At 71.4% G+C, this 55,313-nt stretch carries 56 protein-coding genes and 1 tRNA gene (2 of these 57 cut by a window edge); 33 read left to right on the plus strand and 24 right to left on the minus strand.

Features of this window, described 5'->3' with window-relative positions:
• Both ACZ56V_RS05605 and ACZ56V_RS05610 read right to left on the minus strand, forming a co-directional pair.
• A protein-coding gene (locus ACZ56V_RS05605; RefSeq protein WP_398914131.1) for an HAD-IA family hydrolase crosses the window boundary here: on the minus strand, nt 1-6 show its start. 657 nt of this gene lie to the left of the window's left edge; 6 of the gene's 663 nt are visible here — the first part of the coding sequence; it begins with the start codon at nt 4-6; the stop codon falls past the left edge of the window.
• 158 nt (nt 7-164) lie between these two features.
• Nucleotides 165-746, minus strand: a complete 582-nt coding sequence (locus ACZ56V_RS05610) for a TMEM165/GDT1 family protein (RefSeq protein WP_398914133.1) — start codon at nt 744-746, stop codon at nt 165-167.
• Nucleotides 747-1,200: 454 nt separating this feature from the next.
• Between ACZ56V_RS05610 and ACZ56V_RS05615 the strand changes: the two genes are divergently transcribed.
• The 4 genes from ACZ56V_RS05615 (at nt 1,201) to ACZ56V_RS05630 (ending at nt 5,250) form a co-directional block, all read left to right on the plus strand.
• A complete protein-coding gene (locus tag ACZ56V_RS05615; RefSeq protein ID WP_398914135.1) occupies nt 1,201-1,845 on the plus strand; it encodes an HNH endonuclease family protein in 645 nt (214 codons plus the stop codon).
• Nucleotides 1,846-1,935: 90 nt separating this feature from the next.
• On the plus strand, nt 1,936-3,597 hold the full coding sequence (locus tag ACZ56V_RS05620) for an alkaline phosphatase D family protein (RefSeq protein WP_468939571.1): 1,662 nt from the start codon (nt 1,936-1,938) through the stop codon (nt 3,595-3,597).
• A 291-nt stretch (nt 3,598-3,888) separates the two neighbouring features.
• Nucleotides 3,889-4,350, plus strand: coding sequence for a DoxX family protein (locus ACZ56V_RS05625; RefSeq protein ID WP_356368624.1), 462 nt, complete (start codon nt 3,889-3,891; stop codon nt 4,348-4,350).
• Nucleotides 4,351-4,575: 225 nt separating this feature from the next.
• Nucleotides 4,576-5,250 (plus strand): DedA family protein, encoded by a 675-nt coding sequence (locus ACZ56V_RS05630; protein ID WP_198601298.1) that lies wholly within the window; start codon nt 4,576-4,578, stop codon nt 5,248-5,250.
• A gap of 134 nt (nt 5,251-5,384) precedes the next feature.
• Here ACZ56V_RS05630 and ACZ56V_RS05635 read toward each other — a convergent pair whose 3' ends face one another.
• Nucleotides 5,385-5,618, minus strand: coding sequence for a DUF2277 domain-containing protein (locus ACZ56V_RS05635; RefSeq protein WP_356368619.1), 234 nt, complete (start codon nt 5,616-5,618; stop codon nt 5,385-5,387).
• A gap of 302 nt (nt 5,619-5,920) precedes the next feature.
• Here ACZ56V_RS05635 and ACZ56V_RS05640 point away from each other — a divergent pair, with 302 nt between their 5' ends.
• Complete coding sequence (locus ACZ56V_RS05640) at nt 5,921-6,277, plus strand: hypothetical protein (protein ID WP_467377817.1); 357 nt, start codon at nt 5,921-5,923, stop codon at nt 6,275-6,277.
• A 149-nt stretch (nt 6,278-6,426) separates the two neighbouring features.
• Here ACZ56V_RS05640 and ACZ56V_RS05645 read toward each other — a convergent pair.
• Nucleotides 6,427-6,501, minus strand: a tRNA-Val gene (locus ACZ56V_RS05645).
• A gap of 216 nt (nt 6,502-6,717) precedes the next feature.
• Between ACZ56V_RS05645 and ACZ56V_RS05650 the strand changes: the two genes are divergently transcribed.
• The 4 genes from ACZ56V_RS05650 (at nt 6,718) to ACZ56V_RS05665 (ending at nt 10,281) form a co-directional block, all read left to right on the plus strand.
• Nucleotides 6,718-7,488: a DUF4097 family beta strand repeat-containing protein gene (locus tag ACZ56V_RS05650; protein WP_468939577.1), complete on the plus strand. Its 771-nt coding sequence runs from the start codon at nt 6,718-6,720 to the stop codon at nt 7,486-7,488.
• Between the two features lie 71 nt (nt 7,489-7,559).
• Nucleotides 7,560-8,963: a coiled-coil domain-containing protein gene (locus ACZ56V_RS05655; protein ID WP_468939580.1), complete on the plus strand. Its 1,404-nt coding sequence runs from the start codon at nt 7,560-7,562 to the stop codon at nt 8,961-8,963.
• 94 nt (nt 8,964-9,057) lie between these two features.
• Nucleotides 9,058-9,273 carry an FmdB family zinc ribbon protein gene (locus ACZ56V_RS05660; RefSeq protein WP_076974146.1) on the plus strand — a complete coding sequence of 72 codons (216 nt, stop codon included), beginning with the start codon at nt 9,058-9,060 and terminating at the stop codon, nt 9,271-9,273.
• A gap of 177 nt (nt 9,274-9,450) precedes the next feature.
• Nucleotides 9,451-10,281: a DedA family protein gene (locus tag ACZ56V_RS05665; protein ID WP_398914146.1), complete on the plus strand. Its 831-nt coding sequence runs from the start codon at nt 9,451-9,453 to the stop codon at nt 10,279-10,281.
• Here the strand turns inward: ACZ56V_RS05665 and ACZ56V_RS05670 are convergent.
• The 3 genes from ACZ56V_RS05670 to ACZ56V_RS05680 all read right to left on the minus strand — a co-directional run bounded on the left by ACZ56V_RS05670 (nt 10,199) and on the right by ACZ56V_RS05680 (nt 14,752).
• Nucleotides 10,199-11,011, minus strand: a complete 813-nt coding sequence (locus tag ACZ56V_RS05670; RefSeq protein ID WP_398914148.1) for an HAD family hydrolase — start codon at nt 11,009-11,011, stop codon at nt 10,199-10,201. The genes ACZ56V_RS05665 and ACZ56V_RS05670 overlap by 83 nt on opposite strands.
• A complete protein-coding gene (locus ACZ56V_RS05675; RefSeq protein ID WP_468939584.1) occupies nt 11,011-13,506 on the minus strand; it encodes a phosphoribosyltransferase in 2,496 nt (831 codons plus the stop codon). Before ACZ56V_RS05675 ends, ACZ56V_RS05670 begins: the two co-directional genes overlap by 1 nt.
• A gap of 79 nt (nt 13,507-13,585) precedes the next feature.
• Nucleotides 13,586-14,752, minus strand: coding sequence for an HpcH/HpaI aldolase/citrate lyase family protein (locus tag ACZ56V_RS05680; protein WP_468939587.1), 1,167 nt, complete (start codon nt 14,750-14,752; stop codon nt 13,586-13,588).
• A gap of 207 nt (nt 14,753-14,959) precedes the next feature.
• On the opposite strand from ACZ56V_RS05680, the gene ACZ56V_RS05685 reads away from it, so the two are divergent.
• Nucleotides 14,960-15,931: a TerD family protein gene (locus ACZ56V_RS05685; RefSeq protein WP_467377826.1), complete on the plus strand. Its 972-nt coding sequence runs from the start codon at nt 14,960-14,962 to the stop codon at nt 15,929-15,931.
• A 54-nt stretch (nt 15,932-15,985) separates the two neighbouring features.
• Here ACZ56V_RS05685 and ACZ56V_RS05690 read toward each other — a convergent pair whose 3' ends face one another.
• The 6 genes from ACZ56V_RS05690 to ACZ56V_RS05715 all read right to left on the minus strand — a co-directional run bounded on the left by ACZ56V_RS05690 (nt 15,986) and on the right by ACZ56V_RS05715 (nt 20,491).
• On the minus strand, nt 15,986-16,723 hold the full coding sequence (locus tag ACZ56V_RS05690) for a Tellurium resistance (RefSeq protein ID WP_398914156.1): 738 nt from the start codon (nt 16,721-16,723) through the stop codon (nt 15,986-15,988).
• 150 nt (nt 16,724-16,873) lie between these two features.
• Entirely contained in the window at nt 16,874-18,016 is a 1,143-nt protein-coding gene (locus ACZ56V_RS05695; protein ID WP_356368592.1) for a DUF475 domain-containing protein, read from the minus strand.
• Between the two features lie 49 nt (nt 18,017-18,065).
• Nucleotides 18,066-18,641, minus strand: coding sequence for a TerD family protein (locus ACZ56V_RS05700; protein WP_003976437.1), 576 nt, complete (start codon nt 18,639-18,641; stop codon nt 18,066-18,068).
• Nucleotides 18,642-18,735: 94 nt separating this feature from the next.
• Nucleotides 18,736-19,311 carry a calcium homeostasis/redox stress adaptation protein gene (locus ACZ56V_RS05705; RefSeq protein ID WP_003976436.1) on the minus strand — a complete coding sequence of 192 codons (576 nt, stop codon included), beginning with the start codon at nt 19,309-19,311 and terminating at the stop codon, nt 18,736-18,738.
• 141 nt (nt 19,312-19,452) lie between these two features.
• Nucleotides 19,453-19,911 carry a peroxiredoxin gene (locus tag ACZ56V_RS05710; RefSeq protein ID WP_398914158.1) on the minus strand — a complete coding sequence of 153 codons (459 nt, stop codon included), beginning with the start codon at nt 19,909-19,911 and terminating at the stop codon, nt 19,453-19,455.
• Between the two features lie 142 nt (nt 19,912-20,053).
• On the minus strand, nt 20,054-20,491 hold the full coding sequence (locus tag ACZ56V_RS05715; protein WP_007449195.1) for a DUF3052 domain-containing protein: 438 nt from the start codon (nt 20,489-20,491) through the stop codon (nt 20,054-20,056).
• 422 nt (nt 20,492-20,913) lie between these two features.
• Between ACZ56V_RS05715 and aceE the strand changes: the two genes are divergently transcribed.
• On the plus strand, nt 20,914-23,670 hold the full coding sequence (aceE, locus tag ACZ56V_RS05720) for a pyruvate dehydrogenase (acetyl-transferring), homodimeric type (protein WP_356368584.1): 2,757 nt from the start codon (nt 20,914-20,916) through the stop codon (nt 23,668-23,670).
• A gap of 115 nt (nt 23,671-23,785) precedes the next feature.
• On the opposite strand, the gene ACZ56V_RS05725 is transcribed toward aceE, so the two are convergent.
• Both ACZ56V_RS05725 and ACZ56V_RS05730 read right to left on the minus strand, forming a co-directional pair.
• On the minus strand, nt 23,786-24,094 hold the full coding sequence (locus ACZ56V_RS05725) for a small hydrophobic protein (RefSeq protein WP_468940435.1): 309 nt from the start codon (nt 24,092-24,094) through the stop codon (nt 23,786-23,788).
• Between the two features lie 273 nt (nt 24,095-24,367).
• Nucleotides 24,368-25,978, minus strand: a complete 1,611-nt coding sequence (locus ACZ56V_RS05730; protein WP_398914161.1) for an MFS transporter — start codon at nt 25,976-25,978, stop codon at nt 24,368-24,370.
• A 120-nt stretch (nt 25,979-26,098) separates the two neighbouring features.
• Here ACZ56V_RS05730 and ACZ56V_RS05735 point away from each other — a divergent pair, with 120 nt between their 5' ends.
• From ACZ56V_RS05735 to ACZ56V_RS05745, 3 genes are all read left to right on the plus strand, one after another.
• Complete coding sequence (locus ACZ56V_RS05735) at nt 26,099-26,779, plus strand: TetR family transcriptional regulator (RefSeq protein WP_468940438.1); 681 nt, start codon at nt 26,099-26,101, stop codon at nt 26,777-26,779.
• 54 nt (nt 26,780-26,833) lie between these two features.
• Complete coding sequence (locus tag ACZ56V_RS05740) at nt 26,834-28,054, plus strand: alpha/beta hydrolase family protein (protein ID WP_398914164.1); 1,221 nt, start codon at nt 26,834-26,836, stop codon at nt 28,052-28,054.
• A gap of 66 nt (nt 28,055-28,120) precedes the next feature.
• Nucleotides 28,121-28,996, plus strand: coding sequence for a DUF4429 domain-containing protein (locus tag ACZ56V_RS05745; protein WP_356368572.1), 876 nt, complete (start codon nt 28,121-28,123; stop codon nt 28,994-28,996).
• Nucleotides 28,997-29,101: 105 nt separating this feature from the next.
• On the opposite strand, the gene ACZ56V_RS05750 is transcribed toward ACZ56V_RS05745, so the two are convergent.
• Together ACZ56V_RS05750 and ACZ56V_RS05755 are read right to left on the minus strand one after the other, a co-directional pair.
• Complete coding sequence (locus tag ACZ56V_RS05750) at nt 29,102-30,118, minus strand: aldo/keto reductase (protein ID WP_468939596.1); 1,017 nt, start codon at nt 30,116-30,118, stop codon at nt 29,102-29,104.
• Nucleotides 30,115-30,612, minus strand: coding sequence for a MerR family transcriptional regulator (locus tag ACZ56V_RS05755; RefSeq protein ID WP_198601300.1), 498 nt, complete (start codon nt 30,610-30,612; stop codon nt 30,115-30,117). The genes ACZ56V_RS05750 and ACZ56V_RS05755 overlap by 4 nt, the downstream gene beginning before the upstream one ends.
• 96 nt (nt 30,613-30,708) lie before the next feature.
• Between ACZ56V_RS05755 and ACZ56V_RS05760 the strand changes: the two genes are divergently transcribed.
• Nucleotides 30,709-31,179: a GNAT family N-acetyltransferase gene (locus ACZ56V_RS05760; RefSeq protein WP_356368565.1), complete on the plus strand. Its 471-nt coding sequence runs from the start codon at nt 30,709-30,711 to the stop codon at nt 31,177-31,179.
• 19 nt (nt 31,180-31,198) lie between these two features.
• Entirely contained in the window at nt 31,199-32,026 is an 828-nt protein-coding gene (locus tag ACZ56V_RS05765) for a serine hydrolase domain-containing protein (protein ID WP_398914169.1), read from the plus strand.
• Here ACZ56V_RS05765 and ACZ56V_RS05770 read toward each other — a convergent pair.
• The gene (locus ACZ56V_RS05770; RefSeq protein ID WP_104630985.1) at nt 32,023-32,673 is read right to left on the minus strand and encodes a pirin family protein; all 651 of its coding nucleotides are present in this window, start codon (nt 32,671-32,673) and stop codon (nt 32,023-32,025) included. The two genes, ACZ56V_RS05765 and ACZ56V_RS05770, sit on opposite strands and share 4 nt — an antisense overlap.
• Before the next feature lie 62 nt (nt 32,674-32,735).
• On the opposite strand from ACZ56V_RS05770, the gene fasR reads away from it, so the two are divergent.
• The 5 genes from fasR to ACZ56V_RS05795 all read left to right on the plus strand — a co-directional run bounded on the left by fasR (nt 32,736) and on the right by ACZ56V_RS05795 (nt 37,753).
• Nucleotides 32,736-33,941, plus strand: a complete 1,206-nt coding sequence (fasR, locus tag ACZ56V_RS05775; protein WP_356368559.1) for a fatty acid biosynthesis transcriptional regulator FasR — start codon at nt 32,736-32,738, stop codon at nt 33,939-33,941.
• Between the two features lie 89 nt (nt 33,942-34,030).
• Nucleotides 34,031-34,957 carry an ACP S-malonyltransferase gene (locus tag ACZ56V_RS05780; protein WP_398914171.1) on the plus strand — a complete coding sequence of 309 codons (927 nt, stop codon included), beginning with the start codon at nt 34,031-34,033 and terminating at the stop codon, nt 34,955-34,957.
• 16 nt (nt 34,958-34,973) lie between these two features.
• Nucleotides 34,974-36,005, plus strand: coding sequence for a ketoacyl-ACP synthase III (locus ACZ56V_RS05785; protein ID WP_356368553.1), 1,032 nt, complete (start codon nt 34,974-34,976; stop codon nt 36,003-36,005).
• Between the two features lie 103 nt (nt 36,006-36,108).
• Entirely contained in the window at nt 36,109-36,357 is a 249-nt protein-coding gene (locus ACZ56V_RS05790; RefSeq protein ID WP_052842858.1) for an acyl carrier protein, read from the plus strand.
• 109 nt (nt 36,358-36,466) lie between these two features.
• Nucleotides 36,467-37,753: a beta-ketoacyl-[acyl-carrier-protein] synthase family protein gene (locus ACZ56V_RS05795; protein ID WP_467377839.1), complete on the plus strand. Its 1,287-nt coding sequence runs from the start codon at nt 36,467-36,469 to the stop codon at nt 37,751-37,753.
• Between the two features lie 76 nt (nt 37,754-37,829).
• On the opposite strand, the gene ACZ56V_RS05800 is transcribed toward ACZ56V_RS05795, so the two are convergent.
• Entirely contained in the window at nt 37,830-38,324 is a 495-nt protein-coding gene (locus ACZ56V_RS05800) for a DUF3145 domain-containing protein (RefSeq protein WP_104630990.1), read from the minus strand.
• Nucleotides 38,325-38,581: 257 nt separating this feature from the next.
• On the opposite strand from ACZ56V_RS05800, the gene ACZ56V_RS05805 reads away from it, so the two are divergent.
• From ACZ56V_RS05805 to ACZ56V_RS05815, 3 genes are all read left to right on the plus strand, one after another.
• Entirely contained in the window at nt 38,582-39,493 is a 912-nt protein-coding gene (locus ACZ56V_RS05805) for an SGNH/GDSL hydrolase family protein (protein WP_468939603.1), read from the plus strand.
• 38 nt (nt 39,494-39,531) lie between these two features.
• Complete coding sequence (locus tag ACZ56V_RS05810; protein ID WP_468939606.1) at nt 39,532-40,506, plus strand: aldose epimerase family protein; 975 nt, start codon at nt 39,532-39,534, stop codon at nt 40,504-40,506.
• A gap of 268 nt (nt 40,507-40,774) precedes the next feature.
• Complete coding sequence (locus ACZ56V_RS05815) at nt 40,775-42,061, plus strand: pyroglutamyl-peptidase I (protein ID WP_468939609.1); 1,287 nt, start codon at nt 40,775-40,777, stop codon at nt 42,059-42,061.
• On the opposite strand, the gene ACZ56V_RS05820 is transcribed toward ACZ56V_RS05815, so the two are convergent.
• The 3 genes from ACZ56V_RS05820 to ACZ56V_RS05830 form a co-directional block, all read right to left on the minus strand.
• Complete coding sequence (locus ACZ56V_RS05820) at nt 42,033-42,857, minus strand: EI24 domain-containing protein (RefSeq protein ID WP_467377848.1); 825 nt, start codon at nt 42,855-42,857, stop codon at nt 42,033-42,035. The two genes, ACZ56V_RS05815 and ACZ56V_RS05820, sit on opposite strands and share 29 nt — an antisense overlap.
• An 82-nt stretch (nt 42,858-42,939) precedes the next feature.
• A complete protein-coding gene (locus tag ACZ56V_RS05825) occupies nt 42,940-43,359 on the minus strand; it encodes an organic hydroperoxide resistance protein (RefSeq protein WP_398914184.1) in 420 nt (139 codons plus the stop codon).
• 117 nt (nt 43,360-43,476) lie between these two features.
• Nucleotides 43,477-44,499, minus strand: coding sequence for an NADP-dependent oxidoreductase (locus tag ACZ56V_RS05830; RefSeq protein ID WP_398914186.1), 1,023 nt, complete (start codon nt 44,497-44,499; stop codon nt 43,477-43,479).
• A gap of 115 nt (nt 44,500-44,614) precedes the next feature.
• Here ACZ56V_RS05830 and ACZ56V_RS05835 point away from each other — a divergent pair, with 115 nt between their 5' ends.
• Complete coding sequence (locus ACZ56V_RS05835; protein WP_467377853.1) at nt 44,615-45,070, plus strand: MarR family winged helix-turn-helix transcriptional regulator; 456 nt, start codon at nt 44,615-44,617, stop codon at nt 45,068-45,070.
• Between the two features lie 12 nt (nt 45,071-45,082).
• Complete coding sequence (locus ACZ56V_RS05840; protein ID WP_468939616.1) at nt 45,083-45,361, plus strand: hypothetical protein; 279 nt, start codon at nt 45,083-45,085, stop codon at nt 45,359-45,361.
• 96 nt (nt 45,362-45,457) lie between these two features.
• Here ACZ56V_RS05840 and ACZ56V_RS05845 read toward each other — a convergent pair whose 3' ends face one another.
• Nucleotides 45,458-46,081, minus strand: a complete 624-nt coding sequence (locus tag ACZ56V_RS05845; protein WP_467377855.1) for a TetR/AcrR family transcriptional regulator — start codon at nt 46,079-46,081, stop codon at nt 45,458-45,460.
• 218 nt (nt 46,082-46,299) lie between these two features.
• Between ACZ56V_RS05845 and ACZ56V_RS05850 the strand changes: the two genes are divergently transcribed.
• Nucleotides 46,300-47,301: an NAD(P)/FAD-dependent oxidoreductase gene (locus ACZ56V_RS05850; protein WP_468940442.1), complete on the plus strand. Its 1,002-nt coding sequence runs from the start codon at nt 46,300-46,302 to the stop codon at nt 47,299-47,301.
• A 110-nt stretch (nt 47,302-47,411) separates the two neighbouring features.
• On the plus strand, nt 47,412-49,043 hold the full coding sequence (locus tag ACZ56V_RS05855; protein WP_467377859.1) for an MFS transporter: 1,632 nt from the start codon (nt 47,412-47,414) through the stop codon (nt 49,041-49,043).
• Nucleotides 49,044-49,150: 107 nt separating this feature from the next.
• On the opposite strand, the gene ACZ56V_RS05860 is transcribed toward ACZ56V_RS05855, so the two are convergent.
• Nucleotides 49,151-49,867, minus strand: a complete 717-nt coding sequence (locus ACZ56V_RS05860) for an SCO2400 family protein (RefSeq protein WP_468939620.1) — start codon at nt 49,865-49,867, stop codon at nt 49,151-49,153.
• 214 nt (nt 49,868-50,081) lie between these two features.
• Between ACZ56V_RS05860 and ACZ56V_RS05865 the strand changes: the two genes are divergently transcribed.
• The 5 genes from ACZ56V_RS05865 to mmsA form a co-directional block, all read left to right on the plus strand.
• Nucleotides 50,082-51,248, plus strand: a complete 1,167-nt coding sequence (locus tag ACZ56V_RS05865) for a mandelate racemase/muconate lactonizing enzyme family protein (RefSeq protein ID WP_356368522.1) — start codon at nt 50,082-50,084, stop codon at nt 51,246-51,248.
• Nucleotides 51,245-52,261: a zinc-dependent alcohol dehydrogenase gene (locus ACZ56V_RS05870; RefSeq protein ID WP_468939624.1), complete on the plus strand. Its 1,017-nt coding sequence runs from the start codon at nt 51,245-51,247 to the stop codon at nt 52,259-52,261. The genes ACZ56V_RS05865 and ACZ56V_RS05870 overlap by 4 nt, the downstream gene beginning before the upstream one ends.
• Nucleotides 52,262-52,390: 129 nt before the next feature.
• Nucleotides 52,391-53,362 (plus strand): hypothetical protein, encoded by a 972-nt coding sequence (locus ACZ56V_RS05875; protein WP_398914194.1) that lies wholly within the window; start codon nt 52,391-52,393, stop codon nt 53,360-53,362.
• A gap of 95 nt (nt 53,363-53,457) precedes the next feature.
• A complete protein-coding gene (chvE, locus tag ACZ56V_RS05880; protein ID WP_356368513.1) occupies nt 53,458-54,567 on the plus strand; it encodes a multiple monosaccharide ABC transporter substrate-binding protein in 1,110 nt (369 codons plus the stop codon).
• A gap of 32 nt (nt 54,568-54,599) precedes the next feature.
• A protein-coding gene (gene mmsA, locus ACZ56V_RS05885; RefSeq protein ID WP_104631006.1) for a multiple monosaccharide ABC transporter ATP-binding protein crosses the window boundary here: on the plus strand, nt 54,600-55,313 show its 5' end (the start). 855 nt of this gene lie beyond the right edge of the window; 714 of the gene's 1,569 nt are visible here — the first part of the coding sequence; it begins with the start codon at nt 54,600-54,602; the stop codon falls past the right edge of the window.

A 55,313-nucleotide genomic window follows, 5' to 3' on the forward strand; every position in this document is an offset into this window, starting at 1 on the left:
CGTCATTGGCAGACTCCAAGGCGCGGGGAGGGAACAAGGCGGCCCCGCCCGCCGGTCAGGGAGAGCGGGCGGGAGCCACTTTGTTCATCCACGGTACAAAACAGACCGGGGTTCGCGCCACCGGCGCCCGCCGACCGGAAGCGCCGAAACCCGGCGCCCGCCGCTCAGCCGGCGATCGCCTCCCACAGGCTCCACACGCCGAGACCCAGCATGAGCACCGCCGCGATCTTCGTGATCAGCCCCAGCGGCACCCGCTTCATCAGGGCCTTTCCACCGACGATGCCGAGCCCGGCCACCGCCCACAGCGCGAGCACCGCGCCGAGGCCGACGGAGAGCGGGTCGTCGTAGCGGGCCGCGAGGTTGGCCGTCATGATCTGCGTCAGGTCACCGAACTCGGCGACCAGGATGAGCATGAATCCCGCCCCGGCGACCTTCCAGAAGGACTGGTCCCGCGGCTTGCGGACCTCCTCGTCCTCGTCGTCCTTCTTCATCAGCAGCACGGCGGCGCCGCCCAGGAACAGCACCCCGGTCACCGCGTGCACGATCTGCTGGGGCAGCAGGGTCAGCACGCTGCCGGCCGCGACCGCGAGCACCACGTGCAGCAGGAAGGCGGCGGCCACGCCCGCGAAGACGTACGAGGCGCGGTAGCGGGTGCCGAGGACGAGGCCGGCGAGCGCGGTCTTGTCGGGCAGTTCGGCGAGGAAGACGACACCGAAGACGAGCGCCGTCACGGTCAGGCTGATCAAGATTCCTCAATCGGTCGGGGCCACCCCACCGAGAGTGCTGATTGCGCGGACCTCACGATCCCCGCGACACGCGACACCTCGGCACGGCAGCACACGGATCCACCCCTGCCGTACGGCACGGGCGTGCACTGCTGGCCGAAGGTCTCGCTGGCCGGCCCCGCGCACGAGGCCTGCCTCCGGGCGCCGGCTCAGACGAGCTGAGCAGTATGTCGACGGTCCGGCGAAGAGCTACTCCCCTTCTGCGCCGTCCATAGTACGCGAACCCCCGGGCGGCGCCGAGGGCCGAAGGTCCCGCCGCCGCTCCGCCCGACTCGTGTCACGAGTCTCGCCGCACTTCTAGACGTGCCATGCACACGTCACTAACTTCTAACCGTCCGCACACCCGTACGCCATGCGGCGTCGCGAGCATTCCCCTGCCCGCGCCCCAACACCCCCACACCCAAAGGGAGTTCGCATGCCGAAGTTCTACGCGCGTCGACGGCTCGGTTTCCTCGCCGCGTTCACCGGACTCATAGCCTCCGCCGGGCTCCTCAACGGCCCGGCCGCCTCCGCCGCCCTCCCCACCCCGGTCAGCGCGGCCACCGCCCGCACCTACCTCGCCTCCCTCACGGTGGCCACCGAGGACCGCACCGGCTACGACCGCGACCTCTTCCCGCACTGGATCACGCAGTCGGGCACCTGCAACACCCGCGAGACGGTCCTCAAGCGCGACGGCACGAACGTCGTCACCGACTCCGCCTGCGCCGCCACCAGCGGCAGTTGGTACTCCCCCTACGACGGCGCCACCTGGTCCGCCTCCGCCGACGTCGACATCGACCACCTGGTGCCGCTCGCCGAGGCGTGGGACTCCGGTGCCGACTCCTGGACCACCTCGCGGCGGCAGTCCTTCGCCAACGACCTGACCCGGCCCCAGCTCCTCGCCGTCACCGACAACGTCAACCAGGCCAAGGGCGACCAGGACCCGGCCACCTGGATGCCCTCGCGCAGCGCCTACCGCTGCACGTACGTGCGCGCCTGGGTGCAGGTGAAGTACTACTACGACCTCTCGGTCGACTCGGCGGAGAAGTCCGCCCTGCAGGGCTATCTCGCGAACTGCTGACGCCCCCCGCCCGCCGTCCGTTCGGCGCGGGCCCTCCCCACCGGCCTTTGTCGCCCCGTACCGTACGGGGCGACAAAGGAGAGGATCATCATGGCGGAACTGCGCCTGGGGCCACTGCTGAGGTACACCGACGGTTCCCGCGCGACCGTCTGGGTCGAGACGGACGGCCCCTGCACGGCCGAGGTGCGCTGCGCCGACGGCGCCCGCGGCACGGCCCCCAGCTTCCGGATCGCGGACCACCACTACGCCCTGGTGCCGGTCGGCGGCCTGACCCCCGGTACGGCGACGGAGTACGAGGTGTTCCTCGACGGCACGCCCGTGTGGCCGCTGCCGGACTCCCGCTTCCCGCCCTCGGTGATCGCCACACCCACGGACGAGGACGGCCTGCGCGTCGCCTTCGGCTCCTGCCGCTGGGCGGCGCCACCGGCCGGCGGCAAGGACCCGGTGGGCCCGGACGCTCTGGACACCCTCTCCGCCCGCGTCGCGGCCGACCCCGGGGGCGCCCGCCCCGACGTGCTGCTGCTGATCGGCGACCAGGTGTACGCCGACGAGGTCTCCGACGCCACGCGCCGGTGGATCGCCGGCCGCCGCGACCTGGAGCGACCTCCCGGCGACCAGGTCGCCGACTACGAGGAGTACACCCGCCTCTACTACGAGTCCTGGCTCGACCCCGAGGTGCGCTGGCTGCTGTCCACCGTGCCCAGCTGCATGATCTTCGACGACCACGACGTCATCGACGACTGGAACACCTCCGCCGCCTGGCTCGCCGACATGCGGGCCACCGACTGGTGGCAGGAGCGGCTGCTGAGCGGGCTGATGTCGTACTGGGTGTACCAGCAGCTGGGCAACCTCTCCCCGGACGAACTGGCCGCCGACCCGCTGTACACGGCCGTCCGCGAAGCGCCCGACGGCACCGGCGCCCTGCGGGAGTTCGCCGCACGGGCCGACGCCGATCCGGCCTCGGTCCGCTGGAGCTACCGGCGCGACTTCGGGCGCACCAGGCTCCTGATGGTCGACTCCCGCGCGGCCCGCGTCCTGGACGAGGACCGCCGTTCCATGCTCGACCCGGGCGAGGCCGCGTGGCTGCGCGAACAGGTCCTGGACGGGCGGGACGAGGGCGGGGACGGCGACGGCCGTGGCGCGTACGACCACCTGCTGATCGGCACCTCCCTGCCCTGGCTGCTGCCCCACCTGGTGCACGACGTGGAGGCGTGGAACGCCGCGATGTGCGGCGGCGAACGGGGCGCGCGCTGGGCGCGGCTCGGGGAACGGGTACGGCGCGGGGCCGACCTGGAGCACTGGTCCGCGTTCCCCTCGTCCTTCGACGCCCTCGGCGACCTGATCGCCGAGGCCGGTACCGGGCCGGGGGCACCCGCGACGGTGAGCGTGCTCTCGGGCGACGTCCACCACGCCTACGTGGCCGAGCCCTCGTGGCCGGGGCGGGCACCCGACGCGCGGGTGGCCCAGCTGACCTGCTCCCCCGTCCACAACTCCGTGCCGCTCTCGATCCGCCTCGGCTTCCGCTTCGGCTGGAGCGCCCCGGCGCGTGCCCTCGGACGGCGGATCGCCCGGCACGGACGCTGCGCGCCCCCGTCGGTGAGCTGGCGCCGGACGGGCGGGCCCTGGTTCGGCAACCAGATCATGACGCTGACCCTGCGGGGGCGCTCGGCGCGGCTGCGGCTGGAACAGGCCCGGGCGCGCCGGGACGGTACGACCGTGCTGCGGACGGTCACGGACCGGGAGCTGACGTAGCCGCGGACGAGCCGGTCCCCTGCCGGACACCTGTCCGGCAGGGGACCGGCTCGTCCGGCATGGGACGGGGGCGGGGCGGGGTATGAATTGAGTCACGTCCGCGGGTCGCGCCGCGAGCGTGGGAGCGCTCCCACCTGGCCCGGGGACAACGGCGGGCAGGTGACTGCACGTCAGGCTATGGCGAAATGTTGAACTTGCAAGCACTCATTAGGCTCACCTAACGTGGGCAGCCCACTCGGTTCCGTCCCCCACCGGCCCGCCCCGGCCGGCCGACCGAAGGAGCACTCCCCCATGCCCGGACCCCTCAACAGCGCCAGCGCCCAGCCCTACGTACTCGGCTTGTTCCGCATGGTGGTCGGCCTGCTCTTCGCCTGCCACGGCGCCGCCTCCCTCTTCGGCGTCCTCGGCGGCGCCGCGGGATCGGGCGGCACGATCGACGCCGGCACCTGGCCGGGCTGGTACGCGGCCGTGATCCAGCTGGTCGGCGGCGGCCTCGTCCTGCTGGGCCTCGGCACCCGGGCGGCGGCGGTCATCTCCTCCGGCTCCATGGCCTACGCGTACTTCAAGGTGCACCAGCCGGGCGCCCTGTGGCCGATGGAGAACGGCGGCGAGGCCTCCGTCATGTTCTGCTGGGCCTTCCTGCTGCTCGCCTTCACCGGCTCCGGCGCCTTCGGCCTGGACCGGCTCCTCGCCCGGCGCACGGCCGAGCGGGAGGAGTCCGCCCCGGAGCGGCAGACGCCGGTCGCGGCCTGACCGGACCGCCACGGGCTTTCCGGGACTCCGGGTTTCCGCCCCCGGCTCCCCACGGCCCCTCCCGCAGGACGCGACAGCGGTGCCGCCCGGACGTGGAGGCACCGCTGTCGTACGTGTGAACGCCGTGCGTCGATCACACAAGCCCCCTGTGAACCCTCTGTCACACCCCGGGCGTACGCTGTATGGCTGTCATCGGTCGCTCCTGCCGTCCCCGCGTCTCGCGGCATGGCCCGGCCCACGGGGGAATATCGGGGAGTTGTGGTGGTCGAAGGTCTGGGAAGTATCGGGTCGCTGGTCAGCAGCCCATGGATCTATGCGCTGGTGGCCGTTTCGGTGCTCCTCGACATCTTCCTGCCGGTGCTGCCCAGCGGGGTCCTCGTGATCACGGCGGCGACGGCGGCGGCCGCGGGGTCGGGAGCGGCGGCAGCCGGGCGGGTCCCGCAGGACGTTCCCGACATCCTCGTCCTCACGCTCTGCGCGGCGACCGCCTCCGTCGTCGGCGACCTGGCCGTCTACCGCCTCGCCTGGCGCGGCGGGGCACGGCTGGACCGCGCGATCGCCCGTTCCCGGCGGCTGACCACCGCGCAGGAACGTCTCGGCGGGGCGCTGGCCCGCGGCGGCGGTGCCCTCGTCGTCCTGGCCCGTTTCGCCCCGGCCGGCCGCTCGGTCGTCTCGCTCGTCGCCGGCGCGGCGCATCGCCGGATCCGCGAGTTCCTCCCCTGGTCGGCGCTGGCCGGACTGGCCTGGGCCGCGTACAGCGTCGCCCTCGGTTACTTCGGCGGCCAGTGGCTAGGCACGACCTGGCTGGCGACGGGCGTGTCGCTGGTGGCGCTGTTCGGCGCGGGGGCCGGAGCGGCGTACCTGATGCGCCGCCAGCCCCGGACGACGGAGGCGTCGTAGCCCCGCTGGCGGCGGAGGTCTTGGGGCGGGGACGCCTCGTGGCAGGGAGGTCTCGCGGCGCTGCAAGCCTGGCAGCGCCACCAGCCTCGTAGCGACGGCCCGGGCCGCGGGCCGTGCGGACTCCCCGCCCGGCGTCAGGAAGCCCGTCGCGCTCCGGCGCCTCCCCGTATCTCCAGGCCGGCCAGCAGCTCGGACGTGGCCTCGGCGACGGCCTCGACGGCGCGGTCGAAGACCTCCTGGTTGTGCGCGGCCGGCGCGCGGAATCCGGAGACCTTGCGTACGTACTGAAGGGCGGCGGCCCTGATCTCGTCCTCGGTGGCCTCCTCGGCCAGCACGGGCGGACGCAGGGTCTTGATGCTGCGGCACATGACGTCAGTCTCCCCTCTCCAGGTCCACCCGCCAGTCGTTCGACCTGCTCCAGTGGCCCTTCGGATACTCGGAATCGACCTGCCCGAGCAGCGTGAACCCGCCTCCTCGGCAGACCGCGTCGGAAGCGGCGTGGTCCACGCCCGGAAAGGCGTGCAGATACCGGTGGGACCCGATCCTCCACGCCGTCCCTTTCACGGTAGGGCAGGGGTCTGACAGCGGGGCCGGGCCGCGGGGCCACTCGTTCGCGTGAACCACTGAAGGGAACGCGCGCCTCAAAATCGAACAGGCGTATCATTGGCACGTGGCTACGACCTATGATTTCCCCAGTGATCTCCTCGCCGGTCAGGAGGAACTGCATCAGGTCCGGGCCGAGCTGTCGGCCCTGTTGAAGAGACTTCCCTGGTCTGTCGAGCCGCTCGACGGGTTCAGCGACGACAACGGCTGGCGGAAGGTCGAGCGCCCGGCCTCCCCCGGCTGGTCGGAGGACGAGCAGGCCGAGGTCGAGAAGCTCCGTCGGCGCGAGCGCGAGCTGGCCGTGTTCGTCAGCACCCATCGCTACTGGTCGGAGATGACCGGCCCCGACCAGGTGAGTGCCCGATCGGAGCTGAAACACGCCCAGGAGGCAGCGCTGCCGGAGTCCCCGCCCGGGGACGCCTGAGGGGCGTCACCCGGGCAGGACGCGTGAGCACGGTCGACGCGCCACCGCCGCGCCCGCCGAGGCGTTCGAGGACGCGCGGGGAACGACCGCACGCGTAAGGCCCCCGGAAGATCTCCGGGGGCCTTACGCACCGGCGACGGTGCCGGTCCTGGTGGGCGCGGACGGTTTCGAACCGCCGACATCCTGCTTGTAAGGCAGGCGCTCTACCCCTGAGCTACGCACCCAGGACGAGTCGACAGCCTACATGGCCCGGGGCGCGGCTCTGCAAACGCGTTGGCGCCGCGCTCCGGGGGTTAACCCCACCCCCGATCCGGTAGCGGCCCGGATCCCGCCGGGGGCCTGTGCTCCGTACGGTCGAAGAGCCTCATCGAGCAGCTCTCCGCCCACCGCGGAAGGCCCCGGGTGCGGCACCTCGTCGTCCGTCCCAGGGGGAGACCGTCATGCCCGCCCGTACCGTTCCCGTCCGCGCGTTCGCCGCCGCCGGCGCCGTCGTCGTTCTCGTCGCGGGCCTGAGCTCCTGCGCCTCCGCCTCGGACGACAAGGACCCCGAGCACCGGTCCTTCGCCCTCCAGGGCCGCACGCTCACCGTCGACTCCGACGACTCCGCCCTGGAGATCGTCGCCTCGGACGACCACGCGTCCGGGAAGATCGAGGTCACCCGGTGGTTCTCCGGGTCGGTCGCGGTCGGCTCGGATCCCGAGGTGACCTGGAAGATGGACGGCGACCGGCTGGTGCTGCGGATGCACTGCTCCGGTGTGGTCGCCGACTGCGCGGCCAAGCACCGCGTCGAGGTGCCGCGCGGCGTCGCCGTCAAGGTGAAGGACGGGGACGGCAGCGTGCGGGCGAGCGGGTTCAAGGACGCGCTGAACATCCGTACCGGCGACGGCTCCGTGCACGTCACCGACTCCTCCGGGCCGCTGGAACTGCGTACCAGCGACGGTTCCGTACGTGCCGCGGTCACCTCTCGCCAGGTGCGGGCGCACACCGGCGACGGCTCGGTCCGCCTGGAGCTCGGCGCCGTCCCGGACCAGGTGGAGTCCCGCTCCGGCGACGGCTCCGTGACGATCTCGCTGCCCCGGGCCACGTACAAGGTGTCCACCGACACCGGTGACGGCTCGGTCGACGTGTCCGTGCCCACCGACGACACCAGCGCGCATGTGATCGACGCCCGGTCCGGTGACGGCAGAATCACCGTCCGAACCGCGAACTGACCGGCCCGTGTGTTCGTCCCCAACGGGTGGGAGAATGAACCCGGGCAGGACGGACGACACGGGAGAGGGATGTGACGGCGACACCATCGCAGCCGTACTCGCCGATGGTGGCGCGCGCCCAGCGCCTGCCGCACCGCTCCCGCCGGCGCCGCAGGGGCGCGGTCCGTGACGCGCTCACCCTGATGGGTCTGCCCCTGCTCGCCGTGCTGGCGGTGCCCGCGGCGTTCGCCGGGGGCGGTACCCGGCGCTGGTTCGGCGGGCGGGCCGAGAGCCAGCGGGCCGAGGCCCAGACCGCGAAGGACGACGCGGCCGCCGCCTTCTACGAACTGGACACCGCCCAGCGGGACCTGCGGATCTCGATAGAGACGATCGCGGCCGTCGACTCCTCCCCCGCCGCCCGGCGCGCGGTCTCCGACTTCGAGGCGCTGGGCCGGCGCATCGACGAGGTCAGCCACCAGTACATCAGCGCCGTCGACGCCCACGACCTGGACCGGGACGACCTGGAGGCCTCGGCCGCCTCCCGCGCCCGCACCGAACTCACCGCCGCCAAGACCGAGCTGGGCCGGGTCAAACAGGAACTGGACCGCTTCGCCGAGGGCCTCGGCCCCCTCCTCGGCAAGGCCGAGACCCAGCTGGCCCGGCTGGCACCTGCCGTCGAGCGCGCCCGGCAGGCCCTGCTCGCCGCCTCCAACGCCCTGGACGCCGCGCGTGGCTCCGGACTGAAGGCGGACGACCTCGCCACCCGTCTCGCCGCCCTCGGTCCGGAGCTGACCCGGCTGAACCAGGGCGCGGGACAGCACGGAGTGCCCCAGACGCTCGAGCGGGCCGAACGGGTCACCCGTGAGGCCGAGGCGGTCCGCGCCGAGGCGGAACGGCTGCCCGAGCGCGCCGCCGAGATCGGCCACCGCCTGGTCTCCCTGCGCACCCGCGCCGAGGCGCTGACCACCCGGACCGAACAGGTGGAGCCGGTGCTCAGCGAACTGCGGCGCCGGTTCACCGCCGCCTGCTGGCAGGACCTCCAGCACGTGCCGGAGCAGGCTGCCGAATCGGTCCGGCAGGCCGAGCGGAAGCTGGCCGAGGCGCGGACCGCCCGCGACGAGCAGCGCTGGCCCGACGCCACCGCCCTGCTGTCGACGGTACGAGCGCTGCTGAACTCGACCGACGAGGCCGTCTCGGCGGCCGGCGACCGGCTGCGGCGGCTGAACGCCGTCCAGAAGGACCCGCAGCAGGAGATCGAGCGCACCCGCTTCGCGATCCGCGACGCCCAGCGCCTGGCCATGGCCGGGCGCAACACTCCCGAGCCCCGTCATGCGCGTCCCCTGGACGACGCCGTGGCCCGGTTGGAACGGGCGATCACCACGCTGGAGGGCCGGCACCCCGACTACTGGCACTTCCTGACGGAGACGGAAGCGGTCCGGCAGACGGTGGCCCACGTGGTCACGCAGATCCGCGAGGAACGCGGTGCCGGGCACTGATCACCGGGACCGGCCCGAACGGGGCTTCATCGGGCGACCAGGCCCCTTGGAGCACCAGGACCCTCAGCCGACCGGTGCCGGTTAACCTGTGCGCATGCCTCGCTACGAGTACCGCTGCCGCAGCTGCGGCGACACGTTCGAACTGAGCCGTCCGATGGCCGAGTCCTCGGCTCCGGCCGCCTGCCCGGCGGGCCACGACGACACGGTGAAACTGCTGTCGACGGTCGCGGTCGGCGGCTCGGCCTCCGCACCGGCACCGTCGTCGGGCGGCGGCGGTGGCGGTTGCTGCGGTGGCGGCTGCTGCGGCTGAGGCCGCATATTCCCCGCACGGCGAGGAACACGAGGAACAAGCCGCCCGGGCTGCCCAGGACCAGTGAACCGGGGTTGCGTATGCCGTCCAGCAGGAGCCAGCCGCGGGGTGTGACCGCAGCCGATCGTGCGGTCTTCCTCAGGGTCCCTTCAGCCGCGGTTTCCTAGCGTGGCCGTCATGACAGCCATCGCAGCGCAGTCGGCCGCGGACAGCGGTGCGGCACCGCAGTGGATCAACGACCTCATGGACGCCCTCGGTGCCCCCGGTGCCGGTCTCGCCATCGCTCTGGAGAATCTCTTCCCTCCCCTGCCGAGCGAGGTGATCCTGCCGCTCGCCGGGTTCGCGGCGAGCTCCGGCCGGATGAACCTGATCGCCGTCCTGCTGTGGACGACCGCGGGTTCGGTGATCGGCGCGCTCGCCCTGTACGGGATCGGTGCCCTGCTCGGCCGGGACCGCACGGTGGCGATAGCGGGGAAGCTGCCGCTGGTGAAGGTGTCCGACATAGAGAAGACGGAGGCGTGGTTCCTCCGGCACGGGACCAAGGCGGTGTTCTTCGGCCGGATGATCCCCATCTTCCGCAGCCTGATCTCCGTTCCGGCGGGCGTGGAGCGGATGCGGCTGCCGGTCTTCCTCGCCCTGACGACGCTGGGCAGTGCGATCTGGAACACCGTGTTCGTGCTCGCGGGCTACGCGCTGGGGGACAACTGGTCGACGGTCTCGGGCATCGCCTCCACCTACTCGAAGGTGATCCTCGCGGCAGCCGCCCTGGCGCTGGTGGTCTTCGTCGGCATGCGTCTGGTGCGGCCGGGCGCCGGTCACCGGCGGCGGGGCCGCGGAGACGACGGGCGGCACGACACACGGCCGCCGGCCGACGACGACGGCGGCCCCGGCGCCGGAGGCGGTGCCGGGGGCCCGGACGGCGGGTTCAGCGAGCCGGGCCCGCCGCACGCAGGAACTCGCGGAGGATCCGCTCACCGGCCAGGACGCCGCGCTCGGGCAAGGCGCTGATCGTCGGAGCCGTCCACCCGGAGTCGGCCAGTTCGCCGTGGCCCGGGCGCCAGCCGCGGTCGGCGGCCAGGAGCAGGTCGGCGTCGAGGAGCGAGTCGCCGGCGGCGAGGGTGAGTTCGGCGCCGGTGCGGCGGGCGACCTCGTGCACGGCGGCGCTCTTGGTGAGCGGTTTGGGGACGGCGTAGATCTTGCGGCCCTGGAGGGACACGGTCCAGCCGCGGTTCTCCGCCCACACGGCGAGTTCCTTCACCCAGTCCTGCGGCAGCAGGTCGCGTTCGACGACGAGGTAGGCGAAGAGGTCCTCGGCGACCCGGTGCTTGCGCACCCACAGCGGGTCGGCGGTGTTCATCAGGTGGTCGCGGACCTCGGCCAGCGAGGCGCATTCGTCGGCCAGCCGTGCGGTCACCCGGGCGTGCCAGCCGGGGTCGGAGACGCCGTCCACCAGCAGGTGACCGCCGTTGGCGCAGATCGCGTACTTCGACGGCGGGCCGGGGAGGTTGATCCGCTGGTACTGCTTGCGGGTCCGGGTGGTGGTGGGCACGAAGAGGGCCGAGTCGCCGAGGTCGGTGAGCAGTTGGGCGGCCGTCTCGGTCAGGTAGGACAGGGGTCTGCTCTCGTAGACCTCCACGCACAGCAGGCGGGGTGCCCTCAGGTCGGGCATGGTCAGTCCGAGGGCGGCCGCGGAGTAGATGAGCGTGCGGTCGAGGTCGCTGGCGACGAGCACCGGCATCAGAGCGCCACCGCCTTGCCGTCGGCGCCGGTGGCGCCCCGCGTGTACTGCGGGTGGATCAGGCCGACGCAGGTGTACGGGAGGTCGGCGACCTCCTCCACGGGGACGCCCCGCTGTTCGGCCAGCAGGCGGACGTGGTCCAGGTCGGCGCCGGCGCCCGCCCGGGCCAGCACCTTCCACGGGACGCGGCGCAGCATCACCCGCGTGGTCTCGCCGACGCCGGGCTTGACGAGGTTCACGTCGTGGATGCCGTACTCCTCGCTGATGCGCTCGACGGCGGCCCAGCCTTCCCAGGTGGGGGTGCGGTCGGCGGAGAGGAGGTCCTTCGCCTGCGCCTCGACCGTGTCCGTGACCTCGGGGAAGCGGGCGGAGACGGCGTCGAGGAAGACCGGTGACAGGTCGGCGCCGGCGAGTTCGCGGTAGAACTTCGCGCCGTGGAAGTCGTGCGGGCCGACCAGGTCGGCGCGGAGCACGGTGCGGGATATCAGTCCGGAGACGGTGGAGTTGAGGCAGGCGGAGGGGATGAGGAAGTCGTCCCGGGTGCCGTAGGTGCGCACGCAGGAGCCGGGGTCGGCCAGTACGGCGATCTCCGGGTCGAAGCCGCTGATGCCGTCGGAGGTCTCGAACGCGCGCAGGGCCGCGGCGAGTTCGCGGGTGATGGCGCCCTTGCCGGTCCACCCGTCGACGAAGACGACGTCGGCGGGGTCGTGGTGGCCGGCCAGCCACCGCAGCGCGTTGGCGTCGATGCCGCGGCCCCGGACGATCGACACGGCGTAGTGCGGGAGGTCGAGCCCGTGGCGGAACCGCGCCCAGCGGCGCATCAGAACGCCGACAGGGGTCCCCGCGCGGGCGAGGGAGACCAGGACCGGGCGGGGCGAGCGCTCCGCGAGGACGATCTCGGTGACGGCGCCGACGGCGCGCGCCAGCCGCGCGGCGGACGTCTCCAGCGCCGCGTGGAACAGCTGCTGGTACTGCTCGCTGGGCTGGTACTCCACGGGCAGCGACTCCGCGTAGTGCGCGCCGCCGCGCTGGATCGCCTCCTCGCGCTCCTCGGTCGGGGCCTCCAGCGTCACCTCCGAGAGGTCCTGGAGCAGCCAGCCGACCTCGTCGGGCGCGTACGAGGAGAAGTCGGGGCCGCGCAGGGGCTCGGGCAGCATGGAGGGCCTTTCGGGGGCGTGCGGGGCGGTCGGTACGTACGACGGGACGACCGCGAGCAGGACGTGCGGGACGTGTGCGGCGAGCTGGGCCTTCAGTCCGTCCGGGGCGTGCAGCGCGGGGGTGTCGGCGGCCGAGTCGACGACGGCGACGACGGCGACGAAGCCGGCGCCCGCGACGTTGTAGGCGTAACGCTCGCCGGGGCCGTCGGCCGGGTCGTCGTGCGCGGGGAAGACCAGGCGGGTGCGGATGGCGTAACCGGGGTCGTCGACGGCGAGGACGGGAGAGCGGGTGGTGGTGGAGTAGCGCACGGCGACGCCGCCGCCGACGGTCTGCTCCAGGGCCTGGGCCAGACGGAGGGGGGCGTACATGAGTTCCTCGAAGCCGAGGACGAGGACGCGGCGGGCCCCGGCGGGCAGCGCCTCGGCGATCCGCGCCGCCATGGCGGGCAGGGCGGCCTCCAGCCGGGCCCGGTGGGCCGCGGTGAAGCCGTGCCGTCCGCCGTCGGGCACGTCGTGGGGCCAGTGCAGTTCGACGCGCCGTACGGTGCCGGACACCGCCGCGGCCGGGGCCCGACCGGACGGGTCCGTGGCCGCCGTCTCGTGGCGGGCGACCAGTTCCTGGCCCTTCTCCAGCACTCCCGGGGGCAGTCGGACGGTGCCGGAGGCGGTGGTCACCAGGTCCACGCGGGCGCCGATCTCCCGGGCGAAGTCGTCCAGTCGGCCGGCGTCCGCGGGCGAGCGCATGTCGACCAGGGCCACCACGACGTACCGCTTGCGGGGATAGCGCTGGTGCAGGGCGCGGACGGTGTTGAGCACCGTGTTGCCGGTGGAGAACTCGTCGTCGACCAGGACCAGCGGCCCGTCCCCGGCCAGCAGCGCGGGGTCCTCGGGCAGCAGGAGGTGGGACGTCGCGTGCGAGTGGGACTCCTCGAAGCCGCCGGCCCGGGCGACTCCGGTGACCGGACGGCGGGTGGAGTGCAGGTAGGGGGCGGGGCCCAGGCCGTCGGCGACGGAGTGGCCGAGGCCGGTGGCGGTCTCCGCGTAGCCGAGGACGACGGCGCGTCCGGCGGCCTCGGCACCGAGCAGGTCGCGGACGCGTCGGCCGAGGGCGACGCCGTGGCCGTGGACGACGGAGGGCGACTGCGGGACGTGTTTGCCGAGCACGTTGGAGACGAGCAGATGCGCCCGCTTGGGGTTGCGGCGCAGGGCGAGGCCGAGCAGGCCGGTCAGCGCCTCGTCGCCGGTGAGTTCGACGCCGAGCCGCTCGGCGACCCAGCTGCCGGACCAGGCTCCGACGCGCTCTTCGGCGTGGCCCTCGGCGTGCGCCCTGTCGGTCATGTACTCGTGCCTCCCGTTGTCCGCCGCGGCACGGGCCCCGGCGTCGGTCATGGATCGCTTGCGTCCGGTCGCCCGGCGTTCAGTCGGACAGGCCGGCGGCGAGCAGTTCCACGAAGCCGATGTCCTCGTTCGCCACCCCGAAGACCTCGGCGCGCAGCAGGGTCCGCTCGGCCCAGGCGCGGTGGGGCTTCACCTCGTTCATCTTGTTCGTGTACGCCGACCTCATCACGCCGCCGCCGCATCGTTCGGGCCGCAGGATGTCCTGGGCGTCGCTGAACTCCTCGTGGCTGACCACGGACAGTGCGTGCACGGGCAGCACGTGCGAGGGGTGGATGCAGGTCTTGCCCAGCAGGCCGTTGGCCCGGTCCAGGGAGATCTCGCGCAGCAGGCCGTCCATGGAGTGCTCGATGAGCTTCTGGCGCAGCTCGACGGCCTGCCCCTCGAGGAACGGGCTCTGCCGCAGTTGCGGTTTGAACATCCGCTCCTGGACGCGGAAGTACTCCCACACGGGCCCGGTCACCGTGAATCCGGTGCCGTCGGCGCGGGCGAGCATGTTGACCACGTCGGCGATCACGGAGGCGACGATCTGGACGTCGTAGGCGGTCATGTCGGGGCCTCGGCGCAGCCCGTAGGAGGAGCAGAAGTCGGTCACGCCGAGCCGCAGGGCGAGCACCCGGTCCCGGTACTTGTCGACCGCGCGGAAGATGCCCTCCAGCGTCTGCACCCGGGACTCCCGGTACAGCAGGTCCGGGGATTCGAGCACGGGCATGGCGAAGAGCCTGCGGCCGCTGCCGGCCTCGGCGGCGGCGAGCGCCTCCAGGAAGGGCATGCCGCGTTCCCCGGTGAACTTCGGCAGCACGAACCCGGACAGCAGCCGGACGGCGGGGCCGAGGCGCCGTACGAGGTCGGGGATCTGTTCGGGGGTGCGGACCCGGACGAACAGCAGGGGGACGTCGCCGTCGGAACGTTTCTCCAGGTCCGTGAGCTGACGGACGAGGTTCGCCTCGCCGAGGGGTACGTCGGCGTCGTCGATCGAGTCCTCCAGGCACAGCACCATCGACACCAGTCCGCGCGCGCCCTGCTTCAGGATGTCGTCGGCGAGGCTCGGCCGGGTGGCCGGGCTGTAGAGCGTGGCGCCGAGGGCCGCGGACAGCAGCCTGGCCGGCGAGTCCGCCGTGAAGGAGCAGGGTTCCTGGTGAAAGAGACGCTTCCGTACATCAGGGGCTATCTGTCCGAAATGACGCATTTAAACTCCCCCGCGGTGTCTGGGCGACCTGGAATCGTCGAAAGGTGGCCGGTAATAGTACGTAGGTATCCATGTCGGAGGTTCCCACCGGGCATGAATTCCAGGTAACCCGGCCATGTCGGCGAGGGCGACCCGGGGCGGGCGGACACGGGCCGAGTACCCGCCCCCGCGTTGTCGTGACCAGGACCGAGAGGGCAGGATGACGACATGACGCACGCGATGCTGAAGGGGTCGAACGTCCCGCTGCAAGCCACCACGGTACGCGCCGTGCTGCGCTGGACTCCCGGGCAGGGGGTCCCCGACGTCGACGCCTCCGCGCTGCTGCTGGGGCCGGACGACCGCGTGCGTTCCGACGAGGACTTCGTCTTCTACAACCAGCCACGGCACCCCTCCGGTCAGGTCTGGCGGCTCGGCAAGAAGCGCGTCACCGAGGGCCTGACCGACACCATCCAGACGGACCTGTCCGGTGTCGAGCCCTCCGTGGGCCGCATCCTGCTGGTCGCCTCGGCGGACGGCGTGCCCTTCGAACACGTCCGGTCGCTGCGCATCCTGCTGCACGACGCCGCCGCCGACACGGAGCCGCTGGCGTACTTCGACGTCACACCGGAGACCGGCCAGGAGACGGCGCTGATCTGCGGCGAGCTGTACCGGCGCGGGGACGGCTGGAAGTTCCGGGCGCTGGGCGAGGGCTACTCCAACGGGCTCAAGGGCCTGGCGACCGACTTCGGCATCTCGGTGGACGAGTCGGAGGGGGCGGACGACCCCATCTCGGCCCCTCGGCCCGAACAGACGACGGCTGCCCCGTCCGCACCGTCCCAGGCCACACCCGAGCAGCCCACGCCCGCCCAGTCCATGCCCGCTCCGCAGGTCGTCGGCCCCGACCACCCGACGGCCGTGCAGCCCCTCCCGGAGACCTCGCGGCCACTGCCGCCGGAGCAGCCCGCCGGTGTACCGGCGCAGCCCGCGTACGGCTATCCGCAGCAGCCGCCGACGGCCCCGCCCGCCTACGGCTATCCCCAGCCGGACGCCGGGCGGCCCGGGTACGGGTATCCGCAGGCGCCCGCGGCGGCCGGGGTCACCGGGGCGCAGTCCGGCTACGGCTATCCGCAACCGGTCACCGGGGCACCCGATCCGGACTTCCGGCTGCCCCCGCAGGGCCCGCAGTTCGTCGGCCGGTAACCACCACGGGCGGCCTGGCTCGGCCGCGGGAGGCCGCGGCGGTGCGGGCGGGGCTCAGCGCTCCGCCTTGCTCTTGTGCCCCCGGCCCCATTGCAGGCCCCAGCCGTACAGCCGGTCCAGTTCGCCCTGGAAGCCGTAGACGAACTTCACCTCGCGGCGGACGATGATCTCGTCCTTGACGTTCTCGATCATCACCACGGCGCAGGACCGCGCCTGCGGATGGCGTTCGTCCAGGCCTATCTCGATGCGGGGGCCGTTGCTCGGGTAGAGCGTGACGATGGCGTGGGTCCGGTCGAAGGCGGGGGTCTGGTCGTAGATGTAGGCGAAGAGCAGCAGGCGCTTGATGGCGTCCTTGTGGTCGAGGTTGACGTAGATCGTCTCGCCGGAGGCCGAGCCGAAGCGGTCGTCGCCGCTGAGCTTGACGTAGGGCGGGGCGTTGACGTCGCCCAGGAAGCCGCCGAGCGGCTGCACCACCCCGCGGGTGCCGTCCTGGAGTTCGTAGAGGCAGCCGAGGTCGAGGTCGACGTTGACCATGCTCTGGCTGTGGCCGACGACCTCGGGGGGCTTGAGCGCCTTGAAGGGGTGCCGCAGCAGGCTCTCCCGCTGGGTGCCCGAGATGTCGGAGGTCCGCATCCGCCAGGAGAGGTTGATGCGGAGGTTGCCGGTCGCCGCGCCCTGCTTGGTCAGGGAGACCTGGCTGTGCCGTTTGGTCAGCTGTATGGAGTTGGTCGCCGCACTGCCCGAGTCGAACTCGGACTCGCGGCCGCGCCACAGCCCGTCCAGGAAGCCCATTCCCGCCCCACCTTCGCGTCACCGCCGACGGGGCGGCCCCGAGGAGTCGTCCTCGTCGGCCGCCCCGCTCAGAGCGTTCCTCGTCCGGACCGGGTTCACACCAGGGGTGCGGGCGCACCGGGGGCGCGCCCGGCCCGGGGATCAGGGGTTTCACACCCCGGAGGAGACCTCCGCCTTCTTCTGGTCGCCGTCTCCCCCGGCCGCGGCGAGCCGCTTGTTGCGGCGCACGGAGGAGAAGAAGGACCAGCCGATCAGGGCGACGCCGACGAGGCCGGTGATGATCTCGTGGATCTCGTACTGGATGGTGACCAGCAGGATCACGGCGAGGGCGCCGATGGCGTAGTGCGCGCCGTGCTCCAGGTAGACGTAGTCGTCGAGGGTGCCCTGGCGGACCAGGTAGACCGTGAGCGAACGGACGTACATGGCGCCGATGCCCAGACCCAGGGCCATCAGGACGATGTCGTTGGTGATGGCGAAGGCGCCGATGACACCGTCGAAGGAGAAGGACGCGTCCAGGACCTCCAGGTAGAGGAACATGAAGAACGCGGCCTTGCCGGCCAGCTTGACGGCCGACTTGGGCTTGCCGGTGCGCGCGGCTTCCTCTTCCTCCTCGTGCTCCCGTTCCTCCTCCTCTTCGAGTTTGTCCTCGAAGTAGCCGGAGAGACCGCCGACGATCATGTAGGTGATCAGGCCCGCGATGCCCGCCAGCAGGACCGTCTCGGCCTTGTCGGCATGGGCGCCGCCGTGCTGGTGGGCGTGGGCGCCGAAGGTGATCGCGGAGACGAGCAGCACGATCAGGGCGATGCAGACCGACAGCATGTCGACCTTGCCGAGCTTGGCCAGCGGACGCTCCAGCCAGGCCAGCCACTTGATGTCCCGGTCCTCGAAGATGAAGTCGAGGAAGATCATCAGAAGGAACATGCCACCGAAGGCGGCGATCGACGGATGGGCGTCCGTCACCAGCTCCTGATAGCGGTCCTTGTCGGTGAGCGCGAGGTCGACGGCCTCGATCGGTCCGAGCTGGGCGCTGATCGCCACGATCACGACCGGGAAGACCAGGCGCATGCCGAACACGGCGATGAGGATGCCGATGGTGAGGAAGATCTTCTGCCAGAAGGCATTCATCTTCTTCAGGATCCCGGCGTTGACCACCGCGTTGTCGAAGGACAGCGAGATCTCCATGATGGAGAGGATCGCGACGATGCCGAAGGCGGTCCACCCCCCGTAGAAGACCGCCGCGACCAGGCCGAGCGCGGTGACCGCGAACGACCAGCCGAAGGTTTTCAGAAGCACTGGCTACCCAATCGTGTGTGTACGGGGCTCCCCCGCGCCGTACTCGGCTTTACGAAACGTTGACTCCGAAGTCTAGAGCGATGCCCCGAAGCCCCGACGCGTACCCCTGCCCCACTGCACGGAACTTCCACTCGCCCTGGTAGCGGTAGAGCTCGCCGAAGATCATCGCGGTCTCCGTGGAGGCGTCCTCGCTGAGGTCGTAGCGGGCCAGCTCCTGGCCGTCGGCCTGGTTGACGACCCGGATGAAGGCGTTGCTGACCTGGCCGAAGGTCTGGCCGCGCTCGTCGGCCATGTGGATCGAGACCGGGAAGACGATCTTGTCGCAGTGGGCCGGCACCTTGGAGAGGTCGACCAGCAGCGACTCGTCGTCGCCGTCACCCTCGCCGGTGAGGTTGTCGCCGGTGTGCTCGATCGAGCCGTCCGGGCTCTTGAGCTGGTTGTAGAAGACGAACCACTCGTCGCCGAGCACCCGGCCGCTGCTGCACACGAGTGCGCTCGCGTCGAGGTCGAAGGGTGCTCCGGTGGTGGAACGCGCGTCCCAGCCGAGCCCGACCAGTACCTGTGTGAGGTTCGGTGCGGCCTTGGACAGGGAGACGTTGCCGCCCTTGGCAAGCGTGACGCCCATGTGATGGTCCCTCCCCGGGTGATGGTTCTTGGGTTTCCTGCGCGTCCGGCGCCGCACGTAAACCGTGCGGCGCCGGACGTGTCGAGACGGTCGCTCAGACGTTCACGCCGAAGTCCTGGGCGATGCCGCGCAGGCCGGAGGCGTAGCCCTGGCCGATGGCACGGAACTTCCACTCCGCGCCGTGGCGGTACAGCTCGCCGAAGACCATGGCGGTCTCCGTGGAGGCGTCCTCGCTCAGGTCGTAGCGGGCGATCTCGGCCTCGCCGGCCTGGTTGACGACGCGGATGAACGCGTTGCGCACCTGGCCGAAGGACTGCTGGCGGTTCTCGGCGTCGTAGATCGAGACCGGGAAGACGATCTTCTCGATGTCGGCGGGGACCGTGGCGAGGTTGATCTTGATCTGCTCGTCGTCGCCCTCGCCCTCACCGGTGATGTTGTCGCCGGTGTGCTCGACCGATCCGTCCGGGCTCTTCAGGTTGTTGAAGAAGATGAAGTGCGCGTCACTGGCGACCTTGCCGCCGCTGTTCAGCAGCAGCGCGCTGGCGTCGAGGTCGAAGTCGGTACCGGTCGTGGTGCGGATGTCCCACCCCAGACCGACGATGACCGCGGTCAGGCCGGGGGCCTCCTTGGTCAGCGAAACGTTGCCGCCCTTGCTGAGGCTGACTCCCACGAGTCCTCCATTGGTGTCCAGGGGCGGGGTGCCCCGTAGTGCGTGGATATCGGATCAACGAGTCGATCCTAGTGACGGGTTCCCGCGCCCCGCAGTCCCCGGAGCCGACGAATCACGTGGTGTCGGCCCGGCGGACGCCGGTCACAGGGCGTCGAGCGCCTTTACGTACTCGGTCAGGTCACGGGCGTCCGGCAGACCGTTGACCACGGTCCAGCGCACGACGCCCTCCTGGTCGATCACGAAGGTGCCGCGGACGGCGCACCCCTTGTCCTCGTCGAAGACGCCGTAGGCGCGCGAGACGTTGCCGTGCGGCCAGAAGTCGGACAGCAGGGGGTACTCCAGGCCCTCCTGCTCGGCGAAGACGCGCAGGGTGTGGATGGAGTCGTTGGAGACGGCGAGCACCTGGGTGTCACGGTCGGCGAACTGCGGCAGGTGGTCGCGCACCTCGCAGAGCTCACCGGTGCACACACCGGTGAAGGCGAAGGGGTAGAAGAGCAGCACGACGTTCTTCCGGCCGCGGAACTCGGACAGCCGGACGGTCGCGCCGTGGTTGTCCTTGAGTTCGAAGTCGGGGGCCTTGTCGCCGACCTGGATCGCCATGTCCCGTTCGTCCCTTCAGCAGGAGGTTTTCCGTGTTGCGCTGGAAACACCCTACGCAGGGACGGTCGCGGACCCGCGGACGGGCCGACAGCGGTCGGCTGCCGGCCCGTCCGGGGTCCGGGGTGTCACGGAGCCCGGCGGGCTACCGCTTGGACTTGGCGGCCTTGGGCGTCGCCAGCCGGCTGCCGCTCCAGTCCTTGCCGACGCTGACGCTCTTGGACGCCGTCAGTCCGGCGGTCGTCGAGGCTTCCGAGATGTCACTGGCCTCGACGTAACCGTCACGGCCGGTCTTCGGCGTGAGAAGGAGGATCGACCCGCCCTCTTCGATGTACGTGGTGGCATCCACCAGCGCATCCGTCAGGTCGCCGTCGTCGTCACGGAACCACAGCACGACGGCATCGGCCACGTCCTCGTAGTCCTCGTCCACCAGCTCGCCCTCGACGGCGCCCTCAATGGCCTCGCGGAGCTCCTGGTCGACGTCGTCGTCGTAGCCGATCTCCTGGACCACCTGCCCGGGCTGGAAACCCAGCCTGGCGGCAGGGTTCGTCCGCTCCTCCGCGTGGTCCGCGGTCGCGCTCACGGGTTGCCTCCTGATCATGTTTCGGTAGATGTCTTCAGCCACGCGCGTGCGCGAAGCTTGGCCGTAGTCCACACGGGCGGGACGGATCGCGCAAGTACCCGGCCTCTGGGACCGCCGAAACGGTGACGATCCCGGCCGTGTCGTCGCAACTCCAGCCATGCCGTCCAGCCCGAAGGTGACGTACACCACACCTATCTGCCCCGTTTGCGTATTTGGGAACCATGTGTGGGTACGAGACTCGAATGAACGTGCCCCCGACCCTCACGGGAGAACCGGTTACCCCACGGTACAGATGACGATCGCCCCCGCGAGGTACACGATGGGGAACCGGCGGGGGAATCGGCGCAGGAACCCGGAAGGAATCCGGGAAAGAAACCCGGCAAGACACCGGAAATACGGCCCTCTGACAGCGAAGGAACAGCGTGGCTTCCGCATCCGATCGCAGTGATCGCAGTCCGATCATCATTGGCGGCCTTCCCAGTCAGGTACCTGACTTCGATCCCGAGGAAACCCAGGAGTGGCTCGACTCCCTCGACGCCGCCGTCGACGAGCGCGGCCGGGAGCGGGCCCGGTACCTGATGCTGCGGCTGATCGAGCGAGCCCGCGAGAAGCGCGTGGCCGTGCCCGAGATGCGCAGCACGGACTACGTCAACACCATCCCGACCAAGAGCGAGCCGTTCTTCCCCGGCAACGAGGAGATCGAGCGCAAGATCCTCAACGCCACCCGCTGGAACGCGGCGGTGATGGTCTCGCGCGCGCAGCGGCCCGGTATCGGCGTCGGCGGTCACATCGCGACCTTCGCCTCCTCCGCCTCGCTGTACGACGTGGGCTTCAACCACTTCTTCCGGGGCAAGGACGAGGGCGACGGCGGCGACCAGGTCTTCTTCCAGGGGCACGCCTCACCGGGCATCTACGCGCGCGCGTACCTGCTGGACCGGCTCAGCGAGGAGCACCTCGACGGCTTCCGCCAGGAGAAGTCCAAGGCGCCGCACGCGCTGTCCTCGTACCCCCATCCGCGGTCGATGCCGGACTTCTGGGAGTTCCCGACGGTCTCCATGGGCCTCGGCCCGATCGGCGCGATCTTCCAGGCCCGGATGAACCGCTACATGCACGCGCGCGGGATCGCGGACACGTCCAAGTCGCACGTGTGGGCCTTCCTCGGCGACGGCGAGATGGACGAGCCGGAGTCGCTGGGCCAGCTGTCCATCGCCGCCCGGGAGGGCCTGGACAACCTGACCTTCGTGGTCAACTGCAACCTCCAGCGCCTGGACGGCCCGGTGCGCGGCAACGGCAAGATCATCCAGGAGCTGGAATCGATCTTCCGGGGCGCCGGCTGGAACGTGATCAAGCTGGTCTGGGACCGCACCTGGGACCCGCTGCTCGCCCAGGACCGCGACGGCGTGCTGGTCAACCGCATGAACACGACCCCGGACGGCCAGTTCCAGACGTACGCCACCGAGTCCGGCGCGTACATCCGCGACCACTTCTTCGGCGACGACCACCGGCTGCGCGCGATGGTCGAGAACATGACCGACGACCAGATCCTGCACCTGGGCCGCGGCGGTCACGACCACCGCAAGATCTACGCGGCGTACAAGGCCGCCCTCGAGCACAAGGGCCAGCCGACGGTCGTCCTGGCCAAGACGATCAAGGGCTGGACGCTGGGCCCCAACTTCGAGGGCCGCAACGCCACGCACCAGATGAAGAAGCTGACGGTCGACGACCTCAAGCGCTTCCGCGACCGGCTGCACCTGCCGATCTCCGACAAGGAGCTGGAGTCCGGTCCGCCGCCGTACTACCACCCGGGCCGGGACACCGAGGAGATGCAGTACATGCACGACCGGCGCCTGGGCTGCGGCGGGTACGTGCCGACCCGCGTCGTCCGCTCGAAGCCGCTCCCCCTGCCGGACGACAAGACGTACGCGACCGTGAAGAAGGGATCGGGGCAGCAGTCCATCGCGACGACGATGGCCTTTGTCCGGCTGCTGAAGGACCTCATGCGGGACAAGGAGATCGGCAAGCGGTTCGTGCTGATCGCGCCGGACGAGTACCGCACGTTCGGCATGGACTCGTTCTTCCCGAGCGCGAAGATCTACAACCCGCTCGGGCAGCAGTACGAGTCCGTGGACCGCGATCTGCTGCTCGCCTACAAGGAGGCGCCGAACGGGCAGATGCTGCACGACGGCATCTCCGAGGCCGGCTGCACGGCCTCGCTGATCGCGGCGGGCTCGGCGTACGCCACACACGGCGAGCCGCTCATCCCGGTGTACGTCTTCTACTCGATGTTCGGTTTCCAGCGCACCGGCGACCAGTTCTGGCAGATGGGCGACCAGTTGGCGCGCGGTTTCGTCCTGGGCGCGACCGCGGGCCGTACGACGCTGACCGGTGAGGGCCTCCAGCACGCGGACGGCCACTCGCAGTTGCTGGCCTCTACCAACCCGGCGTGCGTGGCGTACGACCCCGCCTTCGGGTTCGAGATCGCGCACATCGTCAAGGACGGGCTGCGCCGGATGTACGGCGGGGACGAGCGACACCCGCACGGCGAGGACGTCTTCTACTACCTCACCGTCTACAACGAGCCCATCCGGCACCCGGCCGAGCCCGAGAACGTGGACGTCGAGGGCATCCTCAAGGGCGTGTACCGCTTCAGCGAGGGCACGGGCGGCTCGATCCCGGCGCAGATCATGGCGTCGGGCGTCGCGGTGCCGTGGGCGGTGGAGGCGCAGCGGATCCTCGCCGACGAGTGGAACGTGCGTGCCGACGTCTGGTCGGCGACCTCCTGGAACGAGCTGCGGCGCGAGGCGGTGGCCTGCGAGGAGCACAACCTGCTGCACCCCGAGGAGGAGCAGCGGGTCCCGTACGTGACCCGCAAACTGGCGGGCGCGCAGGGGCCGTTCGTGGCGGTGTCCGACTGGATGCGGTCGGTGCCGGACCAGATCGCGCGCTGGGTGCCGGGGACGTACCAGTCGCTGGGCGCGGACGGGTTCGGCTTCGCGGACACGCGGGGGGCGGCGCGGCGGTTCTTCCACATCGACGCGGAGTCGATCGTGGTGGGCGTGCTGAGCGAGCTGGCGCGGGAGGGGAAGGTCGACCGGTCGGTGCTGAAGCAGGCGATCGACCGGTACCGGCTGCTCGACGTGACGGCGGCGGACCCGGGAGTGGCCGGCGGGGACGCGTAGGGCGGGACGCCGGCCGCCGTGGCCCACGGCGGCCGGTGCCGCACATGGCTCACCCCCGTCCGTGACGGGCGGGGGTGGGGAACATCCGGGCGACAGGTGAAGCCGCCGTACGGCGCTAGAACACGCCGTAGCCCGGAGTCGTCGCTCCGATGAGCCCGATGAGCGCCAGGAGCGTGTCGATGGCCCCCAGGACCAGGGCGACCACGGCCGGGACCGGGCGGGAACCCGCCCAGCTGCGGTCCATCGCGAGCCAGCCGCAGACGATCGCCGCGGGGCCGAGAACGATGCCCAGTGCGAAGAAACCGGCGACCGCGCAGACGACTCCCACGATCGCGAGGGTCGCGCGGTCCGGCCCGGTCCGTGACCACGTCCGGCCACGTGAGCGGGGGTGCCTGCGCGATCCCTGTCCGAAGCTCGCCATCATCAACTCCCTGAACTCTCCGTGGAGTTCGGGTACCCCCGTACGGCGTGTCATGCCTGCTTCGCATGTGCTGCCTGCGCGCCGCCCCCCTCCGGCAGCGCGCCGCAGCCTCTCGCCCTCCGTGCCCTGCGGAGGACTTGACCCACTGTGACCTGCGGTGTCCGGCGGAGGGGAGGGTTCGCGGGCCGCGTCACCCTGATGGACGAACCAGGGTGACGGGGCCGGGAATGCGCGGGCCCGCGGCCTCAAGGGCGCGGATCACGTCAGGGGCGCGGATCAGATGTGTCCGACGCCCGAGCCCGCCTCCGCGTTGTCGCCCCGCTTGGTGAGGAAGGCGACGAACACCGCCACGACCGCGACCCCGGCGGCCACGAGCGAGGCCAGGCTCATGCCGGAGATGAAGGTGTCGTGGGCGACGTTCGCGATCTTCCCGGCGACCTCGGCGGGGGTGCCCTCCGCCACCGGCGGAACGCCGACCCGGACCGCCTCGGACGCCTGGTGCGCCTGTTCCGGCGTCAGCTCGGGCAGGCCCGCGTCCGCCCAGTTGCCCGGGAGGTCGCTGTCGACCTTGGAGGCCATCACGGCGCCCAGCACGGCCGTGCCGAGGCTGCCGCCGATCTGCATCGCCGCCTGCTGGAGTCCGCCGGCCACGCCGGAGAGCTCCATCGGCGCGTTGCCGACGATGACCTCGGTGGCGCCGACCATGACGGGCGCGAGGCCGAGGCCCAGCAGGGCGAACCAGATCGACATCACACCGCTGCCGGTGTCCGTCTCCAGCGTGGAGATACCGAACATGGCGACCGCGGTGCACGCCATGCCGCCGGCCAGCGGGATGCGCGGGCCGACCTTGGTGATCATCGCACCGGCCAGCGGCGAGGCGACGATCATCATGCCGGTGAGCGGCAGCAGGTGCAGACCGGCGTCGACCGGGCTCATGCCGTGGACGTTCTGCAGGTAGAAGGTGACGAAGAACAGGCCGCCCATGAACGCGATGGCCATCAGGACCATCAGGACCACACCGGCCGAGAGCGGCACCGAGCGGAACATCGCCAGCGGGATCAGCGGCTCCTTGACCTTGGTCTCCCAGACGGAGAACAGGGCGAAGCCCACCACCGACCCGCCGATGTACAGCCAGGTCTGGCCGGAGCCCCAGCCCCACTCGGGAGCCTTGATCAGCGCCCAGACGAGCGCGAACATCGAGGCCGACAGCAGCACGATGCCGAGGATGTCGAAGGAGCGCGGCGCGTTCTCGGCCCGGTGGTCCAGCAGGATCATGACGCCGAGTACGACGGCCACGATGCCCACCGGCACGTTGATGAAGAACACGGACTGCCAGTTGACGTGCTCGACCAGCACGCCGCCGAGGATCGGGCCGCCCGCGGTGGAGGCGCCGATGACCATGCCCCAGATGCCGATGGCCATGTTGAGCTTCTCGGCCGGGAAGGTGGCCCGCAGCAGGCCGAGCGCGGCCGGCATCAGCAGCGCGCCGAACAGGCCCTGGAAGACACGGAAGACGATGACCGCCCCGATACTGCCGGACAGTCCGATGGCACCGGAGGAGACCGCGAAGCCCGCCACGCCGATGAGGAAGGTCTGCCGGTGGCCGAAGCGGTCACCGAGCTTGCCCGCGGTGATCAGGGCGACCGCGAGGGCGAGGAAGTAGGCGTTGGTGATCCACTGGACGTCCGCGAGACTGGCGCCCAGATCGCTCTGGATGGCCGGGTTGGCGATCGCCACGATGGTGCCGTCCAGGGCCACCATCATGACCCCGACCGCGACGGTGACGAGGGTGACCCACGGATGGCCGCGCCATCCCTTGGCGGGCGGTGAATCCGTCGGTGCTCCGTCACCCGGTCCCGGCTTGCCGAGCGTGGTCTGACTAGTCATACCGCGAGGCTAATGACAGCCGCTGACAGTTGACAAACCAATTCACGGGTCAGTAACTGACAAGACATCGCCCGTATAGCCTGAACTGCGCAAACCGCACGAAGGAGAGAACTTTTGAAGGTGGTCGACAGTTCGCCGCCGTCGGAGACCGCGGCACCCGCGGCCTCCCGTCCCGGCCTGCGTGAACTCAAGAAGCAGCGCACCCGGGACCTGCTGCTGCGCTCCGCCCTCGAACTGTTCACCGAGCGCGGTTACGAGGAGACGACCGTCGACGACATCGCCGAGGCCGCCGACGTCTCGCAGCGCACCTTCTTCCGCTACTTCGCCTCCAAGGAGGACGCGGCGTTCTTCGTGGCACGGCTCGCGGAGTCGCACTTCATGGAGGCCGTGCTCGCCCGCCCACCCGAGGAGGCGCCCCTGGACGCGCTGCGCCTGGCCCTCACGGAGAGCTGGGGCACCATTGGCGAGGCCGTCGAGCGGCTGGTCCCGCTGGAGCTGCACATGCGCTTCTACCGGGTGGTCGAGTCGACGCCCGCGCTGCTCGCCGCCCACCTGCGGCGCGCCACGGAGCTGGAGGAGCAGATCGCCCGCGTCATCGCGGCCCGCGAGGGGCTCGACCTGGACACGGACCCGCGGCCCCGCGTGGTCGTGGCCGTCTTCGGAGCGGTGATGCGGGTGACCGAACGGATCTGGTCGGCGCGCGACGACGCGAGCCTGGCGGCCCTGCGGGATCTGACGGCCGCTCACCTCGACCAGGTGGCGCCCGCGCTCACCGGGAACTGGCACCGCTCCGAAACGTGATCCGTGTCACTGGATTCACGCGAGACCGTCCCGTTCTCCTAGTGTGTCCTCCCAGTGACTTCCTTCGACACCTCCCCGCAGCTGAACGTCTGGCGCGCCCTGCTCGCCCTGGCCGTGGTGTTCGTGATGCTGGCGACCACCGGCTGGACCGCCCTGCGCGACCAGCGGGGCCCCACGGCACTCGAAGCGTCGGTCACGGCCTGGGAGCACGGCCGGATCGACGGACGGCGGCTGCCCGACGCCCAGGCGGCACCCGCCCGGCTGGCCCGCTTCTTCGCCTCGCTGACCGCCTGGCAGCGCACGAGCCTGGCCCACCGGTACCCCCTGGCCGTCGGCAACATGAACGGCGCCCCCGTCCAGCTGCGCTACCTCGCCAACCGCTCCGCGCTGCAGAAGGCGCGGTCGGTCGAGCGCGCCCGCACGCGCGACGAGCATCTGTCCCCGGCCGGACAGCGCGAGGCCGGCCGGCGGATGCGCAACTACGAGTCGCTGCTCGACCCCGGCCGGCACATCCTCGCCTTCGACCCGGCGGGCTCGGGCAAGGTCGCCGAGGTGTTCGGCGACCTGAACCGCGCCGACCGCGTCTCCGTGGTCGTGCCCGGCGTGGACACCGAACTGCTCACCTTCCAGCGCACCGACCGCAAGAAGTACGCGGCGCCGGTCGGCATGGCCGAGTCGCTGTACGCGGCCGAGCGCGCGGCCAGCCCCGGCACCGGCACGGCCGTGATCGCCTGGGCCGACTACACCTCCCCCAGCGGGCTCGGCATGGAGGCGGCCACCGCGAACCGCGCCGAACACGGGGCCGTACGACTGAACGCGCTGCTGCGGGCGCTGCCCGGCAAGGCCCCCGTCTCCCTCTTCTGCCACAGCTACGGCTCCGTGGTGTGCGGCCTCGCCGCCGGCCGGCTGCCCGGCCGGGTGAGCGACATAGCGGTGGCCGGCAGCCCCGGCATGCGGGCCGAGAACGCCTCCCGCCTGGACACCTCCGCCCGGGTGTGGGCGATGCGGGACGCCGACGACTGGATCCAGGACGTGCCGTACCTGGAGGTCGGCGGCCTCGGGCACGGCGCCGATCCGGTGTCCGCCGGCTTCGGGGCACGGGTGCTGTCCGCGCGGGGCGCCCAGGGGCACGGCGGCTACTTCGTGCCCGGCACGGACAGCCTGCGGAACTTCGCGGGGATCGGTGTTGGCGCATACCGCACGGTCGCCTGCGCCGACGAAGACGACACATGCCGGGCGGGTTTGTCCGCGGCGACGGCGGCCGGACGCGCGTAGAGGCGCAGATACTCCGGTTTGCGCGGGGAGGGGACGGGAAGGCTCGTGCCGCATACGATGAGCCGCATGGGTGACGTACTGGCCGGATTTCATGCCGCCTGGGAGTTCGAGTCCGACTCCGTGCTCATCCGTTACGAACGGGGGATTCGAACACCCAAGCTCTTCCAGGCCCTGGGGGAACGCCGTGTGCCCCTGGAGGCGATCGAGGGCGTGACCCTCGCGCCCGGCAGACGCGGCACCGTCGTGCTGCGCGTCGAACCGCGCGCGGGCGCCGATCCGCTGATCGAGGCGGCGGCCGGACAGCTGAAGGAGAGCGGCGACCCCTACCGGCTGGTGCTGCCCGCCGAACGGGAGACGCTCGCGGAGTACTACGCCGACGAGCTGCGGGCGCTGCTGACCGAGTCCGGCAAGACCGAGCGCTACCTGGTGGCCCCGCCCGAGGCGCCCCTGCAGTTCAAGGCGTACGACGGAAAGGCGTCCTTCGACGGCGACGCGGTGTCGTTCCGGTGGTCGTGGACGGGCGCGTCCTCGGCGAAGTGGAAGGCCGGCGACCAGAGCTTCCCGGTCGCCGGCCTGGGCGGGGTGGAGTGGCGCTCCCCCGAGATGTTCGAGGGGTACCTGCGGCTGCTGCCGCGCGACGCCGACGCCTCGGCCGCCGCAGCCGCGCCGGTCGTCCCGCAGGCCGACCAGGATCCGGCGGCGGTCGTGTTCGGGCTCGGATACGGGCCGGTGCACGAGTCGCTGCCGTTCGCCGCGGCGGTGCTGGCCGCAGTACGGGAACGGAGCGCCTCGGCGCCCGTGCCGGTGTCCGTGCCGGCGCCTCGGCGGGACCCGGCGGACATCGCCGAGCGGATCCGGCATCTCGGGGAATTGCACCAGCAGGGGCTGGTGACGGACGAGGAGTTCTCCTCGAAGAAGGCGGAGTTGCTGGCGGAGCTTTAGCGTCTGCCGGGTTTCTGTTTCGTTTTCGGGTGCGGGCCCGTTGTGGCTGGTCGCGCCCGCGCGGCGGAGCCGCACATCGATGCGGCCCCGCGCCCCTGGGTGTCTCTACTCGCGTCCGGCGGAAGTGAACGTCATGTCCGCGTAGCGGTCCCCCGCCACCTTCTCCGCGATCGGCTCCAGCGACGACAGCTCGTCGTCCGTCAGGACGATGCGGGTCGCCGCCGTGTTCTCCGCCACCCGCGTCGGCTTGCGGGTGCCCGGGATCGGGATCACCGGGAGGCCGTGGACCTGGGCGCGCTGGTGGACCCAGGCCAGGGCGATCTGGCCGAGGGAGGCGCCGTGGGCCTCGGCCACGGCGCGGACCGGGGCGAGGAGCGCCGCGTTGGCCGCCGCGTTGTCGCCGGTGAAGCGGGGCTGCTGGCGCCGGAAGTCGCCGTCCGTGAGGTCCTGCTCGGCGTTGGCGAAGGAGCCGGTGAGGAAGCCCCGGCCGAGCGGCGAGTACGGGACGAGGGCCACGCCCAGTTCGCGGGCGGCCGGCACCACGCCCGCCTCGATGTCCCGGCTGAACAGCGACCACTCCGACTGCACGGCGGCGATCGGGTGCACCGTCCGCGCGGCCCGCAGTTCCTCGCCCGTCACCTCGCTCAGCCCGAGGTGCTTGACCTTGCCCTCGCGGACCAGGTCGGCCATGACGCCGACGGTCTCCTCGATCGGCACGTTCACGTCGCGCCGGTGCATGTAGTAGAGGTCGATGACGTCCAGGTCCAGCCGGCGCAGGCTCGCCTCGACCGCCTCGCGGATGTAGGGCGCGTCGTTGCGGACGATCCGCCTGGTCGGGTCGTCCGGCGGGATCGACAGGGCGAACTTGGTCGCGACGACGACCTCCTCGCGGTGGGCCTTGAAGAACGGCGCCAGGAACCGCTCGTTCTCGCCCGCGCCGTACGCGTCGGCCGTGTCGTAGAGCGTGACGCCCAGTTCCAGCGCCCGTTCCAGGGTCGCGCGGGACGCCTCGGCGTCGGAGGGGCCGTATCCGAAGCTCATGCCCATGCAGCCGAGGCCCTGGGCCCCCACCTCCGGGCCGTCCGTGCCGAGCCTGGCCGTCGGCATACCGCTGTCGGTCATCGGGTGCCCTCCGTGTCACGGGAACGTCCGGCGTCCCCGTAGAAACTGATCTTGCGGTCGAGTACGGCGACGGTGTCCTGGAGCTCGGCGATCCGCGTCAGCACGTCGCGCCGGGTGGACTCCAGCAGTTCCCGCCGGTCGAGGTAGGTGCTCTCGCCCTCGCGCACCAGCTCCGCGTACCGCACCATGTCGGCGACCGGCATGCCCGTCATGCGCAGTTTGCCGACGAAGTCGAGCCAGTCCAGGTCGCGGTTGCTGTAGCGGCGCTGCCCGGTGTGCGAGCGGTCGATGTGGGACATCAGGCCGATCCGCTCGTACCAGCGCAGCGTGTGGGCCGTCAGGCCGGTGAAGGCGACGACCTCGCTGATGGTGTAGTGGTCCTGCCCGTCGGGGCGCGGGTGGCGCCGGGGCGGGGCGGAGCAGATGTCCGTTCTCGTGGCGTTGCTGGTGGCGTTCGGACCGAGGGTCCCGGCCGTGGTCTGCATCACCGTCATGACCTCAACGCTATGACCTTGGAGTGCACTCCAAGCAAGCGCGTCCGGCGGGAAATCCACAGGACACGCGATCCGGCAGGTCGCTAGCGTGCCGGCATGAGCCTCGTACGCCGTGCCGTGGTCGAAGACGCGCAGGAAGTACTCCGCCTCCGACAGGTGATGATCGATTCCATGGACCCCGGTGCTTCCACCGCGTGGCAGGCGGAGTCCCTGTCCGCCCTGCGGACCAGACTGGCGGATCCGGACGGGAGCTTCGCGGCGTTCGTGGTCGACCACCCGGAGCGGCCCGACGCGCTGGCGGCGCTGGTGGTGGGGACGCTGGAGTACCGGATCGGCGGGCCGAACCGTCCGGCGAACGGTCTGATCGGATACGTCTTCAGCGTCGCCACCGACCCGGACGCCCGGCGCCGCGGGTACGCGCGGGCGTGCATGGACGAGCTGCTGGAGTGGTTCCGTGAGCGGGGCGCCGGGCACGTCATGCTCACGGCCTCCCCCGACGCCGAGTCCCTGTACGCGTCGATGGGCTTCACGCGCGACACCACCCCCTCGATGCGGCTGCACCTCTGAGCCGCTTAGGCTCGACGCCATGTCCTTGAACAGCCTCGCGTCGATCGAGAACTGGCCGGTCCCCACCGCGGCGGCGGGCGTCGTACGGGCCGACGGCGCGGCCCTCGGCACCCACGGCCCCGTCGCGCACCGCTTCCCGCTCGCCTCGGTCACCAAGCCGCTGGCGGCCTACGCGGCGCTGGTGGCGTACGAGGAGGGCGCGATCGAGCTGGACGAGCCCGCCGGGCCGCCCGGGGCGACGGTCCGCCATCTGCTCGCGCACACCTCGGGGCTCGCCTTCGACGAGCACCGGGTGACCTCCGCGCCCGGGGAGCGCCGGCTGTACTCCAACGCCGGTTTCGAGCAGCTCGGCGACCACATCGCGAAGGCGGCGGACATGCCGTTCGCCGAGTACGCGCGGCAGGCGGTGCTGGAGCCGCTGGGCATGGCGGACACCTCACTGGACGGCTCCCCGGCGAAGGACGGTGTCTCCACGGTCGAGGACCTGCTCCGCTTCGCCGCCGAGGTGCAGGCGCCCCGGCTGCTGGACCCGCGCACGGTCGCGGAGGCGATGACGGTCCAGTACCCGGGCACGAAGGGCGTCCTGCCGGGCTACGGCCACCAGAACCCCAACGACTGGGGCCTCGGTTTCGAGATCCGGGACGGGAAGTCCCCGCACTGGACGGGCGCCTCGTCCTCGCCCCGTACCTTCGGCCACTTCGGCCAGTCCGGCACGTTCCTCTGGATCGACCCGGACGCCGGGCTCGCCTGCGTCGCCCTCACCGACCGGGCCTTCGGCCCCTGGGCGGTCGAGGCGTGGCCGCCCTTCACGGACGCGGTGCTGGCCGAGGCGGGAAGCCGGTCCTAGGCCATCTCCCACAGCAGCACCTCGGCCCGCGTCACCGCCACCGCGTCCACCCCTTCGGCGTCCGTGACCCGGGCCGCGTCGCCCGCGCCCAGTTCCTCGTCGCCGAGGCGCACTTCGCCGCGCACGACGTGGACGTACACGTACGCCCCGTCCGGCACCGCCGTCCGCTCCCCCGCGGCCAGGCGCCGTACGTGGAGCATCGCGGCCGCCTCCGGGACGGCGTACGGCGTGGAGTCGGCGATGCCGCGGACGATCTCGTAGGCGGGGTCGCCGCCGGGCTCGCGCGGGGCCAGCCACATCTGGACGAAGGTCAGAGGGACGGCGGCGTCGTTGCGTTCGACGTGGCGGACGCCGCCCGCCGCGCTGAGGCGCTGCACGTCACCGGCGCGGACCACCGTCTCGTGACCCGCGCTGTCGCGGTGGGTCAGCTCGCCCTCCACGACCCAGGTGACGATCTCGGTGTGGCTGTGCGGGTGCTCGTCGAAGCCGGCGCCGGGCTCCAGGCGCTCCTCGTTGCAGGCGAGCAGGGCGCCGAAGCGGAGGTTGTCGGGGTCGTAGTGGGGCCCGAAGGAGAAGGCGTGGCGGGAGGCGATGCCCGCGGCCTCGTCGCCTCCGGGGTAGCGCTCGTCGGCGCGGCGTACGTCCATCACGTCGTTCACCGTAGCCCCGGCGGCACACCCGCCCGGCCCGATAAGGCAGTCTTGTCCCCGTGCCCGAACCCGAAACCGGCAAGCCCGACGCCCCCGCCCAGCCCGCCCACTCGCACACCGCGACGCTCAAGCGGCTGGAGCAGTCCTCCGGATCGCTCGCCGCGCAGGCCATCGCGCGCATGGACGAGACGCTGCCGTGGTACCGGGCGATGCCACCGGAGAACCGTTCCTGGATCGGGCTGGTCGCCCAGGCCGGCATCGCCGCGTTCACCGAGTGGTTCCGGCGGCCGGACGCGCCCCAGGCCATCTCCACCGACGTCTTCGGCACCGCGCCGCGCGAGCTGACCCGGGCGATCACGCTGCGGCAGACCGTGGAGATGGTGCGGACCACCATCGAGGTGATGGAGTCCGCGATCGACGAGGTCGCCGCCCCCGGTGACGAGTCGGTGCTGCGCGAGGCGCTGCTCGTGTACGCCCGGGAGATCGCCTTCGCGACCGCCCAGGTGTACGCGCAGGCCGCCGAGGCACGCGGTGCCTGGGACGCGCGCCTGGAGTCGCTGGTGGTGAACGCCGTGCTCAGCGGGGAGGCCGACGAGGGGGCCGTGTCGCGGGCCGCGGCCCTCGGGTGGAACTCGCCGGAGCACGTGTGCGTGGTGCTGGGCACCGCTCCCGACGGGGACTCCGAGCTGACCGTGGAGGCCATCCGGCGGGCGGCCCGGCACGCCAAGCTCCAGGTACTGACCGGGGTGCTCGGGGACCGCCTGGTGGTGATCGCGGGGGGCCGCAACGACCCGCTGGCGGTGGCGAAGTCGCTGATCGGGCCGTTCGCGCAGGGGCCGGTCGTCGCCGGTCCCGTGGTGCCGGACCTGCAGGCCGCGACCCGGTCCGCGCAGGCCGCCGCGGCCGGGCTCAAGGCGTGCACCGCCTGGCAGGACGCGCCGCGCCCGGTGCTCGCCGACGATCTGCTGCCGGAGCGCGCGATCGCCTCGGACCCCTCGGCCCGTGAGCAACTGGTGGAGGAGATCTACAGACCGCTGGAGGAGGCGGGGGCGGCGCTCCTGGAGACGCTCAGCGTCTATCTCGAACAGGCGAGCAGCCTGGAAGGTGCCGCCCGGATGCTCTTCGTTCACCCGAATACCGTGCGCTACCGGCTCCGACGTGTGACTGACGTCACCGGATGGTCGCCCTCTGATGTACGGTCTGCGTTCACACTGCGGATCGCGCTCATCCTGGGGCGTCTGGCCGACGGAGATCCGCAGCTCTAAGATTTTGTGCAGGGTCCACAAAACCCGCCCTTGTTCTTCGTCCCTGTCCCCACGGGCGGTCGTGGCCGTCCTCAAGAGAGAGTGTGAGAGTGCTCGTACTCGTCGCTCCCGGCCAGGGCGCCCAGACGCCCGGCTTCCTGACTGACTGGCTCGCCCTTCCCGGCGCCGCGGACCGCGTCGCCGCGTGGTCCGACGCCATCGGACTCGATCTCGCCCACTTCGGCACCAAGGCCGACGCGGACGAGATCCGAGACACGTCCGTGGCCCAGCCGCTGCTGGTCGCCGCCGGAATCCTCTCCGCCGCGGCACTCGGTGACATGTCCGAGATCGCTCCGGGCGCGGTCGCGGGCCACAGCGTCGGCGAGATCACCGCCGCCGTCTTCGCGGGCGTCCTGGACGACACCGCCGCGCTGACCCTCGTACGCCGTCGCGGTCTGGCCATGGCCGAGGCCGCCGCGGTGACCGAGACCGGCATGTCGGCGCTGCTCGGCGGCGACCCCGAGGTGAGCGTCGCGCACCTGGAGAAGCTCGGCCTGACCCCGGCGAACGTGAACGGCGCCGGTCAGATCGTGGCGGCCGGCACCATGGAGCAGCTGGCCGCGCTGAACGAGGACAAGCCCGAGGGCGTCCGCAAGGTCGTGCCGCTGAAGGTGGCCGGTGCCTTCCACACCCACCACATGGCGCCCGCGGTGGACAAGCTCGCCGAGGCCGCGAAGGCGCTGACGCCGGCCGACCCGAAGGTGACGTACGTCTCCAACAAGGACGGCCGGGCCGTCGCCGCCGGCACCGAGGTGCTGGACCGGCTCGTCGGCCAGGTCGCCAACCCGGTGCGCTGGGACCTGTGCATGGAGACGTTCAAGGAGCTGGGCGTCACCGCGATCATCGAGGTGTGTCCGGGCGGCACGCTGACCGGGCTGGCCAAGCGGGCGCTGCCCGGCGTGAAGACGCTGGCCCTGAAGACCCCCGCCGACCTCGACGCGGCCCGCGAGCTCGTCGCCGAGCACACCCAGGCCTGACAAGGAGCGCGAGAGCATGTCGAAGATCAAGCCCAGCAAGGGCGCCCCGTACGCGCGCATCCTCGGCGTCGGCGGATACCGTCCGACCCGGGTGGTGCCGAACGAGGTGATCCTCGAGAAGATCGACTCGTCCGACGAGTGGATCCGCTCGCGCTCCGGCATCGAGACCCGGCACTGGGCCGGACCCGAGGAGACCGTCGCCGCGATGTCCGTGGAGGCGTCCGGCAAGGCGCTCGCGGACGCCGGGATCGACGCCTCGCGGATCGGCGCCGTGGTCGTCTCGACCGTGTCGCACTTCAGCCAGACCCCGGCCATCGCCACCGAGATCGCCGACCGGCTCGGCACGGACAAGGCCGCGGCCTTCGACATCTCGGCCGGCTGCGCGGGCTTCGGCTACGGCCTGACCCTGGCCAAGGGCATGATCGTCGAGGGCTCGGCCGAGTACGTGCTGGTCATCGGCGTCGAGCGGCTGTCGGACCTGACCGACCTGGAGGACCGTGCCACGGCCTTCCTGTTCGGCGACGGCGCCGGCGCGGTCGTGGTCGGCCCGTCCCAGGAGCCGGCGATCGGTCCGACGGTCTGGGGCTCGGAGGGCGACAAGGCCGAAACGATCAAGCAGACGGTCTCCTGGGACCGCTTCCGGATCGGCGACGTCTCCGAACTCCCCGTCGACTCCGAGGGCAACGTCAAGTTTCCTGCGATCACGCAGGAGGGCCAGGCGGTGTTCCGCTGGGCCGTGTTCGAGATGGCGAAGGTCGCGCAGCAGGCGCTGGACGCGGCCGGGATCAGCCCGGACGACCTGGACGTCTTCATCCCGCACCAGGCCAACGTGCGGATCATCGACTCGATGGTGAAGACACTGAAGCTGCCGGAGCACGTCACGGTCGCCCGTGACATCCGCACCACCGGCAACACCTCGGCCGCCTCGATTCCGCTCGCGATGGAGCGGCTCCTGGCGACCGGCGACGCGAAGAGCGGCGACACCGCGCTCGTCATCGGCTTCGGGGCGGGTCTCGTCTACGCCGCGACGGTCGTTACCCTCCCCTAGGCACTCCGTGCCGGATCACGCGGTCCGGAACGGAGAGCAGCACCGCCCGCCGCCGACGCGGCGGGCCGCCACACCCTCTGGACAACAAAGAAGGAGCGCCATCATGGCCGCCACTCAGGAAGAGATCGTCGCCGGTCTCGCGGAGATCGTGAACGAGATCGCCGGCATCCCGGTTGAGGACGTCCAGCTGGACAAGTCCTTCACCGACGACCTGGACGTCGACTCGCTGTCCATGGTCGAGGTCGTCGTCGCCGCCGAAGAGCGCTTCGACGTCAAGATCCCGGACGAGGACGTCAAGAACCTCAAGACCGTCGGCGACGCGACGAAGTACATCCTCGACCACCAGGCCTGATCTCCCGATACTCGGGCATAACCCGAGTACCGGACAGATCCGGGCAGACTGCCCCGCCACCCGGCGGTGGCGCCGTACGAATCCGTATCCCGTTGGAGAAAGAATTCCCGTGAGCTCGACCAATCGCACCGTGGTCGTCACCGGTATCGGCGCAACCACACCGCTGGGTGGCGACGCAGCCTCGACCTGGGAGGGCCTGGTCGCCGGCAAGTCCGGAGCCAAGCCCCTGGAGCAGGAGTGGGCCGCCGACCAGGCGGTCCGCATCGCCGCGCCGGCCGCCGTCGACCCCTCCGAGGTCATCCCGCGGCCGCAGGCCCGCCGCCTGGACCGCTCGGCGCAGTTCGCGCTGATCGCGGCGCAGGAGGCATGGAAGGACGCCGGGTACGTCGGCAAGGCCGGCGAGAGCGCCGCCGAGGACGGCGCCCACGTCGACCCCGACCGGCTCGGTGCGGTCATCGCCTCCGGCATCGGCGGCGTGACCACGCTGCTCGACCAGTACGACGTGCTGAAGGAGAAGGGCGTCCGCCGCGTCTCCCCGCACACCGTCCCCATGCTGATGCCGAACGGCCCCTCGGCCAACGTGGGCCTGGCCGTGGGCGCCCGCGCGGGCGTGCACACGCCGGTCTCGGCCTGCGCCTCGGGCGCCGAGGCCATCGGCTACGCCATCGAGATGATCCGCACCGGCCGCGCCGACGTCGTCGTCGCGGGCGGCACGGAGGCGGCGATCCACCCGCTGCCCATCGCCGCGTTCGGCAACATGATGGCGATGTCCAAGAACAACGACGACCCGCAGGGTGCCTCGCGCCCCTTCGACACGGCGCGCGACGGCTTCGTCCTCGGTGAGGGCGCCGGCGTCCTGGTCCTGGAGTCCGCCGAGCACGCCGCCGCGCGCGGCGCCCGCGTCTACGCGGAGGCGGTCGGCCAGGGCATCTCCGCCGACAGCCACGACATCGTGCAGCCGGAGCCGGAGGGCCGCGGCATCTCCGCCGCGCTGCAGAACCTGCTGGACCGCAACGACCTGGACCCGGCCGAGATCGTGCACGTCAACGCGCACGCCACCTCGACGCCGGCCGGTGACATCGCCGAGCTGAAGGCGCTGCGCAAGGTCCTCGGCGACGACGTCGACCACATGGCGGTCTCCGCCACCAAGTCGATGACCGGTCACCTCCTCGGTGGCGCGGGCGGCGTGGAGTCCGTGGCGACCGTGCTCGCGCTGTACCACCGGGTGGCGCCGCCGACCATCAACGTGGAGAACCTCGACCCGGAGGCCGAGGCCAACGCGGACATCGTCCGCGGCGAGGCCCGGAAGCTGCCGGTCGAGGGCCGGATCGCCGCGCTGAACGACTCGTTCGGCTTCGGCGGCCACAACGTGGTGCTCGCGTTCCGGTCGGTCTGAGCGACCCCCGTACGCGCGTGAAGGGCCCCCACCGGCCGGTGGGGGCCCTTCACGCGTGCGCGGGGCGGGCGGGGCGTCACACCACCTGGTGCAGCCAGCGGACCGGGGCGCCCTCGCCCGCGTGCCGGAAGGGCTCCAGTTCGTCGTCCCAGGGCTTGCCGAGGAGCTTGGCGAGGTCCGACTCGAGGTCCGTCTCGCCGCGCTGGGAGCGGACCAGGGCGGCACGCAGCCGGTCCTCGGGGATCATGATGTCGCCGTGGATGCCGGTGACGGCGTGGAAGATACCGAGGTCCGGGGTGCAGCTGTAGCGCTCGCCCTCGGCGTTCGCGGAGGGTTCCGCGGTGACCTCGAAACGCAGCAGCTGCCAGCCGCGCAGTGCGGAGGCGAGCTTGGAGGCGATGCCGGACTGGCCCTGCCAGGAGAACTCCGAGCGCCAGGTGCCGGGCGCGGCGGGCTGCCGGATCCAGTCCAGGCCGACCCGGGTGCCGAGCACCCCGGCGATGGCCCACTCGACGTGCGGGCAGAGCGCGCGCGGCGCGGAGTGCACGTACAGGACTCCACGTGTCGTCACCGGAACCTCCGGGCTGAGCGGGACATCTCGGAACGGGTGGAACGGCCGTGACCGGGCGGGCCACGTTCAGGGCGAGGCTACCGTGCGACGGGACAAGGAGTGTGACGTACCGTCGGTCCCGCCGCCGACAAACCTCCGCCATTCACCCGGCAGGACGCTTGTACGGGTGTGAGACGTTGCATCGCCGCCCTCGGGAACCCTGGCGCGGTGTCATGGGTTGAGCACGTTGGAGGCACGAGGCGAGGGGTGGGACCGGTATGCGTCGAGGGACGGACCAGGGGACGCGGTACGGGCGTCGCCGGGCGCGGGTCGCGCTCGCCGTCCTGACCGCCGCCGTCCTGGGCGTGGCGGGCTGCGACGCGTCGGGCGGCGACTCCCCCGCCCCCTCGGACAGCGCGTCCCAGCGGTCGAAGTCCGCCCCGGCCTGGGACACGAGCCCCGCATCGGTGGCCGCCGTGGGCGACTCCATCACCCGCGGCTTCGACGCCTGCGCGGTGCTGTCGGACTGCCCGGAGGTGTCGTGGGCGACCGGCAGCAGCGCGAAGGTCGACTCGCTCGCCGTACGGCTGCTGGGGAAGGCGGACGCGGCCGGGCACAGCTGGAACTACGCGGTGACCGGGGCCCGGATGGCGGATCTGACCGCCCAGGTGACGCGGGCGGCGAAGCGCGATCCGGAACTGGTGGCGGTGATGGCCGGGGCGAACGACGCGTGCCGGTCCACGACCTCGGCGATGACGCCGGTGGCGGACTTCCGGGCCCAGTTCCAGGAGGCGATGGCCACCCTGCGCGAGAAGCTTCCCAAGGCGCAGGTGTACGTGTCGAGCATCCCGGACCTGAAGCGGCTGTGGTCCCAGGGGCGCACCAACGCGCTGGGCAAGCAGGTGTGGAAGCTGGGCCTGTGCCCGTCGATGCTGGGCGACGCGGACTCCATGGACTCGGCGGCGACCCTGCGGCGCAACACGGTGCGCGACCGCGTGGAGGACTACAACGAGGTGCTGCGGGAGGTCTGCGCGAAGGACCGGCGGTGCCGCACCGACGACGGCGCGGTGCACGCGTACCGGTTCGGCACGGACCAGTTGAGCCACTGGGACTGGTTCCACCCGAGTGTGGACGGCCAGGCCCGGCTGGCGGAGATCGCCTACCGCGCGGTCACCGCGAAGAGTCCCTGATCCGGCCGCTGACCTGGGCGTGTCCTAGAGTTCCGCACATGAGCGAACTCTTCGGCACACTGTCCGACGGCACCCCGGTACACCGCTGGACCCTGGAGCGGGCCGGCGTACGGGTACGGGTCCTGTCGTACGGCGGGATCGTGCAGTCGGCCCAGGTGCCGGACCGGGACGGTGACACCGCCGACGTGGTACTGGGGTTCGCGGACCTGGACGGCTATGTGACGCACCCGGAGCCCTACTTCGGCGCGCTGGTCGGGCGGTACGCCAACCGGATCGCGGGCGGGCGCTTCCCGCTGGACGGCCGGACGTACGCGCTGGCGCTCAACGACGGGCCGAACTCGCTGCACGGTGGCGAGCGCGGCTTCGACAAGCGCGTGTGGGACGTGGCGCCGGTCGCGGACGGCGTCCGGCTGAGCCGGGTCTCCCCGCACGGCGAGGAGGGCTTCCCGGGGCGCCTGGAGATGTCGGCGACGTACACGCTGGACGGGTCGGGCGCGCTGCGGATCATGTACGAGGCGGTCACGGACGCGCCGACGGTGCTGAACCCGACGAACCACAGCTACTTCAACCTGGGCGGCTCCGGGCACGCGGGCGGGCACGAACTGCGGCTGGCCGCCTCCCGGATCACGCCGGTCGACGCCCGCCTGATCCCGACGGGCGGCCTCGACGACGTGACGGACACGCGCTTCGACTTCCGGCGGGCGCGCAAGATCGGCTCGGGCTACGACCACAACTTCGTCCTCGACAAGGGCGTGACCGCCGCCGCCGAGGAGGTCGCCGAGCTGTACGACCCGGCGTCGGGGCGGGTGCTCACGGTGGCGACGACCGAGCCGGGGCTCCAGCTGTACACCGCCGACCACCTGGGCGAGCCCTTCGCGCCCGGCGACGGCGTCGCGCTGGAGACCCAGCACTTCCCGGACTCCCCGAACCGGCCCGGCTTCCCGAGCACGGTGCTGCGGCCGGGCGAGGTGTTCCGCTCGGAGACGGTGTACGGCTTCTCGGTACGCCGGTAGGCCGCCCGGAGGCTGAGCCCCGGCCCGGCCGTCAGGTCCCGGACCGGGGCTGTTCACGGGGGACGCGCTCGCGGGCGTCCCGGATCAGACGGTAATCGCCTCGGTGATCCGGCGGTCCGCGATCGGGTGCCCGATCAGGAGTTCGTACGAACCCTTCACAAACGGCCACGAGTCGGTCGGTCACGCGCCATGGCGCGTACCCCTTCCGCCACGCGATACTGCCGCCGTTCCGGCAGCACCCCACGGCGACGGAAGGACCTGGACTCCCTTGTCACCCCTACGTGTTCGGATCGGCGTACTCGGACTGGCCCTGGTGGCGGGACTCGCGGCCCCCACGACGGCGACGGCGGCCGGGGCGGCACCCTGGGCGGGCTCCGCCCCCGCACCGACCGTCGAGGAGCGGCGGCTCGACGGGGACGTGCCCCGGGAGATCCTGCGGCGCTCCGGATTCGCCGCGGTGGCACCGGCGTTCGCCCGGGGGCTCGGGCGCGCGGACTCCTACCGCGAGGCGCGTGCCGTCGTGGCGCACCAGGGCGCGGCGCTGTGGCGGCGGGCGGTGGACCGGGTACAGGGCCGCGGGACGGCCCGCGGGGACCTCAGCCGCGACGACGACCGGCCGCTGTACTGGGCGCGGCTCGGTATGACGCGGGAACTGCGCACCTGGGAGCCCGGGTTCACGCTGGGCGAGCGGCAGCGGGCCGCGCTGCTGACGGAGCTGGAGCGCGCCTCGCGCGGCCAGAGCGACCTCCGGCTGCCGCGCGGCGGACACGGCAAGGGCGTGAAGCGGGTGCTGCTCACCGGCTTCGACCCGTTCACCCTGGACCGGGACATCCGGATCTCCAACCCGTCCGGCGCCGCGGCGCTGGCCCTGGACGGCACGGTGATCGACACCCCGGACGGTCCCGCCCGGGTGGAGACGGCCGTGTTCCCGGTGCGCTGGCGGGACTTCGCCGAGGGGGCGGTGGAGCGGGCGCTGCGGCCGTACCTGCCGCGGGCGGACCTGTTCACCACCGTGAGCCAGGGCCGGGTCGGGCGGTTCGACGTGGAGCGGACAAACGGAGCCTGGCGGGGCGGCTTCCCGGACAACGACAACGTCTCCCGCACGGAGACGGTCCCGGTGGCCGACCCGGCCTCGCAGCCGCAGTGGACGACGACCACGCTGCCGTACGCGGCGATCACGGCCGCGGACACCGGCCGCTTCCCCGTGTACGACAACACGAGCGTGACGGAGATCCCGGCGGGAGGCTCCGAGGCGGTCGTACGGCCCGACGGGCCCACGCCCGGGTCGACGGCCCGGGAGGGCGGCGGCGGGAACTACCTCTCCAACGAGATCGCCTACCGCGTGACGCTGCTGCGGGACCGGCTCGGGCTGCACGGCACGCTGCCGGGCGGGCACGTGCACACACCGGTGCTTCAGTTCGGGGCCGGGAACACCGATCCGGCGACGGGGTCGGTCACCGACCCGGAGTTCGTGCGCAACCGGCTGGACATCGTGGCGCAGACGCGGGCGATCGTGGCCGTGGCGGTCAGTGCCCCGGGGCCCGACCGGGGCTGACCGCCGGGTCGGCGGGGCCGGGCTCGGAGCGGTCGTCGGCGCCGTCGTGGGTCTCCTCGCCCAGCAGTTCCCGGGCGAGGAGCGTGGCGCCCGCGACCGCGCCCGGCATCAGGAACACGGCGACGAACGGCACCAGGAAGGACACGCCCAGCGGGGTGCCGAAGCCCCAGACCAGCATCCTGCGGGAGCGCAGCAGGGCGAGGCGTTCGCGCAGTTCGACCCCGCGGCGCTGGAGGGCTACGGCGGCCAGCTCCTCGGTGAGGAAGAAGCCGGTGACGAAGAAGCCGACCACCGGGACCACGGTCTGGCCGACGACCGGGATGAACCCCAGCGCGAAGAGCAGCACGCCCCAGACCGCGGCGCGGACCAGGATCCGCAGGCTGTCGCGGCCGGAGATCCACAGCTCGCGCCAGAGCGGCAGGCCGGACTCGGGAGCGGTGCCGTCCGGGGAGACGTCCCGGTCGACCCGCTCGGAGAGGGCCTCGTAGAAGGGCTGGCCGACCAGCAGGGTGACCGCGGTGAAGGTGAGCACGGCCAGGAGCAGGGCCAGGGCGAAGAGCACGGCGGTGAGAAAGCCGCGGAAGAGCCCGAGCCAGGGGCTCGACCAGTCGTCGGCGAAGGGGGTCGCCCAGCCGACGAAGTCCTCGCCCCACAGCGCGAGCGCGACCAGCACGCCCACGTACAGGACCAGGGTGATCAGGCCCGGGACGAGTCCGAAGCCGTAGCTCCGGCCGTGCCGGGCCACCCACCGCTGGCCCTTCAGAAGGTGGCCGAACCCCGCCCCAAGATCACGCATGGGCGGCACTCTACCGGTCGGCGCGCCGGACCGTTTCCGGTCCTGACCCCGGACCTGCTCCCGGTCCGGGCCCCGTTCCCCGTCAGACGAGCGTGACGGTGATGTTGCCGCGGGTCGCCTTCGAGTACGGGCAGACCTGGTGGGCCTTCTCCACCAGCGACCGCGCGGTGGCGGCGTCGACCGACGGGATCTCGGCGGAGATCTCGACGATGATCCCGAAGCCGTCGTCGTTCTTGCCGATCCCGACCTTCGCGGTCACGGTCGAACCGGTGATGTCGGCACCCTCCTGGCGGGCCACGACGGCGAGCGCGCCCTGGAAGCAGGCGCTGTACCCGGCGGCGAACAGCTGCTCCGGGTTGGTGCCGGCGCCGTTGCCGCCCATCTCCTTCGGCGGGTTCACGACGACGTCGAGCTTGCCGTCGTCGGTGGCCACCCGGCCGTCGCGGCCGTTCTCGGCGGTGGCGACGGCGGTGTAGAGGACTTCGGACTGCTGGATGGGCATACGGGTGTCTTCCTCCTCGGTCCGCCGTGACTCGCGCCCACGATCACGACGGATTTCGGAATGACGCTACCGCATGCCGGAAGTCCAGTGAAGTCCGCTCCCGCCCTCGCCGACGGGTCAGAGCTTGACGATCATCTTTCCGGTGTTGTCGCCGCGCAGGACCCCGAGGAACGCCTCCAGGTTGTTCTCGATGCCCTCGACGACCGTCTCGCGGTACTTCAGCTCACCGTCGCGGACCCAGGGGCCGACCTCCTCGACGAACTGCGGCTGGAGGTCGTAGTGGTCGCCGACCAGGAAGCCCTCGATGCGGCCGCGGGTCTGGATGAGGCGGGCGAGGTTCTTCGGGCCGGGCGCGGGCTCGGTGTTGTTGTAGACGGAGATCGCGCCGCAGATGGCGATGCGGCCGTTCAGGTTGAGGGAGCCGATGGCCGCCTCCAGGTGGTCGCCGCCCACGTTGTCGAAGTAGACGTCGACGCCGTCCGGGGCGGCGGCCCGCAGCTGCTCGCTCACCGGGCCGTTCTTGTAGTTGAACGCGGCGTCGAAGCCGTACTCGTCGAGGAGCAGCTTGACCTTCTCGTCCGAGCCGGCCGAGCCGATCACCCGCGAGGCCCCCTTGAGCCTGGCGATCTGGCCCACCTGGCTGCCGACGGCACCCGCGGCGCCCGAGACGAAGACGGAGTCGCCCTCCTTGAAGGCGGCCGTGCGCAGCAGACCGGCGTAGGCGGTGAGCCCCGTCATGCCGAGCACGCCCAGGTACGTCGACAGCGGCGCCGCGTCCGGGTCCACCTTGACGGCGTTCTTGGCGTCCACGACGGCGTACTCGCGCCAGCCGAAGAAGTGCAGGACGTGGTCGCCGACGGCGATGCCCTCCGCGTGGGAGGCGACGACCTCGCCGACCGCGCCGCCCAGCATGGGCTTGCCCAGCTCGTAGGGGGCGGCGTAGGACTTGGCGGCGCTCATGCGCCCGCGCATGTAGGGGTCGACGGAGACGTACAGGTTGCGCACCAGCACCTGCCCGTCACCCGGGGTGGGGACCTCCGCCTCGACCAGCGCGAAGTCCTCGGGCTTGGGCCAGCCGACCGGGCGGGTGACCAGGTGCCATTCGCGGTTGACGGCGGGGAGGGCGGGGGAGTCGGTCATGGGGCACCTTTCCTGGGGCTTGCTCGGGGTCTGCCTGCCGAGAATGTTTCAGGCTCTGAAACAACCATGCGGCTGAACATTTCAGGTTGTCAAACAAATGGGTACCCTGGATTCCATGGCCACACCACGCGACACCACGCGCCGACCCGACGCTCTCACCCTCGAAGTCGTCGAGCTGATCGGCGAGGTCGTGGCCCGCTTCCACGCGGACTACGAGGAGGCGGCGGCGGAGCGCGCCCTGACCGGGGCGCAGGCCAAGCTGCTGAGCCTGCTGTCGCTGGAGCCGCTGCCGATGCGGAAGCTGGCCCAGAAGCTGAAGTGCGAACCGTCGAACGTCACGGGGATCGTGGACCGGCTGGAGGCGCGGGGGCTGGTCGAGCGGCGGCCCGACCCCGGCGACCGGCGGGTGAAGGTCGCGGCCGCCACGGAGGAGGGCCGCCGGGTGGCCCGGGGGCTGCGGGAGTCCCTGCGCTTCGCCCGGGAGCCGCTGGCCGGACTGTCGGAGGGCGAGCGGGTGGCGCTGCGGGACGCGCTGCGGTTGATGGTCGGGGAGGGCTCGCCGGAGGACTGACCCCCTCACCTCATGGCGAACTCGTACTGCAACTCGCAGAGGTGCCCGGCCTTCACCGCCCTGCGGGAGGACAACGAGCGGCTTCGCGAGCGCGTCAGTGTCCCTGCCCAGGCCATCCGCGAACTCCCCGCCGAGCTGGAGCAGCGCACCGACAACAGCACCCCGTCGCAGCCCCGTCCGGAGCCTCCCGGCCGGCGTCACCTGACGCCCGAGGCGGTCACGACGCCGGCCGCGTTGCCCTCGAACGCGGTACCGGTCCTGGTCAGACGGTCGGCGAGCGAGTCCTGGTAATCATTTTGGGGAGCGGCATCCATGGAACCGCCTCACGCCCAAGAAGTGGGCCAGACCGGATCAGATGCTTGTGCAACGAGGCCGGCCGTGACCTGCTCAGCGGTGACGCGGGCGAGGCAGCAAGGCGAACGCGCTCTCCGCAATCGAGGTCAGGCGGGCGGGGCTGTGGCCGTACGCGCCTACGACATCGGTCCCGCGGACGATGGTCAGCAGAAGGTACGCAAGGTCGTCGGGATCCGCGTCGGGGTCTATGTCGCCGTTGCGCTGCGCCGCTCGCACACACTCGGCCACCGCTGTCGCGACCACGGAGAAGCAGTCGCCGGCCAGGCGTTTCACCTCGGCGTCGGAGGCGCCGATCTCCAGGGCCATCTTGGCGGCGAAGCAGGCCGCCGCTGCCCGGTCGGGGGCGGGTGGCACGTCGGCGGCGAGTGGCACCCCGTGGACGGCGCGGAGCAAGTACGCGTGCAGTCGTTCCAGGGCGCCCTCGTCCGGTCCGGCGAGCGCCTGCGGCGCAAACTGCCCCAGCCGGGCGAAGTAACCGGCCATCGCCTGCAGCAGCACGCCGTGCTTGCCGTCGAACGCGGCGTAGAGGCTGCCGCGGCCCAGGCCGGTGGCGGCGCTGATGTCGTCGACGCTCGTGCCGTTGTAGCCCGAGGTGCGGAACTGCCGCTCGGCGGCATGGAGGACGTGGGCAGGGTCGAAGCTTCGCGGTCTCGCCATACATAGAAGGTAAAGCCGACTCGCCATAATTGACAACTCAGTACAGAACTATCTAGGTTTCGTACTGTTCAGTAAAAAACCATCCTGAGCTGCGCACCTCGAACATCCATGACGGTCGCCGACCACATTCCGGGCTTTCTGAACAGCTGACCCCGCACCCACCACCCAGAACTCGAAGGGCTGACCGGACCATGACTGACAAGGAAAGGCAGGAGGCCATGGCTGTGGCGACTCCTGCGTACGCGAGCGACGCACTGGACGAAGGGACCGTCGACGTGGTGGTGATCGGCGGGGGCGCCGCGGGGCTGAACGGTGCGCTGATGCTCGCCCGCTCCCGCCGCTCGGTCGTCGTGATCGACAGCGGCTCCCCGCGCAACGCGCCCGCGGAGGCCATGCACGGCTTCATCGTCCTGGACGGCACCCCGCCGTTCGAGATCCTTCGACGGGGCCGGGAGCAGGTGCGCCAGTACGGCGGACGCGTCGTGTCCGGCGAGGTGGTCTCGGCCGAGTCCGCCGCCCCGTCGGCGGACGGGGACCTGCGGTTCACCGTCACCCTGGCCGACGGCCGCGGCATCACCGCCCGCCGCATCCTGGTGGCCACCGGCCTCACGGATGTGCTGCCGGAGGTGCCCGGACTCGCCGAGCACTGGGGGCACAGTGTGGTGCACTGCCCGTACTGCCACGGCTGGGAGGTGCGCGACGAGCCCATCGGCGTCCTCGCCACCGGCCCCGCCTCCATCGGCCACGCGTTTCTATTCCGTCAGCTGACCGAGGACCTGACCTACTTCACCCACGGCACCGACCTGGACGAGGACAGCCGCGCCCGCTTCGCCGCCCGCGGCATCCGCGTCATCGACACCCCGGTCGCCGAGGTCGTCAACGACGAGGACGATGCCCTCGCCGGGGTGCGCCTGGCCGACGGCCAGGTCGTGGCCCGCCGCGTCCTCGCGGTCACCCCGCAGATGCAGGCCCGCACCCAGGGCCTGGAAGGCCTGGGCCTGCCGGTGCAGGACCTGCCGACGGGCCGCGGTTTCGCCTCCGGCATGGCCGGTGCCACCGAGGTGCCGGGTGTGTGGGTGGCCGGCAACGCCACCGATCCGGTCGCCCAGGTCGGGGCCTCCGCGGCGGCCGGCGCACTGGCCGGTGACTACATCAACAGGATGCTGGTCACCGCGGACACCGACGCGGCCCTCCAGAGGATCACCGGGGGGAAGCCCTAAAGGGGCCACAGGGTGATCTCGAAGCCCTGAGATCTCAGCCCGTCGCCCGCTCCCCTCACGAGCAATCAAGTGATTCCGCTCGTCCGCCCCGTCCCTCTCAGGAGCTACTGATGCCCTTCCTTGCGAACACCCCCGTGGAGAAGATAGCCGGGCCGTATGCGCGGCGCTGGTGGGCGCTCCTCGTGCTGTGCCTGAGCCTGCTGATCACGGTGATGGCGAACACGTCGCTGATCGTCGCGGCCCCCGACATGACCACCGACCTGGGCCTGAGCAGCAGTGATCTGCAGTGGGTCGTCGACAGCTACACCGTTCCGTACGCGGCGCTGATGCTGGTCCTTGGCGCGATCGGCGACAAGTACAGCCGGCGCGGCGCGCTGGTCCTTGGTCTGCTGATCTTCGCCGGCGGTTCGGTGATGGGGAGCATGGTCGACGAGACCTCACTGGTCATCGTGGCCCGCGCGATCATGGGTGTCGGTGCCGCGGTCGTGATGCCGGCCACGCTGTCCCTGGTGGTCGCGACCTTCCCCCGGAGCGAGCGGGCCAAGGCCATCACCGCCTGGGCCGCGACCTCCGGGGTGGCGGTAGCCGTCGGCCCGCTGGTCTCCGGCTGGCTGCTCGAGGACCACGCCTGGGGCTCGACCTTCCTGATCAACGTGCCGATCGCCGTCCTCGCCGTGTTCGGCGCGCTCGCCCTGGTACCGCCGTCCAAGGCGGAGGGCATGGGCCGGATCGACTACGTCGGTGGTCTGCTGTCGATCGTCACGGTCGGCTCCCTGATCTACGCCGCCATCGAGGGCCCGCACTCCGGCTGGGGCGCCGGCCCCATCACCGCCGCCGTGGTCGCCGGTGTCGGTCTGCTCGCCTTCGTCGCCTGGGAGCTGCGGCACCCGCACCCGATGCTCGACGTCCGGAAGTTCGCGCTGCGGCCCTTCAGCGGCTCGATGCTCGCGGTGATGTTCTTCTTCTTCGGCATGTTCGCCGTGATCTACTACGCGACGCAGTTCCTGCAGTTCGTCCTCGGCTACGGCGCCCTGGACACGGGTGTACGGCTGCTGCCGCTGGGCGGTGCGGTGTTCCTCGGGTCAGCGGTGACCGGAGTGCTCGCCCCGAAGCTGGGGGTGAGGGTGATGGCCGTGACCGGCCTGGCCATCGGCACGGCGGGCATGTTCCTGCTCACCCAGATCGACAAGGGGTCGACATACGGGGACTTCCTGGCGCCGCTGATGATGCTGGGCCTCGCGCTCGGACTGGCCATCTCCCCGGCGACCGACACGATCATGGGCTCCTTCCCCGAGTCCGAGCTGGGCGTCGGCGGCGGTGTCAACGACACCGCGTTGGAGCTGGGCGGGGCGCTGGGCATCGCGGTGCTGGGCTCGCTGCTGGGCACGGCCTACCGGGACGAGCTGACCGACCTGGTCGGCAACCGACTCCCGGCGGAGGCGATGGAGACCGCCAAGGACTCGGTCGGCGCCGGCCTGGCCGTCGCGGAGCGGGTCGCGCAGGATCCCTCCGCCGGGCCCCAACAGGCCCAGGCCGCCGTGGACGCCGTTCACCAGGCCTTCGCCCACGGAGTCGCCCAGACCAGCCTCATCGGCGGGATCGTCATGGCCGCCGGAACACTGATCGTCCTCGCGGTCCTGCCGGGCCGGCGCGGGTTCGCGAAGCAGAGCGCCGAGCCGGGGGCCGCGACGACGGCTAGCGAGGCGGCGCCTGAGCGGGAGCACACCGGGGCCACCCGCTAGACCGCCGGTGGGGCGTCCCCTGGATCGCCGGGGACGCCCCGGACAGGAGTACCGGCAACCACCCCAAAGGGGGGCGGGCAGCGCCGCCGAAGGAGCAGGCGCAGCTCCTACGTGCACCACCACAGGAAGCGGTCGCAGGTTTCCGTCGGGGTCGGGTCCGGGGACTGCGGCGGGGTGGGGGTCGTCGCCGGGGGCGGGTCGTCGCCGGACTCGGGGGACGACGGGTCCGGGTCCGAGGGGCGGGTGGGGTCCGGGGACGGGGGGCGGGAGGCTGACGGAGGAGCGGAGTCGGTCGCCGTCTCGGAGTCCGTCGTCTCCGGGGAGGACGAAGGGGACGCCGACCCCGTTGCCGACGCCGATGCGGAGGTGGACGGGGAGCCCGAGGCCGTGGTCGTTCCCGAGGGGGCGTCGACCGGGACCGCCGACGCCTCCCCCACCTCTTTCGTCGCCTCGCCGTCCGTGGTCTCGCCGCCCGCCGCGGCCGGCTTGTCCGGGGAGTGCGGGGCGTCCATGCCGAGTTCGGCGAGGCTCAGTCCGCCGGCGGCCAGGACGAAGCCCGCGGCGATGAGCAGGGTCCGGCGGCGGCGCCTGCGGTGTGCGGCGGCCTTGCGGTCACGGCGGCTGGACCGGGCGCCGGGTGGGGCGTCGCCCGTGCCGCCTTCGGGGCTCTCGTCGGCCGCTGCCTCGCCATCGAGCCGCGGCGGGGTCTCCTCACCCACCGTCAGGTGAGTGTCGGAGGCGCCGAGTTCCTGGGCGGGCGTGCCGCACCCCGGGCAGGCGAGGGCGCCGTTGAGGTGCCGTCGGCACGGGTGGCAGTAGTCCATGACGCGGGAAGGTTAAGTTCCGGGAAGGGTGCGTTCCTAGAGGCCACTGTGAAGGTTGTGTGGGAAAGCACGCGAGGCGGCCTCTCCCCCGTTTTCGAAACTGCCGAAACCGTTATGTGTCCGACCCATTGACACTCCGAGCACCCCGTCCTTACTGTCACGCCAGCATTTCGAACGAGTGACGAAATATCGAACAGAGTGAAGGGCAGCCGCCGTGCGCATCACCGGAATCAGCACACACGTGGTCGGGACGCCGTGGCGCAACCTGACCTACGTCCAGGTGCACACCGACGAGGGCATCACCGGAGTCGGCGAGACCCGGATGCTGGGGCACACCGACGCGCTCCTCGGCTACCTGAAGGAGGCCGAGGCCAACCACATTCTCGGCTCCGACCCGTTCGCTGTCGAGGACCTGGTCCGCCGCATGAAGTACGGCGACTACGGCCGTGCGGGCGAGATCGTGATGTCCGGCATCGCGGTCGTCGAGATGGCGTGCTGGGACATCAAGGGCAAGGCGCTCGGCGTCCCCGTGTGGCAGCTGCTGGGCGGGAAGGTCACCGACAAGGTCAAGGCGTACGCCAACGGGTGGTACACCACCGAGCGGACGCCGGAGGCGTACCACAAGGCCGCGCAGGGGGTCATGGAGCGCGGCTACCGGGCGCTGAAGATCGACCCGTTCGGCACCGGGCACTTCGAGCTGGACCAGCAGCAGACGAACTACGCGGTGTCGCTGATCGAGGCCGTACGGGACGCCATCGGGCCCGACGCCGAGCTGATGCTGGAGATGCACGGCCGCTTCTCGCCCTCCACGGCCGTCCGGCTCGCGCGTGAACTCGCGCCGTTCAAGCCGGCCTGGCTGGAGGAGCCGGTCCCGCCGGAGAACCTCAGGGCGTTGAAGAAGGTCGCCGAGAAGGTCGAGATCCCGGTCGCCACCGGTGAGCGCATCCACGACCGGATCGAGTTCCGCGAGCTGTTCGAGGACCAGTCGGTGGACGTCATCCAGCCCGACGTCGGTCACATCGGCGGCATCTGGGAGACCCGGAAGCTGGCCGCGACCGCCGAGACGCACTACACGCTGGTCGCCCCGCACAACGTCGGCGGGTCCGTGCTCACCGCGGCCTCCCTCCAGGTCGGGTTCACCTCGCCGAACTTCAAGATCCTGGAGCACTTCAACGACTTCGCGGACGCGGAGATCAAGAAGGTCGTGAAGGGTGCGCCCCAGGTGGACCCGGAGGACGGGTGCTTCCACCTGTCCGACGCGCCCGGTCTCGGGGTGGAGCTGGACACCGACGCGGCGGCCGAGTTCCCGCAGCAGCAGGCGCGGTTCGACCTGTGGGCCGAGGGCTGGGAGAAGCGCGCCCCCAAGGGGACCGGGGCATGAGCGACGCGGTCGTCGTCGAGGCGCCGGGCGAGCACCGGCTCGTGCCGCACGAGCCGCGCGAACCGGGTGCCGGCGAGGCGCTGGTGCGGGTGCACGCCGCCGGGATCTGCGGCAGCGACCGGGAGGTCTACCAGGGCAACCGGCCCGAGGGGTACGTGCGTTACCCGCTCACCCCCGGACACGAGTGGTCCGGGACCGTGGAGCGGGTCGGCGCCGGGGTGCCGGGCTCACTCGTGGGCCGGAAGGTCGTGGGCGAGGGCTTCCGCAACTGCCAGGTGTGCGACCGCTGTCACGCGGGCGAGACGACGCTGTGCACGGCCGGTTACGAGGAGACCGGGTTCACCCAGCCGGGCGCCATGGCGCCGACGCTGACGCTGCCCGCCCGGCTGCTGCACGTCCTGCCCGAGGACGCCGACCTCACCGGCGCGGCCCTGCTGGAGCCCGCGGCCTGCATCGCCGCCGCCGCGCTGAAGGCGAACGCCCGGCCCGGCGAGCGGGTCGCCGTGGTCGGCACGGGCACGCTCGGCATGTTCGCCGTGCAGTTCCTGCGGGCCGCCTCCCCGGCCGAGCTGCTGGTCGTCGGTACGCGCGGCGACCGGGAGGCGCTGTCGCGGCAGTTCGGCGCGACCGACTTCCGCACCAAGGACCGGCCGCTCCCGGACGATTTCGACGTCGTGATCGAGACCGCCGGGTCCGCGGACGCCGCCCGCACCGCCGCCGCGCTGCTGCGCCGGGGCGGGCGGCTGGTGCTGACCGGCATCCCGGCGCCGGGCGCCGACGGCCTCGACCCGACCGACCTGGTCGTACGGCAGCTGGAGGTGCACACGGTCTTCGGGGCGCCGCCGGACGCCTGGGCGCACACGGTGCGGGTCTTCGCGGCCGGTCTGCTCGATCCGCGGCCGCTGGTGACGCACGAACTGCCGCTCGCCGAGTTCTCGGAGGCCATCGAGCTGGTGGGTTCCGGCGATCCGAAGGTCGGCAAGGTGCTGCTGCGCCCGGACGCCCACCCCTGAGCCGTACGCCGGTGCGGGGGCGACCTGACGGCCTCCGCACCGGCGTACACCCACCGGAGGGGACGTCGCGCGCCCACGCCACCCACGGCCGCGAACTTCGTCCGACATATCGAACACTAAGGAACGCTTGTGACCGACGCTTCCGCCACGGCCGCCGCACGCAGGCCCGGTGAGCAGGCCCTCACCGCCCTCGGCCTGGCCGCGCCCGCCCCCGATCCCGCCGACGCCTCGCCGCACTCCTTCCCTGGCGGTGGCCGCTGGCGCACCGAGATCCCCTCCTGCGAGGGACCGGAGGCGCTGGGGGTGGTGCTCAAGGAGTCCTCCCGCCTGGACGTGCCGATCCACCGGATCAGCCAGGGCAGCGGCGTGTGGATGCTGACCGACGCCGAGATCACCGAGATGGTCGAGGCCACCGCCGAACGCGACATCGAGCTCTGCCTGTTCACCGGCCCGCGCGGCACCTGGGACATCGGCGGCTCCACCCGGACCGACTCGGGCGGCGCGGGCCTGCGCGCACGCGGCCACGCCGCGGTCGCCGGATGCGTCGAAGACGCCGTACGCGCCACCGAGTTGGGCGTCAAGTGCCTGCTCGTCGCCGACGAGGGCGTGCTGTGGACGCTGCACCGGGCCCGCGGCGCCGGCATCCTCCCCGCCGACACCACGCTGAAGCTCTCGGCGCTCGTCGGGCCGGTCAACCCGGCCTCGTACGCGGTGTACGAGCGGCTCGGCGCCGACTCCATCAACGTGCCGAGCGACCTGACGTTGGATCACCTGACCGAAATACGGCGGGTTTCGGCCGCGCCGATGGACATGTACATCGAGGCTCCCGACGACCTCGGCGGCTATGTGCGCATGTACGAGGTCGCCGAGCTGATCCGGCGCGGCGCCCCGCTGTACCTGAAGTTCGGCCTGTCCAAGGCGCCCGGGATCTATCCGTACGGCCACCACCTGCGGGAACTGACACTGGCCACCGCGAAGGAGCGGGTGCGGCGCGGACGGCTCGCCCTGGACCTGCTCGCCCGGCACGGGGCGGACGGGGACATGGCGCCGCTCGGCACCCGGTTGCCGGGGACGCTCAACCGGTTCGAGATCTCGTCATAACGTTCCGGAAACTCCCTTCACAAAAGACGACACGACCGCGCACAATCCCACACACCTGCCTCGCCGACCCAGTCCTCACATCAAGGATGATGACCATGCGCAACCGCAGAGCCGCACTCGCCGCGATAGCCTCCGCCGCCTCCCTCGCCCTCACGCTGACCGCCTGCGGCCAGAACAGCGAGGGCGGCAGCGAGGACAACAAGTCAGGCAGCGAAGGCGCCACCGTGGGCATCGCGATGCCGACCAAGTCCTCCGAGCGCTGGATCACCGACGGCGCCAACGTCGAGAAGGAACTGAAGGCCAAGGGGCTCAAGACCAAGCTCGTCTACGGCGAGGACGACCCGGACCAGCAGGTCTCGCAGATCGAGAACATGATCACGCAGGGTGTGGACGCGCTGATCGTCGCCGCGATCGACAACAAGTCCCTCGGCAACGTCATGCAGCAGGCCAAGGACGCCGACATCCCCGTCATCTCCTACGACCGGCTGATCCTCGGCACCGAGAACGTCGACTACTACGCCTCGTTCGACAACGAGAAGGTCGGCGAGCTCCAGGGCGGCTACATCGTCGACAAGCTGGGCCTGAAGGCGGGCAAGAAGGGCCCCTTCAACATCGAGCTGTTCGCCGGCTCCAACGACGACAACAACACCAAGTACTTCTTCAACGGCGCCATGAAGGTCCTGAAGCCGTACATGGACAAGGGCCAGCTGGTCGTCCGCTCCAAGCAGACCGCGCTCAACCAGGTCACCACCCTGCGCTGGGACGGCGGCACCGCGCAGAAGCGCATGGACGACCTGCTCACCTCCAGCTACCGCAGCACCCGGGTCGACGCGGTGCTCTCGCCCTACGACGGCATCTCCATCGGCATCCTGTCCGCCCTGAAGTCGGACGGCTACGGCTCCGGCAGCAAGGCCATGCCGGTCGTCACCGGCCAGGACGCCGAGATCGCCTCGGTGAAGTCGATCAAGGCGGGCCAGCAGACCCAGACCGTCTTCAAGGACCTGCGCGAGCTCGCCAAGGTCGCCGCGAACATGGTCGACGCGGTCCTGAACGACAAGAAGCCCGAGGTCAACGACACCAAGTCGTACGACAACGGCTCCAAGGTCGTCCCGGCCTACCTGCTGCAGCCGGTCAGCGTCGACAAGTCCAACTACGAGAAGATCCTGGTCGACGGCGGCTACTACACCGCCGGCCAGCTCAACTGACCGGGCCCCACCAAGGATTGGAAGGCACGACCATGGCGGGACCCGTCCTGGAAATGCGCTCGATCGTCAAGACCTTTCCCGGTGTCAAAGCGCTGTCGGACGTCACGCTGACCGTTCGCCAGGGCGAGGTCCACGCCATCTGCGGGGAGAACGGCGCCGGCAAGTCGACCCTGATGAAGGTGCTCTCCGGCGTCCATCCGCACGGCAGTTACGAGGGTGAGGTCCTCTTCGAGGGCGAGACCTGCCGGTTCAAGGACATCCGGGCGAGCGAACAGCACGGCATCGTGATCATCCACCAGGAGCTGGCGCTGGTGCCGTACCTGTCGATCGCGGAGAACATCTTCCTCGGCAACGAGCACGCCAAGCGCGGGCTGATCAACTGGAACGACACCCTCAAGCACGCCACCGAGCTGCTGCGCCGGGTCGGTCTCGACGAGCACCCCGAGACCCGCGTCGCCGACATCGGCGTGGGCAAGCAGCAGCTGGTGGAGATCGCCAAGGCGCTGTCGAAGAAGGTGAAGCTGCTCATCCTCGACGAGCCGACGGCGGCGCTCAACGACGAGGACAGCGGCAAACTCCTCGACCTGATCCTTCAGTTGAAGGAACAGGGCATGACCTCGATCATCATCTCGCACAAGCTCAACGAGATCCGCCGGGTCGCCGACTCGGTCACCATCATCCGCGACGGGCGCTCCATCGAGACGCTCGACGTGAAGGCGGCGGAGACGACCGAGGACCGGATCATC

The organism is Streptomyces sp. NPDC034099, from assembly GCF_055575415.1.

Bases quoted from the DNA above. Each gene is read 5' to 3' on its own strand.
- ACZ56V_RS05615 (WP_398914135.1), top strand. From the start codon at position 1,201: ATGCCGAAGTTCTACGCGCGTCGACGGCTCGGTTTCCTCGCCGCGTTC.
- ACZ56V_RS05675 (WP_468939584.1), bottom strand. From the start codon at position 13,506: ATGACCGACAGGGCGCACGCCGAGGGCCACGCCGAAGAGCGCGTCGGA.
- ACZ56V_RS05730 (WP_398914161.1), bottom strand. From the start codon at position 25,978: ATGACTAGTCAGACCACGCTCGGCAAGCCGGGACCGGGTGACGGAGCA.
- ACZ56V_RS05840 (WP_468939616.1), top strand. From the start codon at position 45,083: ATGGCGAACTCGTACTGCAACTCGCAGAGGTGCCCGGCCTTCACCGCC.
- ACZ56V_RS05670 (WP_398914148.1), bottom strand. From the start codon at position 11,011: ATGCCGGTGCTCGTCGCCAGCGACCTCGACCGCACGCTCATCTACTCC.
- ACZ56V_RS05870 (WP_468939624.1), top strand. From the start codon at position 51,245: ATGAGCGACGCGGTCGTCGTCGAGGCGCCGGGCGAGCACCGGCTCGTG.
- ACZ56V_RS05860 (WP_468939620.1), bottom strand. From the start codon at position 49,867: ATGGACTACTGCCACCCGTGCCGACGGCACCTCAACGGCGCCCTCGCC.
- ACZ56V_RS05805 (WP_468939603.1), top strand. From the start codon at position 38,582: ATGCGTCGAGGGACGGACCAGGGGACGCGGTACGGGCGTCGCCGGGCG.
- ACZ56V_RS05845 (WP_467377855.1), bottom strand. From the start codon at position 46,081: ATGGCGAGACCGCGAAGCTTCGACCCTGCCCACGTCCTCCATGCCGCC.
- ACZ56V_RS05790 (WP_052842858.1), top strand. From the start codon at position 36,109: ATGGCCGCCACTCAGGAAGAGATCGTCGCCGGTCTCGCGGAGATCGTG.
- ACZ56V_RS05625 (WP_356368624.1), top strand. From the start codon at position 3,889: ATGCCCGGACCCCTCAACAGCGCCAGCGCCCAGCCCTACGTACTCGGC.
- ACZ56V_RS05830 (WP_398914186.1), bottom strand. From the start codon at position 44,499: ATGACCGACTCCCCCGCCCTCCCCGCCGTCAACCGCGAATGGCACCTG.
- ACZ56V_RS05685 (WP_467377826.1), top strand. From the start codon at position 14,960: ATGACGCACGCGATGCTGAAGGGGTCGAACGTCCCGCTGCAAGCCACC.
- ACZ56V_RS05620 (WP_468939571.1), top strand. From the start codon at position 1,936: ATGGCGGAACTGCGCCTGGGGCCACTGCTGAGGTACACCGACGGTTCC.
- ACZ56V_RS05755 (WP_198601300.1), bottom strand. From the start codon at position 30,612: ATGACGGTGATGCAGACCACGGCCGGGACCCTCGGTCCGAACGCCACC.
- ACZ56V_RS05825 (WP_398914184.1), bottom strand. From the start codon at position 43,359: ATGCCCATCCAGCAGTCCGAAGTCCTCTACACCGCCGTCGCCACCGCC.
- ACZ56V_RS05700 (WP_003976437.1), bottom strand. From the start codon at position 18,641: ATGGGCGTCACGCTTGCCAAGGGCGGCAACGTCTCCCTGTCCAAGGCC.
- ACZ56V_RS05835 (WP_467377853.1), top strand. From the start codon at position 44,615: ATGGCCACACCACGCGACACCACGCGCCGACCCGACGCTCTCACCCTC.
- ACZ56V_RS05680 (WP_468939587.1), bottom strand. From the start codon at position 14,752: ATGCGTCATTTCGGACAGATAGCCCCTGATGTACGGAAGCGTCTCTTT.
- ACZ56V_RS05635 (WP_356368619.1), bottom strand. From the start codon at position 5,618: ATGTGCCGCAGCATCAAGACCCTGCGTCCGCCCGTGCTGGCCGAGGAG.
- ACZ56V_RS05725 (WP_468940435.1), bottom strand. From the start codon at position 24,094: ATGATGGCGAGCTTCGGACAGGGATCGCGCAGGCACCCCCGCTCACGT.
- ACZ56V_RS05690 (WP_398914156.1), bottom strand. From the start codon at position 16,723: ATGGGCTTCCTGGACGGGCTGTGGCGCGGCCGCGAGTCCGAGTTCGAC.
- ACZ56V_RS05665 (WP_398914146.1), top strand. From the start codon at position 9,451: ATGACAGCCATCGCAGCGCAGTCGGCCGCGGACAGCGGTGCGGCACCG.
- ACZ56V_RS05785 (WP_356368553.1), top strand. From the start codon at position 34,974: ATGTCGAAGATCAAGCCCAGCAAGGGCGCCCCGTACGCGCGCATCCTC.
- ACZ56V_RS05660 (WP_076974146.1), top strand. From the start codon at position 9,058: ATGCCTCGCTACGAGTACCGCTGCCGCAGCTGCGGCGACACGTTCGAA.
- ACZ56V_RS05820 (WP_467377848.1), bottom strand. From the start codon at position 42,857: ATGCGTGATCTTGGGGCGGGGTTCGGCCACCTTCTGAAGGGCCAGCGG.
- ACZ56V_RS05850 (WP_468940442.1), top strand. From the start codon at position 46,300: ATGGCTGTGGCGACTCCTGCGTACGCGAGCGACGCACTGGACGAAGGG.
- ACZ56V_RS05630 (WP_198601298.1), top strand. From the start codon at position 4,576: ATGGCCCGGCCCACGGGGGAATATCGGGGAGTTGTGGTGGTCGAAGGT.
- ACZ56V_RS05855 (WP_467377859.1), top strand. From the start codon at position 47,412: ATGCCCTTCCTTGCGAACACCCCCGTGGAGAAGATAGCCGGGCCGTAT.
- ACZ56V_RS05750 (WP_468939596.1), bottom strand. From the start codon at position 30,118: ATGACCGACAGCGGTATGCCGACGGCCAGGCTCGGCACGGACGGCCCG.
- ACZ56V_RS05650 (WP_468939577.1), top strand. From the start codon at position 6,718: ATGCCCGCCCGTACCGTTCCCGTCCGCGCGTTCGCCGCCGCCGGCGCC.
- ACZ56V_RS05810 (WP_468939606.1), top strand. From the start codon at position 39,532: ATGAGCGAACTCTTCGGCACACTGTCCGACGGCACCCCGGTACACCGC.
- ACZ56V_RS05745 (WP_356368572.1), top strand. From the start codon at position 28,121: ATGGGTGACGTACTGGCCGGATTTCATGCCGCCTGGGAGTTCGAGTCC.
- ACZ56V_RS05710 (WP_398914158.1), bottom strand. From the start codon at position 19,911: ATGGCGATCCAGGTCGGCGACAAGGCCCCCGACTTCGAACTCAAGGAC.
- ACZ56V_RS05760 (WP_356368565.1), top strand. From the start codon at position 30,709: ATGAGCCTCGTACGCCGTGCCGTGGTCGAAGACGCGCAGGAAGTACTC.
- ACZ56V_RS05765 (WP_398914169.1), top strand. From the start codon at position 31,199: ATGTCCTTGAACAGCCTCGCGTCGATCGAGAACTGGCCGGTCCCCACC.
- ACZ56V_RS05770 (WP_104630985.1), bottom strand. From the start codon at position 32,673: ATGGACGTACGCCGCGCCGACGAGCGCTACCCCGGAGGCGACGAGGCC.
- chvE (WP_356368513.1), top strand. From the start codon at position 53,458: ATGCGCAACCGCAGAGCCGCACTCGCCGCGATAGCCTCCGCCGCCTCC.